Source organism: Mesorhizobium sp. M0601, assembly GCF_040320845.1.
In the GTDB taxonomy this organism is placed as follows: domain Bacteria; phylum Pseudomonadota; class Alphaproteobacteria; order Rhizobiales; family Rhizobiaceae; genus Mesorhizobium.
Genome location: NZ_JAMYQK010000004.1, coordinates 1 through 53,204, shown reverse-complemented (window position 1 = coordinate 53,204; position 53,204 = coordinate 1). Strand labels below are relative to the sequence as shown.

Genomic DNA, 53,204 nt, shown 5'->3' with positions numbered 1-53,204 from the left:
CCGCGTCCGTCGATCGACACAGGCATGGGCCTCGAGCGCATGGCATCCATCCTGCAAGGCGTTGAAAGCGTCTTCGAAACCGACCTGTTCCGCCACCTGATCGACGCTGCGTCGTCGGCGCTTGGCAAAGGTCCGGATGCGGGCACCGTCGCATCGTTCCGCGTCATCGCCGACCATTTGCGTTCGTCCTGCTTCCTGGTCGCCGACGGCGTGCTGCCGTCCAACGAAGGACGCGGCTACGTGCTTCGTCGCATCATGCGCCGCGCCATGCGCCACGCGCAGTTGCTCGGCGCCCGCGATCCGCTGATGTGGCGCCTGGTGCCGGCACTGGTCCGCGAGATGGGCCAAGCCTACCCGGAACTGGTGCGCGGCGAACAGATGATCACCGAAACGCTGAAGCTTGAGGAAACTCGTTTCCGCAAGACGCTGGTGCGCGGCTTGGGCTTGCTTTCCGAGGCGACGGAAAAGCTGGCCTCCGGCGACATGCTGGATGGCGAGACAGCGTTCAAGCTCTACGACACCTATGGCTTTCCGCTCGATCTGACGCAGGACGCGCTGCGCCAGCGCAACATCTCGGTCAACCTTGCCGGCTTCACCGAGGCGATGGAGCGGCAGAAGGCGGAGGCGCGCAAAAGCTGGGCTGGTTCCGGTGAGGCCGCAACCGAGACGATATGGTTCGCGGTGCGTGAGGAGACCGGCGCCACCGAATTCCTGGGGTATGAGACCGAGCAGGCGGAAGGCCTCATCCAAGCGCTGGTCAAGGACGGCAAGACCGTCGACAGCGCCGGCAAGGGCGACGCCGTTGCCGTGGTTGTCAACCAGACGCCGTTCTATGGCGAATCCGGTGGCCAGATGGGCGATACCGGCGTCATTTCGGGCGACGGGTTCTCGATCGAGATATCCGATACCCAGAAGAAGGCCGATGGGCTTTTCGTCCATCTCGGCAGGGTGGCTAACGGCACGGTCAAGACGGGCGCGACCGTCGAGCTGAAGGTGGACCACGCGCGTCGCACCAGGCTGCGCGCGAACCATTCCGCCACGCATCTGATCCATGAGGCGCTGCGCGAGGTGCTGGGTACCCATGTGGCGCAGAAGGGCTCGCTGGTTGCGCCCGAGCGTCTGCGCTTCGACATCTCCCACAACAAGCCGATCTCGCATGACGAGCTCGAAGAGGTAGAGCGCATGGCGAACGAGATCGTCGTTCAGAACGGCCCTGTAACCACGCGGCTGATGTCTGTCGACGACGCCATTGCCGAAGGCGCCATGGCGCTGTTTGGCGAGAAATATGGCGATGAAGTGCGCGTCGTTTCGATGGGCACGGGCTTGCATGGCGCCAAGGCCAACCGGCCTTATTCGGTCGAGCTATGCGGCGGCACGCATGTCAGGGCGACCGGCGATATCGGCCTGGTGCGCATCCTGTCCGACAGCGCGGTCGCTGCCGGCGTGCGCCGCATCGAGGCGTTGACCGGCGAGGCGGCCAGAAAGCATCTCGACGAACAGGACAAGCGGTTGAAGGCGGCCGCCGCCGCGCTGAGGATTTCGCCGGCCGATGTGCCGGCCCGCGTCGAGGCGCTGCTCGACGAACGCAAGAAGCTCGAAAAGGAGCTGACAGAGGCGCGCAAGAAGCTGGCGCTGGGCGATCGCTCGCCAGCCGGTGTGCCGGCGGAAAACGAAACCATTGCCGGTGTCGGTTTTCTCGGCAAGGCGGTATCGGGCGTCTCGCCAAAGGATCTTAAGCCGTTGGCCGATGCCGGCAAGAAGTCGCTCGGCTCCGGCATCGTCGTCTTTGTCGGCGCCGGCGAGGACAACAAGGCGAGCGTCGTCGTCGCCGTCACCGATGATCTGACCGGCCGCTTCAACGCCATCGATCTGGTGCGCGTCGCGTCCGCGGCATTGGGCGGGCAAGGCGGCGGCGGGCGACCCGATATGGCCCAGGCCGGCGGCCCGGACGGCTCGAAGGCCGAAGACGCGATCGCTGCGGTGAAAGCGGCTCTCGAAGCGGCGTGAACCTGCACCGGGGCCGGCACGGCCGAAATGGCGCGCCGCCCAGCGGATATCTCTGAGGGCCGATATGCCGACGCTGACGATGTATCAGGTCGATGCCTTTGCCGAACGGGCCTTCCAGGGTAACCCTGCCGCCGTTCTCCTTTTAGAGGAATGGCTGTCGGAGCAGGTAATGCAGGCCATCGCCAACGAAAACAATCTTGCTGAAACCGCGTTTGTGCGGCCGAATGGCAAAGGTTGGGATTTGCGCTGGTTCACGCCGGTCCACGAAGTCGACTTCTGCGGCCACGCCACTCTTGCGGCCGCCCATGTGCTGGCTACGGAATACAATGGTCAGGGCGAAATGGCCTTCGCCACCCGGGTCGGCGAGCTGCGGGTTTCCCGGTGGGAAGGGGGCTATCAGCTCGATCTGCCTTGTTTTCCGCCGCAGCCCGTCGAGGAAGAGCTGGACTCGGCGCTGCAAGCGATATTGCCTCAGCGGCCGGTTGCGAGCTTCCGCAATTTCGAGAACCTGTTTGTCGAGCTTGCCGACGAGACAACCGTGCGATCTTTCGTTCCCGATCTGCTCAGGATCGGACGTTTTCATCCTCTCGGCCTGGTTATTACCGCGCCTGGGCGAGCCCACGATTTCGTCTCCCGTTACTTCGTGCCTGGGGCGGGCATTCCCGAGGATCCGGTAACCGGCTCCATTCATGCGACGCTGGTGCCTTACTGGTCTGAAAAACTCGGCAAGACGCATCTGTCGGTATTCCAATGCTCGCAGCGCGGCGGGCATTTGCTATGCGAACTGGCCGGAGATCGCGTGCTGATCACAGGCCGTGCGAAGACCTTCATGAAGGCGGAGATCTACCTTCCCGATTGAGCGGCTTGCCAATTCGGTGGCTGCTTCGCCTGAGCCAGGTGTCCAGATCACGGTATGGCGTTTGGGCCGGGCGGCGGCCCGATGGCGCAGGGCAGTGGCCCCAAAGAGGCGGCGCTAGAACGGCATAGCGCTCATCAGAGATGCCTTGATGCCTTCAGGGCACGCGTCATTCGCGTCGAGTCCCCCCAGGTCGACAGCCAAATCAGGCAGTCGGTGGTAACGGAGATCGCTGCGCGCAGGCGGTTCAGCAACGGTCCAGGCGAGGTCAGCTGCTCTTCGGCGTGACGGAGATGGGCAAGCTCTTCTTCGCGGATGGACAGGATGATGCCGTGCAACTCGTGATCGCGTCCGGTGAGAAAGAACAGCTGATCATCGAGATGGCGGTGCACCGCCGCTTCGACAGCTGCGGTGCAGGCCCAGACGCCTTGCGGGCCGAGCAGGGCAGTGAGGAAACCCAGCAGCCAGCCGCCCCAGCTCCAGAATTGCATCACGCGACACGGTCGGGAATTTCGCAGTGGCATGGCTGCATGGAAAGACGCGCAATGGGTGCGCTCGTGCCCAAGCATCTCCGACAAAGACGGCACGCAGTCCGGCCAGAAACGCTTCGCGACAAGAATCTGTGCCGAATAGATTCTGATCGCGCCGTACTCGCCGGCGTGGTTGACTCTGACTATTCTGGCCACCGTCAGTGCGTCCTGGTGAGAGAGCTTGGCCATGAATGCGCTCGAGAGTTAAGTCAGCCTGCCGGCAACGCTCGCACGCGCCGCAATGCGGGTCCACCAATTCTGGATCTCGGCAAACTCGGCCAGCAGGGCTTGTCCCTCGGCGACCTTGACGAAATAGCCGATGATCGGTGCGGCGTGCAGGTCGGCCAGCGTCAGGTCCGTTCCCAACAGCCAAGGCCCTTCAGCTTTCAGCGAGGAGAGCGCCTGCAATGCCGTTCTTGCCTGCCGCAACCCGTTGGCGATCACGGCTTCGTCGGGCGACGTTTTTTCCAGCCGCTCGACAGCGACATCCCAGACCATGGTCCTGTAGGCGTAGGCGTCGAGCAGGCCGGTGATCTGGTTCAGGCGTGCTCGAGGCCGGGCTTCGACCGGCTGCAGCGCCGGGCCGCCAAAGGCTTCGTCGACATAACGGACAATCGCGCCGGTCTCGTAGAGGCGAAAGCCGTCATGCTCGAAGGCCGGGATGCGGCCGAACGGCTGGTGCTCGAAATACCAGCCGGGAATGCCGTCCGCGGCAAAGATGTCGACGGGCACGAGCTCGTAGCCGACGCCCTTTTCCTCCAGCACCAGCCGCACGATGCGTACATAGACGCTGTAGTCCGCGCCGTAGACGACGGGCTTGCCCATGCCGGTTGGGCTCAGGCCATCGCTTTCTGCAAATTCTCGTCGATCTTGTCGAGGAAGCCGGTGGTCGAAAGCCATGGCTGGTCGGGGCCGATCAGCAGCGACAGGTCCTTGGTCATGAAGCCGGACTCGACCGTCTGGATGCAGACCCTTTCCAGCGTCTCGGCAAAGCGCCTCAGTTCGGCATTGTCGTCGAGCTTGGCGCGGTGCGCGAGGCCGCGCGTCCACGCAAAGATCGAGGCGATCGAATTGGTCGAGGTCTCCTCGCCCTTCTGGTGCTGGCGATAGTGGCGGGTGACGGTGCCGTGCGCGGCTTCCGCCTCGACGGTCTTGCCGTCCGGCGTCATCAGCACCGAGGTCATCAGGCCGAGCGAGCCGAAGCCTTGCGCCACCGTGTCGGACTGCACGTCGCCGTCATAATTCTTGCAGGCCCAGACATAGCCACCCGACCATTTCAGGCTCGAGGCCACCATGTCGTCGATCAGCCGGTGCTCGTACCAGAGTTTCTTCGCTTTGAATTCTGCTTCGAACTCCGCTTCGTAGACCTCCTGGAAGATGTCCTTGAAGCGTCCGTCATAGGCTTTGAGGATGGTGTTCTTGGTCGAGAGGTAGACGGGGTAATTACGCAGCAGGCCGTAGTTCAGGGAGGCGCGGGCGAATTCGCGGATCGATTCGTCGAGATTGTACATGGCCATGGCGACGCCGGCGCCGGGTGCGTCGAAGACGTCGTGCTCGATCACCTGGCCGTCCTCGCCGACGAATTTGATCGTCAGCTTGCCCTTGCCGGGGAAGCGGAAGTCGGTGGCGCGGTACTGGTCGCCGAAGGCGTGGCGGCCGACGATGATCGGCTTGGTCCAGCCGGGCACCAGCCGCGGCACGTTCTTCATGATGATCGGCTCGCGAAAGATGGTGCCGCCGAGGATGTTGCGGATGGTGCCGTTCGGCGACTTCCACATCTTCTTCAGCTTGAATTCCTCGACGCGCTGCTCGTCGGGCGTGATCGTCGCGCATTTCACGCCGACGCCGTATTTCTTGATGGCATTGGCCGAATCGATGGTCACCTGGTCGTTGGTGGCGTCGCGGTGCTCGATGCCGAGGTCGTAATATTCGAGCTTGAGGTCGAGATAAGGGTGGATCAGCTTGTCCTTGATGAACTGCCAGATGATGCGGGTCATCTCGTCGCCGTCGAGTTCGACGACCGGGTTCGCCACCTTGATCTTCGCCATGGAAAGAATGCCTCACTTTTGGGGAACGGAACGGCCTTGCCCGCACGGCCGCCGGCCCTGGGATGCGGCCCGTATATCAAAGGCTTTTTGGCCGCGCAAACGGCGAACCGCGCCGTAGTGTCGGCATTCCTTGCGAAAGCTTCATTTTCGCCGCCAAATGTGGCAGGGGACTGCGAAATGCCGCAAACAGCAGTTCACTGACAACCATGGCCGCTACCCAGGATCCCGCCACCCCTCTTGCCTCCGGAACTCCAGCGTCCGGACCGGCGATCATCCTGGTCGAGCCGCAGCTCGGCGAGAATATCGGCATGGTTGCGCGCGCCATGGCCAATTTCGGCCTTACCGAGCTGCGGCTCGTCAATCCGCGCGACGGCTGGCCGAGCGAGAAGGCGCGTGCCGCCGCAAGCCGCGCCGACCACGTCATCGATGCAGTCACGGTGTTCGATGACCTCGCCTCGGCGATTGCCGATTTGAACTTCGTCTTCGCCACCACGGCGCGCGCGCGCGACAATTTCAAGCCGGTGCGCGGTCCGGTCGAGGCGGGCAGGGCGCTGCGCGCGCGGCAGCGGGCCGGCCAGCGCACCGGCATCCTGTTCGGCCGCGAGCGCTTCGGCCTCTATAATGACGAGGTCGGCCTTGCCGACGAGATCGTCACTTTCCCCGTCGATCCAGCCTTCTCCTCGCTCAACATCGCCCAGGCTGCCCTGCTGATGTCCTATGAATGGATGAAGTCCGGCCTGGAAGACGAGACCAGGACCAACTTCTCTGGCCCCGAAATGCCGCCGGCTGCCAAGGAAGAATTGCACGGCCTGTTGGCGTATCTGGAAGGTGCACTGGAGGCGCGCGGCTATTTCCGCCCGGCAGCGAAGAAGCCGAAGATGGTCGACAATTTGCGTGCAGTGCTGACCCGCCCCGGCTTTGCTGAGCCGGAGCTCAAGGTGCTGCGCGGCATACTATCATCGCTGGACAGGTTCTCGCCGGCCATGCCGCGCGGCGACGGATCGCCCGGCGACGATCCAAGGCGGCTCCCGGCGGCGGCCCGGCGCGCTGGCAGGGCGACAGACAAAGACTAGCCTCGGAACGACCCATACCTCACCAGTAACCGAATGTTATTTGGTGTGATCCATTGTCTGGAAAACGATGGATCCTTTCGATGTTCAATTCAAATATCGGGCGTCTTCGCTTTTTCTTCTATTCCGCGGCCTTGCTGGTTGCGGAAATCGTGACATTCGTGCTGTGCGTCGTGGGGACCGTCGGCTTCGAGGGTTTGGCCAATTCGAAACCCGGTCCTTCCAGGGAAGGGCTGGCCGCGGCTGTTCTCGTTACCTCGCTGGTGATCGTTCTGTTCCGCGCGAATTTCGCCTGGCGTCGAAGCCGCGACGCGCAAGGGTCGGGTTGGATCCTTTGGTCGTATATCGTGTTCTCGACGCTGTTCGCGATCCTGCAGGCCGGCACTGTTCTTGTCGTAAAATTCGACGGCGAAGATTCGCATTCCGGCCTTAACCTGCTGGGATTGGCTCTTGTCGGGCTGTGGGTCGTCATCTTGGCGGGCAAGCCGGCGGGCGGTGGCTCTGCGGATATGGCGTCATCCCTGAGTTTCGACGATTTCGACCCGCCCGGGCCGCTGCGCGGCGCCGCCGCGCTCCATTCAGCGTCAGCCGCCGGCGCGACGGCCCTGGCTCCAGCCTACGCCACGCGGGCCGCGCCGGTGCCGTCGAACCCTGCATCTCAACCTGCATCTCCGGCGAACGGCCGGCCGCGGCCCGGCGGCTTCGGCAAGCGCGGCCTTGTGTGACCGGCTCGCCGCATCAAGGCCATGATGCTTCCACATAGAAGCGGCCGGGATAAAGCATCATTGGCCGAAGCAGAAAGCATGGGCCGGGCCTTCCCCCGTGATCTCGTTTGTGATTCCCAGCCCTTAGTGATTCCCAGCCCTTAGTGACTCAATGACAATGACCGATCCATCGAGCGCCCGTCCGATCCTGATGTTCGATTCCGGCATTGGCGGCCTCACCGTGCTGCGTGAGGCGCGCGTGCTGATGCCTGACCGCCGCTTCATCTATGTCGCCGACGACGCGGCGTTCCCCTTCGGCGGCTGGGAGGAACCGGCGCTGAGAACACATATCCTGGAGTTGTTCGCCAGGCTGCTCGACCGGTTTTCGCCGGCCATCTCGGTCATCGCCTGCAACACTGCCTCGACGCTGGTCATCGATGCCTTGCGCGAGAGGTTTCCCGGCCACCCTTTCGTCGGCACCGTGCCGGCCATCAAGCCGGCGGCGGAACGCACGCGCTCAGGCCTGGTTTCGGTGCTGGCTACGCCCGGCACCGTCAAGCGCCAGTACACGCGCGACCTGATCAGCAAATGGGCGCAGAAATGCCATGTCCGCCTGGTCGGCAGCGACAAGCTGGCGGGATTGGCCGAAGCCTATATGCGCGATGGCTTTGTCGACGAGGACGCCGTGCGCGCCGAGATCGCGCCGTGCTTCGTCGAGCATGACGGGCTGCGCACCGACATCGTCGTGCTTGCCTGCACCCATTATCCGTTTTTGGCCAACCGCATGCGCAAGACAGCACCGTGGCCGGTCGACTGGCTCGACCCGGCCGAGGCGATCGCACGCCGGGCGCTGTCGCTGCTTGCCGATACCGAGGCCCGCTATCGCAGAGAGGCACTGCCGGAAGGCGCCGACCTTGCATTCTTCACCTCGAACAGCGCCGATTTTCCGACGCGCCGGCTGATGCAGGGATTTGGCCTGGCGATATCCTGATCGCAGGCAATTTTCGCTTTGGGAACATCACACCGGACAATGCGTTTTCCTCTCATTGGAAACGGGAGAAACCATCATGCCAGCCACCTCAAAAGCCCAGCAGAAAGCGGCCGGCGCGGCATTGTCAGCCAAGCGCGGCGAGACCAAGAAGGGCGCGCTCAAAGGCGCGTCGAAGGGAATGTATAAATCCATGAGCGAAAAACAGCTCGAGGAATTCGCCGAGACCAAGCGCAAGGGCCTGCCGGAAAAGAAGTCGAAACACTGATCGACTGGCCATTCTGACGGCGGATGCCGGTCAATAAAAGGCCCGCGGCTGAGCCGCGGGCCATGAAGTCTCAACGGGCGAGGACGAAAATTACCAGTTCCAGCCCCACCCGCAGCGCCGCACTTTGTAGCGGATCACCTTGCGATGACCGTGGCGCCACACCACCTTCTTCTTGACCACGATGCGGCAGACCTGGTGATGCCTGTGCCCATGCCAATGCCGGGCCTGCGCCGGCTCGGGCGCGACCGCCATCGTGCCGGCCATCACCGCGGCTCCTACCAACGTAAGGAAGAACTTCTTCATACGAATTCCAGCTCCTCTGACTTCAGTCCCTTCCTGATGCCGCTGGCGCAACCTCCCGCCACATCCGGCACGTTCTACAACCGTAACACTATCCGGTTCGGCGATTCGCGCCAGCCGGAAGCTTGACAGCGGTTAAATCTCCGTTTAACCAGCCCACCAACACCGGGCCGCAATGCCCGGTGGTTTTCTTTATGTGTGCGAGACGTTTGGGAAGCCGGTTTTACTTTCCCTATGTCTTGTTTGAAATGACGTGTCCCGTGGGTTTTCCGTCGCGTTGCGTGGAAAACCCTGTCAGGTCTCGAAAACGGAGGCCAGAGGAGGGCGCGTTTCCTTCACCCGGACCATGAGGTTCCGGGTGCATTGTTTTGAAAGGGAATGCGATGAGCAAGCGCGAATCCGCGAAGTACAAGATCGACCGCCGTCTTGGCGAAAACATCTGGGGCCGCCCGAAGTCCCCGGTCAACAAGCGTGAATACGGCCCCGGCCAGCATGGCCAGCGTCGCAAAGGCAAGCTTTCCGATTTCGGCCTGCAGCTGCGCGCCAAGCAGAAGCTGAAGGGCCACTATGGCGACGTGTCGGAAAAGCAGTTCCGCAAGGTCTATGAAGAGGCGGACCGCCGCAAGGGCGACACCTCGGAGAACCTGATCGGCCTGCTCGAATCGCGCCTCGACGCAGTCGTCTACCGCGCCAAGTTCGTGCCGACCATCTTTGCGGCGCGCCAGTTCGTCAATCATGGCCACGTCAACGTCAACGGCAAGCGCGTCAACATCGGCTCGTACCGCTGCAAGCCGGGCGATGTCATCGAAGTGCGCGAGAAGTCGAAGCAGCTGGTCATCGTGCTGGAATCTGTGGGCCTGGCCGAGCGCGACGTGCCCGACTACATCGAGGCCGACCACAACAAGATGACCGCGGCTTTCACGCGCATCCCCGGCCTGGCGGACGTTCCGTTTGCCGTGCAGATGGAACCGAACCTGGTCGTCGAATTCTATTCGCGCTGATCGGCGCGTTCGTCGCGATACAATCGAAGGCCGCCCGTCGAGGCGGCCTTTTCTTTTTTCGTTTCTTTTTCCGCGGCGTGATTCCGAAATCGATTTCGGTTTTCGGTCCGATGCGCTACTGCGGGCGGCAACAGGATCTTGGGGCCGACGCGCCATGAATATGCTGCCAGACGCCGAAACACTCGAACCGGTCGCCGATACCGAAGGCGGCTTTCATCCGCTGTTTGCCGATGTGCCGTCCTCCGTCGAGTTCAACAAGCTGCGCAAGCGGCTGTTGCGGCTTGCCCGCCAGGCGATCGACGATTTCGCCATGGTGAGACCCGGCGACCGTTGGCTGATCGCTCTGTCGGGCGGCAAGGATTCCTACGGCCTGCTTGCCGTGCTGCTCGATCTCAAATGGCGCGGGCTGCTGCCGGTCGAGCTGTTGGCCTGCAATCTCGACCAGGGCCAGCCGAACTTTCCCAAGCACATATTGCCCGATTATCTCGATAGATATGCCATTCCGCATCGCATCGAATATCAGGACACCTATTCGGTGGTCACCGACAAGCTGGCCGAGGGCAGCACCTATTGCTCGCTGTGCTCGCGGCTGCGGCGCGGCCATCTCTATCGCATTGCCCGCGAGGAGGGCTGCTCGGCGCTGGTGCTCGGTCATCACCGCGAGGACATACTGGAAACCTTCTTCATGAACCTGTTCCATGGCGGACGCCTGGCCGCCATGCCGCCGAAGCTGCTCAATGACGAAGGCGATGTCATGGTGCTGCGGCCGCTCGCCTATTGTGCGGAAGCCGATCTCGAGAAATTCGCCGACGCCATGAAATTCCCGATCATTCCGTGCGATCTGTGCGGTAGCCAGGAGGGCCTGCAGCGCAACGCCATGAAGGCGATGCTCGACGACATCGAGAAGCGCATGCCCGGCCGCAAGGACACGATGATCCGCGCCATGACCAATGTGCGGCGTTCACATCTGCTCGACAGGAAACTGTTCGATTTCGCCGCCCTCAACGAAACCCTCACCACCAGGCGTCCCGATGACATTTGACGACAGCGCGATCGACTGGCTTGCCGACCTTCTGTCGGAAGTCGCCGTCGCCGAGATCATGCCGCGCTTTCGCCGGTTGAGCGAGGGCGACGTCCGTCGCAAGACCTCGGCCGCCGATCTCGTCACCGAGGCCGACGTCAATGCCGAACGGCTCATCACCGCCAGGCTGCGCCAGCGTTATCCCCACGCAATGATCGTCGGCGAGGAGGCCTGCTCCGACGACCTGACGCTGCTCGACGGTCTCGGCGATGCCGAACTCGCCTTCGTCATCGACCCGGTCGACGGCACCTTCAACTTCGCCTCCGGCGTGCCGCTTTTCGGCGTCATGCTTGGCGTCGTGGTCAAGGGCGAGACGGTCGTCGGCATCATTCACGATCCCGTCGGCAAGGATTGGCTGATCGGCGTTAGTGGCGCCGGCAGCCATATCCGCCATGCCCATGGCAATCTGGAAAAGGTCCATGTCGCCAAACCCGCGCCGATGTCGGAAATGACCGGTGCGGTCTCATGGCACTATGTGCCCGAGCCGGACCGCTCACGTTTGGCGCGCAACCAGACCAAGTCGCTATCGCAGTTCAATTATCGCTGCGCCGCCCACGAATACCGCCTGCTGGCCAGCGGCCACGGCCATTTCGTCGTCTACAACAAGCTGATGCCCTGGGATCACCTGCCTGGCGTGCTGATCCATGCGGAGGCGGGCGGCCATGCCGCGCGCTTCGACGGCAGCGCCTATCTGCCGTCGCATGTCGGAGGTGGCCTGCTGGTCGCGCCGGACCGGGAGAGCTGGCGGGAGCTGCGCCGCGAGCTCTGGGCGGAATAACTCTTCGCTGCCAAAGTTGTCCAATCCTGTGCGAAACCGGAGACCTCGAATGAAACCTCGGTCCGCAATTGTTGCAACGGCCTTTGCCCTTGCCTTGGTTGCCGGTGTCAATGAAGCAAGCGCTGGGGAACGCGCATGTCGCAGTCCCGACTCCGTCGACACCATAGACGAGATGTTCTCCGCGATCTTCGCCTGTTGGAAGCCGCCGCCCGGAACCGCGGGCATGACCCTGACGCTGCAGTTCTCAATTCGCCGAAACGGCACGCTTATCGGCAAGCCGCGCGCCACTTACTCCCATCTAGGGGACGATGGTCCGCTCAATCGGGCCTTCGTGGCTTCCGTCCTCGAGGCGCTCGACAAGGCTCTTCCACTGCCCGTTTCGGACAGTATGGGTGGAGCAATCGCAGGACGTACGCTGTTCCCCCGCTTCACCGCGGTCAGTGAGGGTGCATCCTAGGCGCGCCCGGCAATGTGCATTAAACCGGCGGGTTATGCGGCTGGAACAGTCTGCCGCGCTCGGCCAGCAGGATCATCAGCAGCGCCGCCACCGACACGCTGCAGAACCCGGCGGCAAGCGGCGTCACCGTGCCGTTGAAGGCTTGGCCGATCAGCGTGCCGAGAATGCCGCCAAGAAATGTCTGCATGAACCCAAGGATCGACGATGCAGTGCCGGCCAGGTGCCCCAGCGGCTCCATGGCAAGCGCGTTGAAGTTCGCGCCAAGCGCGCCGAACGGGACCATGGCGCAGGCAAAGAAGGTAATGAAGAGCCAGAGCGGCATCTTTATTTCGATGGAAACGACCAGCCAGGCAAGGCTGATGGCCAGAAACAGCAGCAGCGCGCTTTGCGACAGACGGCGCATGCCGATGCGGCCGACGAGGCGCGAGTTGAGGTAGTTCGAAAAAGCAAGTACGCCGGCAACCCCCGCGAAGATGACGGGGAACATCTCGCCGACATTGAACACGCTGACATAGATCTGCTGGGCCGAGGCGATGAAGCCGAACATGGCGCCGAAGATGAAGGTGCTGGCAAAGGCGTAGCAGAGCGCGATGCGGTTGGTGAGAACGATGCGGAAGCCGCCGATGATGGAGGACAGCGTCAGCGGCCGGCGATATTCGGGGTGTAGTGTCTCGGGTAGGCGCAGCAGCGACCAGGCGGACACGATCAGCGCGCCGGCTGCCATGGTGACGAAGATCACATGCCAGGTCGCAAACAGCATGATGAACTGGCCGATACCGGGCGCCACCACCGGAATGGCCATGAACACCATGAAGATCAAGGACATGACTTCGGCCATGCGCCTTCCGTCGAACGTATCGCGCACGATCGAGACGGCAATGACGCGCGTCGCCGCCGCGCCGATGCCTTGCACCGCCCGGCATAGCAGAAGCGTGGCGAATGACGGGGCGATTGCCGCAGCGCCGGCCGCCAGGACGTAGATCACCAGCCCTGCGACAAGCGGCGCGCGGCGCCCGAAGCGGTCCGAGATCGGCCCGAAGAACAGCTGTCCGCCGCCAAAGCCAAGGATATAGGCGGTGACAACATATTGCCGGTGGTTTTCATTTTCGATGCCAAGCGAAGCGCCGATCTGCTGCAGCGCCGGCAAAATAATGTCGATTGCCAGCGAATTGAGCGCCATCAGCGCCGCGCACAGCGCAATGAATTCCCAGCGCGGAATGGGCAAGGTGCTTGCCTTTTGCTGCGCTTGTGCTTGCTGATCCAAGGCCAGTCCGATCCTCAAACGAAAATGCGCCGGCTGGCCGACGCATCCATTCGTTGATTGCCCGATAGCGGGCAGAACTTTTTTCCAAGGTGGGGGCTGCCCCGGCGCTTAGCGCATGACCCCCGAAAATCGCAGGCGGAAGGTCATACGCAGAAACAGAAGTCAGGCGGCGCCTTTGACGCTGACGCCCTTTTCGACGAGGAAGGTCTGCAATTCGCCCGCCTGGAACATCTCGCGGATGATGTCGCAGCCGCCGACGAACTCGCCCTTGACGTAGAGCTGCGGGATGGTCGGCCAGTTGGAATAGTCCTTGATGCCTTGCCGCAGTTCGGCCGACGTCAGCACGTCGACGCCCTTATAGTCGGCGCCGATATAGTCGAGGATCTGCACGACCTGGCCGGAAAATCCGCATTGCGGGAAGCCGGGCGTGCCCTTCATGAAGAGAACGACGTCGTTGCCCTTCACTTCATTGTCGATGTAGTCGTTGATGCCGCTCATGGAATACCCTTTCATGCCTGTGGGAGTCAGGCTCGAACATTACCCTTCAAATAAACCCATGGGTTGCGCGAAACAAGATGTTTGCCGCCTTGCCATGCAAATGGCGCAAAGGAACGTCTGATCTTGGGCCAAGAGCGTTGGCCACCATCTTTCCCGAGGCGCGATGAAAAGACGATATCTCGCCGGGTTCCTCCTCGCCGTTCTGTTCGCCGCACTGTCCTTGATCTGGTGGGCCAGGTCGCCGAGACAGCCATCTCTCGTCGTCGGCGGTGAATTACCGGCGCCGTGCCGCGACGCGAGCTTCGAGGCGGTCGCCTATGTCGTCTGCGAAATCGATCTGCGCCACTATGACATCGGTGTGTTCCATGCAGGCCTTGACGGCAAGGCTTTCGGTTCACTGGACAAATTCGACAAGGCGATGGCGGATCATGGCCGGCCGGTGCTGCTCGCCATGAACGCCGGCATGTATCACCAAGACCTGACTCCGGTCGGCCTTCTCGTCGAAGACGGCCGGGAGAAGGCGCCGATCAACGTCGCCGACAGCGAAGGGAATTTCTTCCTGAAACCGAATGGCGTCTTCCTGGTCCGGAAGGACGGCAAGGCGGCGGTCATGGAGACAAGCGCCTATGCTGCGACCAGACTGGACGTGATGTTTGCCACGCAATCCGGCCCGATGCTGGTGATCGACGGCCGGCTTCATCCCCGCTTCGAGCAAAACGGCACATCGCGCTATATCCGCAATGGCATCGGCGTGCGTGACGAAAACACTGTCGTGCTGGCGATCTCGCGCTCTGAGGTCAGCCTCGGCAGCTTCGCGCGACTGTTTCGAGATGCGCTCAATTGTCCCAACGCGCTTTTCTTCGACGGGGTCGTTTCGGCGCTGTCGAACGGCGAGCGGATGATTGTGGGTGGAAGCTATCCGGTCGGGCCGATCATCGCCGTGTCGGCGAAAAGGTGAATTTATTTATGCGCACGTACGCATATGAATGCCGGCGCCAAACTCAGTTCGGCAAAATGCCTGGAGTCGACCATTTCCATCTCGGGCGCGGGAACCGGCTCGACGAAACGATCGAGCGTCCAGCCTGTGTCGGCAAGCCCGTTGAGGATATCGCCGAGCGGCCTGCGATAGGATTAGACATAGGGCTTGGGCTCCCCAAAACCTCCCCAATACATGCCCCAGCGATTCGTTTCAAAATAGGTTTTCGTCCCGCGCGTGCGCGTGTCCTGCCAGTCGCGCATTGGATGGCCCATAGAGAACACCAGCCAGCCGCCCGGGCAGGCCACGCGATGAAACTCAGCGAATACCGGCTCCAGTTTTTCGACATAGTCGAGCGCCAGCGAGCAAAGTATTCGGTCGAAACTGCCATCCGCGAGCCAGTCGAGAGCCCTTTCGAGGTTGCCAAGCCGGATATCGACATCGAGCCCAGCGCATCGCTGACGTGCCAGAGCCAGCATTTCCGGCGTAATGTCGAAGGCACTTACCCGCGCACCTGAGCCAGCCAGCTTTTCCGAGCAGATACCGGAGCCGCAACCGGCGTCCAGTATGTTCAGACCCGTCACGTCGCCCAGCAACTCCAGCGAGGCTGGCCGTTCATAAAGGGCGTTGTGCGGCTTGATCGGCGCCAGCGCGTCATAGCGCTCGGCGAAGGAAGCATAGGCACTGACTGCAACCGGATCGCTGTCGCCTTTGGCCATGACTTCCCGCTTGCGTAGAATTAGTCCGGCACGCTGGTCTGCAGGGCAAGCGCGTGCAACACGCCGCCCATATTGCCCTTCAGCGCGTCATAGACCATCTGGTGCTGCTGGACCCGGCTTTTCCCGCGAAAGCTTTCGGCCACAACCTCAGCCGCATAATGGTCGCCGTCGCCGGCCAGGTCGCGAATCGTCACCTTGGCGTCGGGAATGCCTTCCTTGATCAGCCGTTCGATGTCGTGGGCGTCCATTGCCATATGAGGATTCCTTGTTCAGGTCGTGATCTCATAGATATGGTCGAAATGGCGGATGAACCACAGGGAAAGGGCCCACTCGATCACATCACGGGTCCACGACCTCATTTGCCATGAAGCGAGGGAACCAGGATTCGTGGGCGGCGGTCAATTCGCTGACCGGTATCGCACGCGCCTCGCCCAGCTTCAGGTCGCTGCCGCCGGTCGAGCCGATCCACGGCGCAAAAACGCCGAGCTTGTTTTGTTGTTCGCGAATGGCGTCCCATTGCTCGCTCTGCGGGTCGATCGACAGCGTCAAGAGATAGCGGCCCTGGTCCTCGCCGAACCAGACGGGGATTGGATCTGTGCCGATCAGGCCGGGGATGGTCGCGCCGATGCCGGAGGCCATCGCCATCTCGGCCAGCGCTACCGCGATGCCGCCATCGGAAACGTCATGCGCCGCGGTAACGACACCGGAGGCGATCAGTGCCCGCACATGGTCGCCGACCCGCTTCTCGTGGCCGAGATCGACCGGCGGCGGCGGGCCGTCGGCGCGGCCAAAGATGTCGCGCATATAGACCGACTGGCCAAGATGCGAGCCCCATATCGTCGGCGCGCCGACCAGCACGATCATCTGGCCTTCGGCGGCAAAGCCGATGCGCACCATTTTCGACCAGTCGGCAATCAGACCGACGCCGCCGATGGTTGGTGTCGGCAGGATGCCCTGTCCGTTGGTCTCATTATAGAGGGAGACGTTGCCGGAGACGATCGGAAAGCCAAGCGCCCGGCAGGCATCGCCGATGCCTTTCACAGCACCAACCAGCTGGCCCATGATCTCCGGCCGTTCCGGATTGCCGAAATTGAGGTTGTCGGTGGCCGCGAGCGGCAGAGCGCCGGTGGCGGTAAGATTGCGCCAGCATTCGGCAACCGCCTGCTTGCCGCCCTCGTAAGGGTCGGCCTCGCAATAGCGCGGCGTCACGTCGGAGGAGAAGGCGAGCGCCTTGGTCGGGTGGCCATCGACGCGCACGACACCGGCGTCGCCGCCGGGAAGCTGCAGGGAATTACCCTGGATCAGCGTGTCGTACTGCTCCCAGACCCAGCGGCGCGAGGAAAGGTCCGGTCCGCTCAGCAGCTTGAGCAGTGCGTCAGCCACATCGGCTTGAGGTGCATCGCCGGCCAGCGGCGCCGGCTTCTTCGGATCGACCCAGGGACGGTCATATTCCGGCGCTTGATCGCCGAGATCCTTGATCGGCAGGTTGGCGACCTCGTCGCCCTGGTGCAGCACGCGGAAGCGCAGATCGTCGGTGGTCTTGCCGACGATGGCAAAGTCGAGGCCCCATTTGTGGAAAATCGCCTCGGCCTGTTTTTCCTTTTCGGGGCGCAGCACCATCAGCATGCGCTCCTGGCTCTCCGAAAGCATCATCTCATAGGCGCTCATGCGCTCTTCACGCACCGGCACCTTGTCGAGATCGAGCTCGATGCCGAGGTCGCCCTTGGCGCCCATCTCGACCGCCGAGCAGGTGAGGCCGGCGGCACCCATGTCCTGGATGGCGATAACGGCGCCGGACGCCATCAGTTCGAGGCAGGCTTCGAGCAGGCATTTTTCGGTGAACGGATCGCCAACCTGCACGGTGGGCCGCTTCTCGTCGATCTTGTCGTCGAACTCGGCCGAGGCCATGGTGGCGCCGCCGACACCGTCGCGCCCGGTCTTGGCGCCGAGATAGACCACCGGCAGGCCAACACCCTTGGCTTCCGACAGGAAGATCGCATCAGTCTTGGCAAGCCCCGCCGCAAAGGCATTGACCAGGATGTTGCCATTGTAGCGGGCGTCGAAATTGATCTCGCCGCCGACCGTCGGCACGCCGAAGGAATTGCCATAGCCGCCGACGCCGGAAACGACACCGGCAACGAGGTGCCTGGTTTTGGGATGGTCCGGCGCGCCGAAGCGCAGCGCGTTCATCGCCGCGATCGGCCGCGCGCCCATGGTGAAGACATCGCGCAGGATGCCGCCGACGCCGGTCGCAGCTCCCTGATAGGGCTCGATATAGGAGGGGTGGTTATGGCTCTCCATCTTGAAGACGACGCAGTCGCCGTCGCCGATGTCGACCACGCCGGCATTCTCGCCTGGGCCCTGGATGACTTGCGGCCCGGTGGTCGGCAGCGTGCGCAGCCACTTCTTCGAGGATTTGTAAGAACAATGCTCGTTCCACATCGCCGAAAAAATACCAAGTTCGGTAAAGCTCGGTTCGCGCCCGACCAGGTCGAGGATGCGCTGGTACTCGTCGGGCTTCAGCCCGTGCGCGGCAATGAGTTCAGGAGTGATCGGCACGGAATTGGAAATGGTCATGATCGGCAATTGTGTCCTTGAGATCGAGTCCCGTCTTATCGCAAGCGTCGCAGCCGATACACCCCGTTGGATGACTAAAACGATGGAAAGCAACAGCTGACCGCAAGTAGCGAAAGATCGCCACTCGACCCGCCGGTTTCAAGCCGGTTCAGGAAAAGCTGTCGTAGCCGGCGCGGCCCTCGTCCAGAAGCCGCCGGATTACCGCGACGCCGTGCGCGATATCGTCCCGCTGCCGCGGTTGCGAGATGCCAAACCGTACGCCGTGAAAGGCCTGTTCGGAACGCCCTGCCTTGAACTCGTCCTCGTCGTCGATGAGCACGCCATGTTCGAGGCAGGCCTGCTTGAAAGTGCCGGAAAGCCATGGGTCCGGCAAAGTGAGCCAGACGAACGGCACGTTATCCAGCGCCTTGAAATCGAAGCCGTCGAGTGTCTCGCGCACGATCGCGATGCGCGCACCGATCTCGGCAATGCTGCGCTTGCGCACCTCAGCGGCCTGACCGGACAGCACCAGCCGGCTGCCCACCTCCGCCAGCAGAAAGGGCAGGCCGCCCGTCATCATCTTGTGGGCAACCCGGATGCGGTGACGATAGGCCGGCGGGCAAGCGAGCCAGCCGCCGCGAACACCCGCCGCAACCGATTTCGACAGGCCGCCGGCAACGATGGTCCGTTCGGGAGCATATTCGGCCATTAAAGGCGTTGGGTCATCGGTCAGTCCGCCATAGAGATCGTCCTCGATCAGGACGACGTTATATTGACGGGCGACATGCGCGATTGCCTCGCGGCGCGATGCCGACAGCGTTGTCAGCGTCGGGTTCTTGGCCGTCGGCATCAAAAACATCATCTTCGGGTGCTTTTGTGCGCAGACGCGCTCGAAATCTTGGGGATCGATGCCCTCGTCGTCAGTCGCCACCAGTGCGGTCCGGCGACCGATCAGGCCGGCACTGCGCGAGATCTGCGAATAGGTGAGGTGCTCGAAGACGACATAGTCGCCGGGGGCGGTGAGCCCCGCAATGGTTGCCATCACCGCGGCGTGGGTGCCGAGCGTGGGAACGATGGCATCTACCGCCGGGCGATAGGAATTGCGCGACAGCCAGCGCCTGCCGGCTTCGAACCAGCGGTCCGGGAAATCACGCGTATAGCTTGAAATCTCATGCGGATGGTCTTGCGCCGTGCGTGTCAACACGTCGGCGACGATGGCACCCTGGCCGACGTCCGGTGCGGCCGTGCTATCGAAGCGCAGCTTGTCGCCGGGCGCATCCATATAGCGCGTGCCTTGTTCGACCGGCCCCAGGAAATCCGGCTTTGCGCTCTCCGACTGTTGAGCGAGAACATAGGTTCCGCGGCCGACCTCGCCGCTGACCAATCCCCGCTCGCGCAGCAATTGATAGGCCCTGCCGACCGTGCCGACGGTCGTGCCGATGTCGTATGCCAGATCGCGCTGCGGCGGCAGCTTTGCCCCTGCACCGATCAAGCCGCGGTCGATGTCCGTCTCGATGGAATCGGCAAGCCGCTGATAGAGCGGGCCGGTGCGGGCGGTCAGGTCTGGAAGCCAAGTTGTCATGGTGACAATTTTTTACATTGCACCGAAATGGGAGTCAATACATATGAAGCGGGCCGTACGAAAGGCACAATTGCAATCTTGGCAGAAAGAAAATGGGTACAATCGAGACAATCCGCTACGCGGCAGTTGAATTGACCGGAAGCCGCTCGTCGGGCCGGAGATCCTATGTTCGCCGGCTCGTGCAAGTGGTCACGTCATTCGTCCGATGGATCGACAGTCTGCTGGATCGCCGCCGCAGTCGGCTGGTCCTGCTCGAGATGACCGACACCCAGCTCAAGGACATCGGTATCTCGCGCTGCGATGCCCATCGTGAGGGTCTGAGGCCGTTCTGGGACTGATGCGTTCGAGCGCTTTAGCGGACGGTCGCCGCCCTGATCCGCGCGACGCCGCGGTCCACAAGCACCGCCACAATAGATAGCACGAGAAAAAGCCCTGTGATGGCCACGGCCGAGACGGCGACGCTGACCGCTCCATTTTTGGCAACATCGAGGAACGGGTAAGGCACTTCGCCGGCAATCGGCGCCCGCAGCAGCGCGTAGGCCAGATAGGCGATCGGATAGATCATCCACCAGGAGATGTCGCGCCACCGCGTCGAGCCGTCGGCGCCTGCCACAAGCCACCACAGCACGAACAACACCGGCGTCACATAGTGCAGGAGCACATCGCAGAGCAGGAACAGCCCTTGCGGCTGCCAAAGCTGCGCCAGGACCGTTGCATAAACGATGAGGACCAGCGTTATGGCGACGGCTACGCCCGCCCGCATCCGTGGCGCGGCAAAGGCCGGAAACCAGGCATAACCCGTCGACGACAGCAACGAGGCATGGACGAGCACCGCGCCGATGTTGGTCAGGATGGTGAAGAAGCTGAAATAGAAGACCAGCGAGCCGGCAAAGCCGCGGCCGGCTTCCATTGATGCCGGGACGGTGATGCAGAGTTGCAGGACGAGCCCGGCCAGGCCGACGACCAGACCGGTGATCTGCAGCACGCGACCCATTGGGCTAGGCAGCAGCGCCGCAGCCCGGATTGCCCGCCTGCCAGCGGGCAATGTCCGAGCCGATGCGTGCGCCGAGCGGTTCCGCCATCAATGGGCCGAACACGTCGACGCGGCTCGAATTGCCTTGCGCCTGCACGACCAGCAACGGCTTTCCACCATAATGTTTGGCCGGCACCAGCAGGAAGCGCGGCGTGCCGCTGAACGAATTCAGTTCGTTGGCCATCTGGTAAGATTTGAAGGCAGGGTCCTTGCTGGCGATCCAGCATTTGTGGGCAGCGATTGCCACCTGTTCCATGGCAAGCAGTGACGCGCTCTTGCCCGCCGGCGCCGGCGTGCTCTTCGGGCCTGACTGGCATGAGGCGAGTACAAGCCCGGCGGCAGTAGCGACGGCGAGGCGCGTGGTCGTCGGTCTCATGTTCAAGCGGCGCCCATCTCGAGTTCGGACAGAAACACCTTCAGACCGTCTGTCATCTCACCCCAGACGCGCGACAGCGCCGGATGCTGCAAGGCAATCTGCTCGTAGGCATCGAATTTCGGATAGGCGTCAAGCAAATCGGGGCGGCCGATCGTCGCCCTGAAATTGTTGAAGACGAAGCGGGTCGGCGTCAGCCAGGCATCGGCGAAGGAGATGTCGTCGCCGAGCGCGAACGGGCCATGCGCCATGCGCGCCTCGATTGCCGCGAGCCCGTGATGCAATCGGGCGAACTGTGCCTTGATCTCCGCCTCGTTGCGCTGCGGCACGAAATGGAGCTCGAACAGCTTCATGGTCGGGGCGAGCACGTCGAGGTCGGTGATGCGGGCGAACATGCGCACCAGCGCCCGGTCCTTCGAGTCCCTCGGCAGCAGCGCCGGCTCGGGAAAGCGCTCCTCCAGATATTCGGCGATGACCACCGATTCGACGATCGTTTCGCCGGAGCCGGTGATCAGCACCGGAATCCGGTTCAACGGCGAGATGGCACGAAATGCCTCGGGGATGGGAAACCCCGGCGGCGGTGCAATGAGCTTGAGCGGCACGTTCTTGATGTAGGCCAACGCCCGCACGATCGACGAATAGGGCGACAACGGCCGCGAATAGAGTTTCATGACCGTGGCTCCAGGAGGAAAATTGAAGGTATCAAGCGGCGATGCCCAGTGCGCTTTCGAACAGCGCCCGGCCGTCGCTGCCGCCATGCGCCGCTTCGATCAGGTTCTCGGGATGCGGCATCAGGCCGAGCACATTGCCGCGGCCGTTGACGATGCCGGCAATGTCGTTGATCGAGCCATTGGGATTTGTGCCTTCGGCATAGCGGAATACCACCTGGCCTTCCCCTTCGAGGCGGGCCAGCGTTTCGGCATCGGCGAAATAATTGCCGTCATGATGGGCCACCGGCGCGCGGATGACCTGGCCCGGCTGATAGCGGCGGGTAAACATCGTGTTGGCATTAGCAATCTGCAGCTTGACTTGCCGGCAGACGAATTTCAGCGAGGTGTTTCGCATCAATGCGCCCGGCAGCAGGCCTGCCTCGACCAGGATCTGGAAGCCGTTGCAGACGCCGATGACCATGACGCCCTTGGCCGCCTTTTCGGCGACAGCCCGCATCACCGGCATGCGCGCGGCAATGGCGCCGCAGCGCAGATAATCGCCAAACGAAAAGCCGCCGGGAATGGCAATCAGGTCGACATCGGGAATGTCGGTGTCGGTCTGCCAGACGGTGACCGGCGGCGTGCCGGAAATCTTGGTCAGCGCCGCGATCATGTCGCGGTCGCGATTGAGGCCGGGGAGCAGGACGACGGCTGATTTCACCTCAGGCGATCTCCACCGCGTAATTCTCAATCACCGTATTCGCCAGAAGCTTGTCGCACATGGCTTTCAGATCCGCTTCGGCCTTGGCCTTGTCGCTCTCGGCAAGTTCGATATCAAAAACTTTGCCTTGCCGCACCTGGCCGATGCCGCCGAAACCCATTGCGAACAGCGCATGCTCGATTGCCTTGCCTTGTGGGTCTAGCACGCCGTTCTTGAGGGTTACGGTAATGCGGGCCTTGATCACGCTGGACATGTTCCTGTTCATCTGTTGAGCGGGCAAGCCATCAGTGCGGCTTGCCTTTGACACCGTCGGTCGATGCGACGAGCACCGGCCCGGCTGGGCGCGGCGGCTCGTTCTCGTTCATGATGCCGAGTCGGCGGGCAACTTCCTGATAAGCTTCGACCAGCCCGCCCATGTCGCGGCGGAAGCGGTCCTTGTCGAGCTTGTCCTGCGTCGCCACGTCCCACAGCCGGCAGGAATCCGGCGAAATCTCGTCGGCGACGACGATGCGCATCATGTCGCCTTCGAACAGGCGGCCGCATTCGATCTTGAAATCGACCAACTGGATGCCGACGCCCATGAACAGGCCGGAAAGGAAGTCGTTGACGCGAATGGCCAGCGCCATGACATCGTCGATCTCCTGTGGGCTCGCCCAGCCGAAGGCGGTGATGTGCTCTTCCGATACCATCGGATCGTCGAGTGCATCGGCCTTGTAATAGAATTCGATGATCGAGCGCGGCAGCACGGTGCCTTCCTCGATGCCCAGGCGCTTGGCCAGCGAGCCGGCGGCGACGTTGCGCACCACCACTTCGAGCGGGATGATCTCGACTTCCTTGATCAACTGCTCGCGCATGTTGAGCCGGCGGATGAAGTGGGTCGGAATGCCCATCCGGTTGAGGTGGTTGAAGATGTGCTCGGAAATGCGGTTGTTGAGCACGCCTTTGCCATCGACGATTTCATGCTTCTTCTTGTTGAAAGCGGTAGCGTCGTCCTTGAAGAACTGGATCAGCGTGCCAGGCTCCGGTCCCTCATAAAGGATCTTGGCCTTGCCTTCATAAATGCGGCGGCGATTTTTCATCTGATTTTTCTCTGGATTTGCGGGCAGGCGGCAAGCGACCAGTTCCTGTCCGTCTGCCTAAAATAAGATGGCGACGGTGGGGTTCAATGCCGGTGTCTATCCCAATCGCACTGTTTGCTCAATCGGCAAATCCTTTCAATCAACCGCTTTCGGGCACCGAAATGCCGCAGCGCAGCAAGCAATGTAGCATATTGACCGGCCTGCGCCCTTTTGGTTTGTGCTCCGGCAACACATATTGGCACAACGAATCGGATTTCACGGAGGGATGCCATGAGCAGCATGAAAGACCGCGAAGAGGGCTTTGAGCGCAAATTCGCATTCGACGAGGAACTTCGGTTCAAGGCTGCGGCACGCCGCAACAGAGCGCTCGGCCTGTGGGCTGCCGAAAAGCTCGGCAAATCCGGCACCGATGCCGACGCTTATGCCAGGGAAGTGGTCGTCAGCGACATCGAGGAAGCCGGCGATCACGACGTTTTCCGCAAGATACGCAAGGATTTCGATGCGGCGGGCATCGACCAGTCGGACCATCAGATCCGCCGCACCATGGATGAATTGATGGCGCAGGCGATCGAGCAGATCAAGAACACCTGATTTTTCAGCCGGTACCGATCGAATGCTGGACCAATCGACCGCCCGGCCTAACCGCGCGGTTTTTCTTTGCCTTTGCGGTCATTTCCGGCTGAATTGCTGCAAGCAAAGAGGAAATCGCCAATGTCCCTGAAGTCACGCCTTGCGGTCGACGAGACGCTGTTCACCGCATGGTCCGGCGTGCCGGATGCCTTGACGGTCGAGATACTGGCCAGGCAAGGGTTCGACGCGGTTACGCTCGACATGCAGCATGGGGGCCATCACGAGGACAGCGTGCTGCGCGGGCTTGTGCCGGTGCTGGCCGCCAACAAGCCGGCTTTGGTGCGCATCCCGGTCGGCCGCTTCGACATGGCCAGCCGCGCGCTCGACTTCGGCGCCGAGGCTGTGATTGCGCCGATGGTGAATTCAGTGGCGGACGCAAAGCTGTTTGCCGCCGCCATGAAATACCCGCCGCTCGGCGAGCGCTCCTGGGGTCCCACCTATGCTTTTCCGCGCCATGGCAAGGGCGATTATGCCGACTGGCTGCGCGACAGCAACCAGCGCACCATGGCGTTCGCCATGGTCGAAACGCGCGCCGCGCTTGATGCACTCGACGGCATTCTCGACACGCCGGGTATCGACGGGATCTTCCTCGGCCCGTCGGATTTCTCGATCGCCTGGTCGAAGGGGACCACCGTCAGTTCGACGCTGGAGAGCATGATGGAGACCGTCGCCTCGATCGCCGAGCGCACCCGCAAGGCCGGCAAGCATGCGGCGATCTATGTGATGGAACCGGCCGTTGCCGGTCGCGTGGTGTCGATGGGCTACCGGCTGCTGGCGTTGGGTTCCGAGCATTCGCTGATTTCGCTTGGGGCAAAGACCCTGCTGAGCAGCGTCAGGGATTCGATCGCTTCCTAGAGCAATCCCAGGAAAAGTGTGAAACGGTTTTTCCGTCCGGAATTGCGTCAAAACAAAGAGATAGAGCGGTTCGCCGTTTCCGTGAAACGATGAACCGCTCTAGAGGTCCGTCAGGAATTTCGCGAACGTCATCGAACCTTCGGGCCATGGGCCGAAGCCGGAATCCGCGTTGAGATGACCGGCATCGCCGGCGTCGATGAACAGCGAGCCCCACGCCGCGGCAATGTCCTCGGCGACGCCGAAGGCGCAGAACGGGTCGTTGCGGCTTGCGATCACCACCGACGGAAATGGCAGCGGGTCACGCGGGTAGGGGCCGAAGGTCATCAGGTGCCTCGGCTTTATTTCAGGGTTGGCGACATCGGGCGGCGCCACGAAGAAAGCGCCGGCGACCGGTCGCTCGAACCGAGGCAATGCCTGGATGACCGCGGCGACGCCAAGCGAGTGAGCGACAATGACGACCGGCCGCTCGGCCTCGTTAACCGCCTTGGCGACACCGGCCGTCCAATCCTCGCGCACCGGCTTCGACCATTCCGTCTGTTCGACGCGGCGCGCTGTCGATAGTTTCGACTGCCAGCGGCTCTGCCAATGATCGGGGCCGGAATTGGTGTAGCCCGGCACGATGAGAATATCTGCTTCCCTGACTTTCATGGCGCGCATGTAGCGAGAGGCGCTGTCGGGTGCAACCGGGTATGAACTCGACAGCGACACGCAAACGGCCTCTCATGAGCCCGGTTCTGCTCGCTATTGTGAACACCATGTTCGCTTCTTGCGCTCTTGTGTGAACGATTGCGATCGACGATCTGTCGCTGGGAAAGAATGGCTGTTCCGAGATTTTGGCACGGACACGGCGTAGAATGATTGATGGCGCCGGGTTCCTCCGTTGGAAGCTTGTCGAGCGCCGGCTGAACGGAGCACTTTGATGAGCGAACTGCCTTTTGCCGCGACGACCCCGGTCAGCGTTGCCCGTGTCGGCTTGCGGGCGCGCGATGCAGAAAATCTCGCTGCCTACTATCGCAAAGTCGTCGGTTTGCAGGAACTGAGCCGCTCCGGCGGCACGATTACGCTCGGCGCAGTCAATCGCCCTTTGCTCGACATCGAAGCGGATCCGGCTGCGAAACCCGATGACCCGCGCAGCGCCGGTCTTTTCCACACCGCCTTCCTGCTACCCAGCCGGGCCGATCTCGGCCGCTGGATCAATCACGCCATCGCCGGCAAGATCGGCATCGAGGGCGCATCCGACCATCTGGTCAGCGAGGCTCTTTATCTGACCGACCCGGAAGGCAACGGCATCGAGATCTATGCCGACCGCCGCCCCCAGGACTGGAAATGGAACGGCGACAAGATCGCGATGGCGACGGAGCGGCTGAACATGCCGTCGGTCGTTGCCGCGGTGCCGGCCGGCGACACCGGCTGGCAGGGCGCGCCGGAAAACAGCATTATCGGCCACGTCCATTTGCGGGTCGGCAGGCCGGAAGAAGCCGAAGCATGGTGGCATCAGGAGTTCGGTTTCGACACAGTGGCAAAGTACGGTGGCGCGGCGGTGTTCCTGTCGTCCGGCGGCTATCATCACCACATTGGCGCAAATGCGTGGCAGAGCGCCGGCGCCGGTCGCCGCGATCCCGCCCGCTCCGGCTTGGCCTGGGTCGAGATGCGCTCGGACAATGCCGCAAGCGAGACCACCCGCGAGGATCCGTGGGGCACGGTAATAAGGACGGTTCCCGGTAAGGCGTAGGTTAGAGGTTCGCTTTTTCGAGCAAGCGGCCAAGCATGAGCAGGCCCGCTGGCCATACGCCCAGGCGCGCCTCGTTTCCCATATGGCCGAGATCGCCGGCATCGGCGATATCCGCGCCCCAGGCTGCGGCAAAAGCGGTCGCCTTGTCGAAGGTGACGCGTGGGTCGCTGCGGCTCGCCACCACCAATGTCGGGAAGGGCAGGCGCTTCAGCGGCATCGGCGCGAACGGGCGCACCGCGTCGAATGAGGGATCGGTATCCTCGACATTGGTCGCGGCAACCAGGAATGCCGCCGCGACCTTGTCGAGTTGGCTTTGACTGGCGCCGGCAGCCCACTTCACCGCCGTCGCCACCGCCAGCGAATGCGCAAGCAGCACGACGCGGCGCGGTGCGGCGGCCACCGCGGCATCCACCTGGTCGATCCAGTCTTCAGGCTTTGGCCGGTCCCACTCGGCCTGCAGCACGCGGCTCGAATTGGGGAACACCCGGCACCAATGCGACATCCAATGATCCGGCGCGGAATTGCCGCGCCCGGGCAGGGCGAGGAAATCGAAATCTCCGGCCGACGAAATCATCAGGCTTCTCCAAACACTCGGCTAAAGATCGTATCGACGTGCTTGGTATGATAGCCCAAGTCGAATTTCTCGCGGATCTCGGCCTCGGGCAAGGCTGCGACAACGTCCTTGTCGGCCAAAAGTTCCTCAAGAAAATCAGCGCCTTGCTCCCACACCTTCATGGCGTTGCGCTGCACCAGCCGGTAGGCGTCCTCGCGCGAAACACCGGCTTGCGTCAGCGCCAGCAGCACGCGCTGCGAATGCACAAGGCCACGGAATTTGTTCATGTTCTTCAGCATGTTGTCGGGGTAGACGAGCAGTTTGTCGACAACGCTGGTCAGGCGTGAGAGCGCGAAATCGAGCGTCACCGTCGCGTCGGGCCCGATCATGCGCTCGACCGAGGAATGCGAGATGTCGCGCTCGTGCCAGAGCGCCACATTCTCCATTGCCGGCCATGCGAAGGAGCGCACCATGCGGGCAAGGCCGGTGAGGTTCTCGGTCAGCACCGGGTTGCGCTTGTGCGGCATCGCCGACGAGCCCTTCTGGCCGGGTGAAAAGTACTCTTCTGCTTCGAGTACCTCGGTGCGCTGCAGATGGCGCACCTCGATCGCCAGCCGCTCGATCGACGAGGCGATGACGCCGAGCGTGGCGAAGAACATCGCATGGCGGTCGCGCGGAATCACCTGCGTCGACACCGGCTCGGGCTTCAGTCCGAGTTTCTTGGCCACGTATTCTTCGACGTAGGGGTCGATATTGGCGAAGGTGCCGACCGCACCCGAGATGGCGCAGGTGGCGATGTCCTCGCGTGCGTGCACCAGCCGTTCGCGGCAACGCGAGAATTCGGCATAGGCCTGCGCCAGCTTGACGCCGAAGGTGGTCGGCTCGGCATGGATGCCGTGGCTGCGGCCGATGGTGATGGTGTCCTTGTGCTCGAAGGCGCGGCGCTTGAGCGCCGCAAGCAGCCCGTCAATGTCGGCCAGCAGGATGTCGCTGGCGCGGGTGAGCTGCACGGCAAAACAGGTGTCGAGAACGTCGGAGGATGTCATGCCCTGGTGGATGAAGCGGGCATCCGGCCCGACGAATTCAGCAAGATGGGTGAGAAAGGCGATGACGTCATGCTTGGTGACGCGCTCGATCTCGTCGATGGCGTCGACGTCGAACTTCGCCGCTCCGCCTTTCTCCCAGATGGTCTTGGCGGCCTCCTTCGGGATGACGCCGAGCTCGGCCAATGCGTCGCAGGCGTAGGCCTCGATCTCGAACCAGATACGGAACCGGGTTTCGGGTGACCAGATGGCCACCATTTCCGGCCGGGAGTAGCGAGGGATCATCAGTCGGTCCTGACTTGTGAGAGCATTTGCCCGCGTCCTAACAGAGGCAGGCAAAATGCTCAACGTTGCTGGCGCGCAAACCAGACACTGGCGACAGCGAGTGCAACGAAACCGAGCGGAAAATACAGCCGGATGCCGAGGACGACGAACTGGTAAAGCGCCGTCAACATCGTGAACACGAACTGGAAAACCCAGGTGATGGTGAGCGCGGGTGCATGCCATTGGACATAGTAGGAGCGGTATTGCAGCCCAAAGAGGCCGCCGGTGAAGGTAATTGTCGCGGCGAGAAGGCAGACGAAGGCGGCGGCGAGGGCGATTTCCCAGTGGCGTCCGAGCGAGACGAGCCGCGCCAGAAACAGCCCAACCGGGAAGGCCAGCGCGCCGCCGGCAGCATAAAGCAGCGAGACGAAGCGGACCTTTGCCGGGGTCTCCCAATCGTACTGCAGCAGATTGAGCAGCGCGCTGGCGCCCATCGCTGCCGCCCACAGCAAGGCACCGGCAAATGCGGTGCGCAGCGACGGCAGAGCACGGCGGAGACGGCGCAGAGCGCGATAGCGCATGGCGGGGAACGTCACAGGCGACCGGTTACCGCGATCCAGCGATAGTCCGGCCCTTCGAAGCCGTATTGGCGCACCGCGATCAGCACGGCATAGGCGCTGAGGCTATCCAGCGAAAATGTCTGAACCGCGCCGATCTGGTAGCCATTCGGACAGCCTCTGCTTTGCGGGATCGATTTGTCCTCGTGAATGATCCTCGTCTGGCCGCCATCCTTCGCCTCGATGCGCAGCAGGCGAAAGCCGTTGATCTCGCCCTGGCTCTGGCAGCGTTCGGTGTCATTCATGCCGATCTGGTCGAGCCGGAACTCGAGCGGATCGTCGACCGGCGAGAAGATCGGGCGCGGATTGACCACCATGCGGAAGGGATCGGCAGAAAGCTCGGTCACCGGGTTGAAGCCGGCGGTGATGCCGCGATTTGCCGTGAGTTCCGCCTGACTGATGATCGCTTCGCCCCTTTGCCGGGCCTGCAGCCGCGCTGCGGCCACCGTGGCATTCTCGTCGTCGAGCCGGACACGTATCGGCGAGCCCTTCAGGAAACTGTCGTCGGCCGTGTCGATATAATAGCGTGTCGCATAGGGAAATCCCGATCCATCCTGGACGCCGTATTCCTCGAAGGCAAAGACCCCGCCATCACTGCTGAAGCCGAGGATCTCAAGCTCGGCGACATCGCCTGCGAAGGCGGCGGCCAAAGTTGCAAGCGGGGCAAGCAGGCAGACTGCAAACAGGGCAAGATTTCGCATGGGGCTTTCCATTCCGACGGTCGACGCCCTCAAATTCCTATCACGATGCCGTCAAAAGATCGTGCTGACTGAAACACAAAGTCGATGCATCCAATCCGGCCGTCGTTTGTTTATTGTCGGCAACTTCACCGCATCGTGCCTTCCGAAAATCGGGATCGATTTTCGGAAGGCACAGTGCATTGATTCAAAATGTTTAGAGCCTCCTTTGCGCGTTCAAAGGGACGCGCGGCGCTCTAAGGGAGACCCCCCAATGACTGATGCAGCCAAGATTCGCGAACGTATGGAAGTGATCGGCGCCGACGGCGTCCATGTCGGTACCGTCGACAAGGTTGACGGAGATCGCATAAAGCTGACCAAGCGCGACAGCGGCGAGGGCGCTCACAGGGGCCATCACCACTTCATTCCTCTCAGCCTTGTCGCCGAGGTCGAGGGCCAGAAGGTGCGGCTGTCGGCAAACTCGGATGTTGCGGTCACGTTCGAGGAAGAAAAATCCGAACCCACCTGATCATAATCCAGTCTGATTACGGCTCACCCGAATGAGCGTTGCGCGTTCAGCGCGACGACCAGACCGGGAACAGATCGCCCTCGGCCGGCGTCGCGGCAAAGACGCCGCGGCTGATGGCGCGTGCCATCGTGGCGCCGGCCGCGGCGTAGAGATCGACGGCATCGTTGGGTGCGAGCTCAATGCCGCTCTTGCCCGTTGCCAGCGCGAAGACCAGATCGCCGTCTGCGGGCGTGTGTGTCGGCCAAATGGCACGGACAAAGCCGTCATGCGCCGATATCGCCAGACGTTTGGCGGCGGCCTTCGTGAGTACCGCATCGGTGGCGATTACGGCGATGGTCGTGTTGGCGCCGGTTTCCGCCTGTTCTGCCGCATGCTTGTCACGGAACTTCAGCAGGACCTTTCTGGCATCGTCAGGCATCGGGTGGGGATAGCCTAACCCGCCGAACTCGTCGCCGATCTCGAACGGCGCCGCCCAGAAATGGCGGGTCCCTGCGACCGTCACCGAGCCGGTCGGGTTGACGGCGGCGAGCGCGCCGATGGTGACGCCGCTGTCCAGCACTGTCGAGGCCGAGCCGAGCCCGCCCTTCAGGCCGGAACTCAAAGCCCCGCTACCTGCGCCTGCAGTGCCGAGCGCAAAGTCTATCGCAGCGGCTTGCGCGGCTTCGTAGCCAAGGTCACGGTAAGGCGGATACCGGCCCCAATCCTTGTCGCCGCCATTGCGCAGGTCGAACAGGATCGCCGCCGGCACGATCGGCACGCGAAAGCCGCCGACCTCGACGCCGATGCCCCTTTCACGCAGTGCCGCCTGCACCCCCGACGCGGCGTCGAGGCCAAAAGCAGACCCGCCCGAAAGCACCACGGCATGGATGGCGTGGATCGAATTGTGCGGCTCGAGCAGGTCGGTTTCGCGGGTGCCCGGCGCACCGCCCAGGATTTGCACGCCGGCCACGGCCGGTTCGTCGCAGATGACGGTGGTCACACCGGATTTCAGCTTGGCATTCGCCGCATTGCCGACACGCAGGCCGGCGACGTCGGTGATGAGATTGCGCGGACCCGTATGGAACATCCCTGTGCTGGACATCATTGGCTCTCCGCCGGCACGAAACGGCCGCCGTCGAAACGGAAGGCTCGATAAGGATTTTGCGTCAGGTCACCTTTTTCGTCAAAGCGGATCGGTCCGATCGCCGTGGTGAAATCATGCGCGGTCAGCACGTCGGCCAGCCTCTCGCCGGAGCTTTGCGTCAATGCTGAAGCCGACTTGGCGATCTCGACCGCGGCATAGGCGGGCAGCGTGTAACCTTCCGGCACGATGTTTTGTCCGGCAAAGCTCTGCAGCACCTTGGGGTCGGCGACATCGGCCCATTCGGGCGGCGCGATCATCAGCGTGCCGACGGCATAAGGCATGTCGCCGAGCGGCGCGCGCAAAGCTTCGCCGCCGGCAAACACCATGCCGGTATTTAGCTGGCCAGCATCCCGGCCCATAATGGCGACATCATCGCCGTCGCCGCCGGCAAAGACATGCGTTGCGCCGGCTTTCCTAAGTCGGCCGATCAGGCCGATCTGGTTATCGAGCTGCGGCCGGAACGTGTCGACGAAAACCGGCTTCAGCGCCGCTTGCTCGGCGGCTGCCCGAAATGTCTCGGCCATTTCGCGGCCATAGATCGTACCGTCGTCGACGATGGCGAACAGCTCGGTCTGCCATAGGCGGGTGAGGATGGCAGCGACGGCATTGCGCTCGTCGTCGCCGCGCGGCCCGAGACGATAGATCGGCCATCCGGTCTTGGCGCGCCGGTCGGTCAGGCTTTCCGTGCGAACGCCGACTGTGATCACCGGTATGCCGGCATCCTTGAGGATCGGCAGAGCCGCCTCGATTGCGTCGGTGCACAAAAACCCGATGACGACGTTGACCTTGGCCGCGGTGAATTCCCGCGCGGCGGCGGCGCCACCGTCGGCCGTGCAGGCGTCATCGATCGTCCTGATCTCGGTACCGTCAGCTTCAGCCGCCATTGTCGCGCCGGCCTCGATCTGTTTGCCGAGGATTGCCGACGGCCCCGACAAAGGTGCCGCGACGCCGACCCGCAGCGTCTCGGCGCTCGCACTACCGGCGACCGAGAGCCAGGCCAGCACCGCTATTGTGGTTGTCCAACGTCGCATGCGAGCGAAGAATTCCTCCGCGCCGATCGCGTGTTCTGCCGGCGCCAATGCCGTCAAGACCTAAAGGCTGGCCAGCTTTGGCGCAACACGCGAATTCGGGATATAGGTCAAGCACTTCGCTTGTGGCCTGCAATATCCCCCCATATATAACGGTTGGTTCTGACTAGTGGAAAATCATCGGTGCTGAAGAAGAATGACATCGGGCCGCAGGCCTACCGCGACGCGATGGCCCATTTTGCTGGCCATGTGCATGTGGTCACCACCGATGGCCCTGCCGGCAGGCGCGGCGCGACGGTGATCGCGGCCTGCTCGGTGTCGGACACGCCGCCAACCATCCTGGTTTGCCTCAATCGTGAAAATCCCAAGAACGAGCCGTTCGTGGAAAACGGCAAATTTGCCCTGAACACGCTGGCTTCGGATCAGGAGCCGCTGTCGATCGGCTTTTCCGGCATTACCGGCCTGCCGGTCGAGGAGCGTTTCGCATTGGCCGAATGGGATGTGATCTCGACCGGTGCGCCGACGCTGAAGGGTGCGCTCGCCGTCTTCGACTGCGAACTCATCGACTCCAAGGATCTGGCCACCCACCGTGTGCTTTTTGGCAAGGTTACAGGTTTGCGCATCGGCGATAATTTGCGGCCGCTGATCTATCACAACCGCGGCTACCACGCTTTGTAGAGGCTTTCAGATGGCCGCGTCGGCGAAGACAGGATGACCGAGTTGAAAACCGCGTCCGGCGCCGCGGACGATCGACGAGACGCTCGATCTGTTGACCCGTGCGGATTATGTGGCGGACCGGTCGCTGGCAACCGTGCTGTTTTTTATGCGTTCGGTCGACGCGCGCCCGTGGATCGAGGCTGGCGTGAAGCGCGTCGCATAACCACATGTCTGCCAGGGAGAAAATCATGGAACGCAGTATCTATCTCGATGAGGCCCGCGACCCGCTGATCATCGCGGAGGGCTGGATGAAGGACGGCAAGGATGTCGCCATTGCCACCGTGGTCGAGACCTGGGGCTCGGCGCCGCGCCCGGTCGGCAGCCACCTGGTCATCGACGCCGAAGGCAATTTCCACGGCTCCGTCTCGGGCGGCTGCGTCGAAGGCGCCGTGGTCGCCGAGGCGGTCGATGTTATCGATAGCGGCAAGGCCAAAATGCTCGAATTCGGCGTCGCAGACGAGACCGCCTGGCAAGTCGGCCTGTCATGCGGCGGCCGCATCAAGGTCTATGTAGAAAGATTGGGTTGATCTCGAATGGATCCCTATGCGCTGAAGACACTCAACGCCGAACGCCGCGCCCGCCGCGCGGCAATCCTGGTCACCGATCTCGGCGACGGCCGCGACCGTGTCGTGCGCGAGGGCGACCGGGTAGCCGGCGAACTCGGGGCGGCCGTCGCCAAGGCATTTCGCACGGGCAATTCCGGTTCGGTCGAAGCTGAGGGACGGACCTTCTTCCTCAACGCACATCTGCCGCAGCCTCGCCTGGTGGTCATCGGCGCCGTCCACATCAGCCAGGCGCTGGCACCGATGGCCAGGATCGCCGGCTATCCTGTCGAGATCATCGATCCGCGAACGGCCTTTGCCACGCCCGATCGTTTTCCCGATATCGCGCTGCATGCCGAATGGCCAGAGGATGTGCTGACGCGTCAGCCGCTCGATAGCTATACGGCGCTGGCTGCTCTCACCCACGATCCGAAGATCGACGATTTCGCGCTGAAGGCGGCGCTCGACGCCGGCTGCTTTTATGTCGGCGCGCTCGGCAGCCGCAAGACCCACGCCAAACGTGTGGAACGCCTGCTGGCTTCGGGAGCGACCGCCGACCAGATCGCCCGCATTCATGCCCCGATCGGCCTCGACATTGGGGCTGCCAGCCCGGCCGAGATCGCCGTCGCGGTGTTGGCGCAAGCGATCCACGCCTTTCGCTCCCGCGGCCTCGAATCCAAAGGCGCGGTCGCGTGAAATTTGGTCCCGTTGCGATCGATACGGCCGAAGGGGCAGTGCTTGCGCACGCCACCACGGTCGGAGAGCGCCGCTTCCGCAAGGCGCACAGGCTAAGCGCCGGGGATGTGTCCCTGTTGAAGGCCGCTGGCATTTCCGAAGTCGTAGCGGCGGTGTTGGCGCCCGACGATCTCAGCGAGGACCTCGCTGCCGAAAAGATCGGCGCATCCATGATCCATCGCAACATCGAGGCGAAGCCCGCCGCGACCGGCAGGGTCAACCTCCACGCGCAGGCTGCCGGCATGTTCACCGTCGACGCGGCGATGATCAACGCCATCAACGCCGTCGATCCGACGATCACCATCGCCACGCTCGCGCAGCATGCGCCGGTCGAAAAAAGTCAGATGGTAGCAACGGTGAAGATCATTCCGTTTGCGGTCGCCTCCGCTTTGGTCGATGCCGTGGCAAGGATCTGCGCCGGCGGCGAGATATTTGCGGTCAACGCCTATCAGCCGGTGCGCGTCGGCGTCATCCAGACGGTGCTGCCCGGCATCAAACCCAGCGTGCTCGACAAGACGCTGCGCGTCACCGAAGCACGCCTGGCGCGTTCGGGCGGCCGGCTGACGGCGGAGCGTCGAACGCCGCATGAAATTATCCCCGTCGCCGAGGCTACGGCCTCGCTGATCCGCGACAACGATATGGTGGTGATCTTCGGCGCTTCGGCGATGGCCGATTTCGGCGACGTCGTTCCTGCTGCGATCGAAAGGGCGGGCGGCACTGTCATCCGCGCCGGTATGCCGGTCGATCCCGGCAATCTACTGGTGCTCGGCACACTCGGCGGCAAGCGCATCATCGGTGCGCCGGGCTGCGCCCGCAGTCCCAAGGAGAACGGCTTCGACTGGGTGCTCGACCGGCTGATCGCCGGTCTCGACGTGACCGCCAGGGATATTGCCGGCATGGGTGTCGGCGGGCTGTTGATGGAAATTCCGACGCGGCCGCAACCGCGCGAGCCGTTGCCGGCCAAAGCCGAACCAAAGATCGAGATCGTGCTTCTGGCCGCCGGCCGCTCCAGCCGCATGGGCGGGCCGAACAAGCTCTTGGCACTGTTCGATGGCGAGCCCCTGGTCCGCCGCACCGCCGAACGCGCGGTCGGTTCGAAAGCCGCGGCCACCATCGTCGTCACCGGCCACCAGAGCGAGCGCGTGCGCAGTGCACTGTCTGGCCTCGATGTGACCCTCGCCGACAATCCGGATTTCGCCGAGGGTCTGTCTTCGTCGCTGAAGGCCGGCATCGCCAAGATTTCCGGCGACGCCGCCGGCGCCATGATTGTCCTCGGCGATATGCCCGGCGTCGCCTCGGCCGACCTCGACAGGCTGATCGAGGCGTTCCGCAGGTCCGAAGGCCGATCAGTGGTGCGGGCCTCGCACGATGGGCGGCGCGGCAATCCGGTGCTGCTGCCGCGTTCGCTGTTTGCCGCGATCGCTCACCTCGAAGGCGATACCGGCGCCCGCCATCTGGTCGAGGCCGAAGGGCTCGACGTCATCGATGTCGAGATCGGCGAAGGGGCAGCCGTCGACGTCGACACGCGCGAGGCGCTGGAAGGCGCCGGCGGCGTGCTGCAGGATTGACAAACCGAAGCCGAAAAACGCATGGCTGAGGGATGGCCTTTCGTTCCTGCTTCCGGTTCCGCTTGCCTCCCTTCGGCCTCCCGGCCCTGCTGATGGCGATTCTTTTGTCGCTCTCTTGTGCCGGCTACGCCAACGCTCTCGAACTCAAACCCTTCAAGGACGATCTGTTCGCCTATCCGGCCACACTTTCGTCCGAGAGCAACGGCGCCTATACGGTCATCGATTATCGTGAGCTGCGCGACATCAACGCCCGCGACGAAGTGCCTGAGCGTCGTGTGCACGCGCAATACACCGAACCCGGCGTGCGCAAGGTGCAGCAGGATCTGTTGCTGAAGACCGACGCAGGCGATGTCCGCCACATTGCCGTCGGCAAGACCGGGCGCGCCAGCATCATCGTGCTTTATCTGCACGGGCAGGGCGGCAGCCGTAAGCAGGGCACCGACGACTTCACCTTCGGCGGCAATTTCAACCGTATCAAGAACCTGATGGCCGGCAATGGCGGCCTCTACCTGTCGCCGGATTTTTCCGATTTCGGCGACACCGGTGCCACCCAGATCGCCGCGCTGATCAACCACTATGCCGAACAATCGCCGCGCGCAAAAATCTTCGTCGCCTGCGGCTCGATGGGCGGCGCGTTGTGCTGGAAGCTGGCCGCCCGCAAGGACACCGGCGGGCGCATCGACGGGCTGCTGCTGCTCGGCTCGCTATGGGACGAGAGTTTCTTCTCAAGCCCCGCCTTCAAGCGCCGTGTGCCGGTCTTCTTCGGCCAGGGCAGCAAGGACCCGGTGTTTCCAATCGAGAAACAGGAAGCCTTCTTCCGCTCCATCCTGGCCAAATCGAAAACTTATCCGACCCGCTTCGTCCGCTTCGAGACTGGCACGCACGGCACGCCGATCCGCATGACCGACTGGCGCGGCACGCTCAACTGGATGTTATCGAAGGCTCCCTAAGGCGCGGTATTGTAGTCGACGACCGTCTGCGGATTTTCCTCGCCGTCATAAGACGCGTCGACATCGTACTGGACCAGGGAAAAATCGCCGTTGCGAAACAGATAGGTCCCTGATGAAGAGGCATCGCCGATGCCACGCCATTTGTTGAAGCTGGTGATCGTCTTGGTCTCTTCGTCGTAATCGGAATTAGTTGCCCAGCCGGAGGTCTGGAAGCCAACTATGGTCATGCCCAGCAATTTGCCGTCGCTGTCATTGTTCTCGTAGCGGATGTCCATCTCAGGTTCGGCGAACTGCAATTGTCTCACGCCAAGCACGTCGTCGCTCATGTAATAGATCGAGTTTTCGTTGTAGGCCGCGGCCGAGCAGGCGAAATGGAAAAGCCGGGTTTCGCTTTCGGGATCACTGGCAGACGCATCCTTGCCCTTATAGTGGATCGAGAAAATGTCCGGCTCCTGCGCCAAAAGATCCTTGTCACACTGGTCGCCATAAGTCGCGGCAAACGCCTTTTTGGCTTGCTCAAGCGCTGCGTCCTTCTTCGTCGGCGGCCGTCCTTCGCCGCAGCTTGCCGGCACGGCATCCTCGAAATCGGCCTTTGAGGGTTTCAGCGCACCCTTATCGATGAAGATCGAGCGAAATGGCGGTTCCTGGATCGAGGCGTTGATCTGGCGCAGCGTATAGCAGCCGGCAAAGACATTTTCGCTGCCGTCCTTGGCCGTCGCCCGGATGGCGACCGGAACGCTATAGTAGATGCTGCCGGCAGCCCCGTCTTCGGATACGCCACCGGTTTTGACTTCGACCGTGTCCGTGCTGTCATAGCCTTTGACGAAGGAATTGAAATCCTTGGCCGGCTTGGTGTCGCCGAAATAATCCCAGGCGCGCGCGAATTCGTGCCGGCTGATGGCATTATAAAGTGACCGGATGACCGCTTCGGCATTCGACCTGTCGTCGATATAAGGCGCGTCTGCGGCGAGCGCCGATTGGCCGGCAATGGCAAGAGACACAAAAGCGGTCGCTGCAAAAAGGGCGCGTCTCATCGGGAACCTCCACTCGATGAAAAATCCTATCATATCGATTGCGGCGACGTGGTGACGCTTGAACAATCGCCTGCGAAGGCGCTACCTCTCGCCCTCGGCAGTCGGGCCGCGTGGAGATTTCTTGTGACCATATCAATGTATGAAGCATCCGTGCCGGTATTTTCGGCGAGGCTGAAGGCACTAGCCAATGTGCTGAACATTGCCGAGCAAAATGCGGCTGATCGCAAGATCGATCCGCAGGTGTATCTGACGGCGAGGTTGGCGCCGGACATGTTTGCCCTGACCAGGCAGGTACAGATTGCCACCGATCACGCCAAAGGCGCCCCGTCACGGCTTGCGGGACGCGAGGTGCCAAAATACGAGGACAATGAGGCGAACTTCGCTGATCTGCAGGCCCGCCTTACCAAGACGCTCGACTATCTCGCGACATTTTCGGCGGCCGAATTCGATGGTTCAGATGACAGGATAGTCGAACTGCGGCTTGCGGGACGCGAGGTTTCGATGCCGGGGATGCAGTATCTGCTGCATGCCGCCATGCCCAATTTCTATTTCCACCTGACCACCGCCTACAACATCCTGCGCCACAACGGCGTGCCATTGGGCAAGTCGATCTTCCTCGGATCGCGTTGAGATCCGCTCGGGAGATATCCGCCACGGCGGATATCTCACGGTTGTTTAGCGCAGGGACATTTCCCGGGCGATGCGCGGGAAATCGGCCGGCTTGACGCCGATATCGGCGCGATCGGCATTGCTCATCGAATGGAGCAGCGCCAGCGCCGCTCGATAGCGCAGCTGTTCCCGCGGACGCGGACGAGCGAACATTTCAGTGAAGAATCCCATGATTCAAGCCCCTTATTGAACCTCCAAGGCGGTCAATATAAGCAGATCATGACGATTGTGCAGTGCAGCATTCGCATGGCAGCCATGCTGCCCTGATCTTTTTTGACATAATTCGGCTGGTCCGGCGAAACTTCTGCGGCGCTTTGACCGTAGGCGTCTATGCCGGCACTTGGCCGGTTTTTTCCTCGCCATTCCTGGCGAACTTCCGGACTGCATGAAAATGCAGTCCGGCTTTTTATTAGCCGCAGGGATAAACCCTGTCCGCCGGCGTCCCGGGAAAGTCGTCTGACCTTCCATCCGTGGGCTTGGAAGCGGGCGACGCTTTCCTGTATGCTATTGCTTCCTCCTCGCGCAGCCGCGCAAAATTCCCGCCGGAGAAACTCCATGCACAAACGCCGTCTCGGCCAGACCGATCTTTTCGTGTCGCAAATCTGCCTCGGATCGATGACCTGGGGCCAGCAGAACACCGAGGCGGACGGTCACGCCCAGATGGATCTGGCGTTTGCTCGCGGCGTCAATTTCATCGACACCGCCGAACTCTATCCGATCCCGCCCAAGGCGGAGACACAAGGCCGTACCGAGACATTCATCGGCAATTGGATGAAGGAGAAGCGCAATCGCGACCAGGTGATCATCGCCTCGAAGGTAGTTGGTCGCACCGCCAACACTTGGTTTCGGGGCGACCGCCCGTCTAAGCTGGTGCGCGCCGATATCTTCGACGCTATCGATAAGTCACTCGCCAGGCTCAACACCGATTACATAGACCTCTATCAGATCCATTGGCCGGAACGCGACGTGCCGTGGGGCGCCAATCCGAACCGCATCGGCACCGTACCGCGACGCTCCGATGCCGCCGGCGTGCCGGAAGGCGAGACGCCGATCGCCGAGACGCTTGCCGTATTTGATGAACTGGTGAAGGCCGGCAAGATCCGCCATTTCGGCCTGTCGAACGAGAATTCCTGGGGCGTCATGCGTTTCATCGCCGAAGCCGACAAGGGCCTCGGCCCGCGCGTCGCCTCGCTGCAGAACGCCTATAATTTCGTCAATCGCACCTTCGAGGTGAACCTTGCCGAAGTCTGCGAGCGCGAGCAGGTGTCGCTGCTTGCCTATTCGCCGCTGGCGCAAGGCTATTTGACCGGCAAATACGATCATGGCGCGCGGCCGCAGGGCTCGCGCTCGCAGTTGTTCAACCGCGGCCAGCGCTACGAGACTCCGAATGCTGCCGACGTGCAGCTCGAATACAACCGGTTGGCGCGCACCTTCGGCATGGAGCCGGCGCTGTTTGCCAATGCCTATGTCTCGAACCGGCCCTTGGTCACCTCGAACATCATCGGCGCCACCACCATTTCGCAACTCGAAATGGCGCTCTCTTCCGCCGACGTGGTCTGGACCGAGGACATGCAGAAAGCCGTTGATGCGATCCACCAGCGCGTCGGCAATCCGTGCCCTTGATGCGTCGGGACGCGGTTGTCCGATCGTCATAAGGAGAGGGGAACAGCCATGGACTTCCGGATCGACGCGGTGCGCGCGAAATTTCCGGCCTTGTCGCTGACCGACAAGGGCCGCCGGCGCATCTATCTCGACAATCCTGCCGGCACGCAGGTGCCGCAGTCGGTGGCGGACGCAGTATCGCGTTGCTTGCTGACCACGAATGCCAACCTCGGCGGCTTCTTCGACACCACCGTTGCAGCACAAGGCATCGGGGACGAGGCCCATCTGGCGATGGCGGATTTTCTCGGCGCTGCGAGCCCGCAGGAAATTATCATCGGTGCCAACATGACGACATTGACCTACCACATGTCGCGAACGCTCGGCCGCACGATGAAGCCCGGGGACGAGATCATCCTCACCCGCATGGACCATGAGGGCAACGTCTCGCCTTGGCTGCAACTGGCAGAAGACCTTGGCCTTGTCGTGCGCTGGCTGCCCTTCGACCAGCAGAGCTGGCAGATCGAAGAGGCGGCGCTCGCCGCGCTGCTTTCCGAGAGGACGCGGCTCGTCGCGCTCAACTACGCCAGCAATCTCACCGGGTCGATCAACCGGGTGAAGGCGTTGACCGGCATCGCCAGGCGGGCTGGTGCGTTGGTCTACGTCGATGCCGTCCAGTTCGCGCCGCATGGCCTGATCGACGTCCAAAACCTCGGCTGCGATTTCCTGATCTGCTCGGCTTACAAGTTCTTCGGCCCGCATATGGGGATTTTGTGGGGCAGGCTGGACGTTATCGATGCGCTTAAGCCGTATAAATGCCGTTGCTCGTCCAATGCCTTGCCGGAGCGCTTCGAGCTCGGCACGCCGCAGATTGAATTGATGGCCGGCCTGTCGGCAGCTGTCGATTATTTTGCCGAGTTGGGCGCGGCAGCCGGCGCGCAAGGATCGCGTCGGCTGAAAATCGCCAAGGCCTTCGAAGTTTCAATCGCTTACGAGAACCCGCTGACGCGACAACTGATCGATGGCTTGTCGGATATTGCCGGCCTGACCATCCACGGCATCACCGATCCGAAGCGGATCAATGAGCGCGTGCCGACGGTGTCGTTCACCGTCGAGGGCATCGTGCCGGAGACGATCGTGCGGCAGATGAATGCGGAAAACATCTTCCTGTGGTCCGGCCACAACTACGCCTGGGAGATCGTCCACCAGCTCGGCATTCCGGCCGAGCAGGGCGTGGTGCGCATCGGCATCGCTCATTACAACACTGCAGCCGAGATCGACGAGACGCTGGAGAGCGTGCACCGCGTTGTCGCCATGCTGCGGCAGGAACGATCCTGAGCGGCCCTCGCGGGCGGATCATCGCTTGTGGGTGCCGCCAAAACCGGTGAGGAAGGCGGTGAGATTGTCGCCGAGCTCGTCGCAGAGATAGCCGCCTTCCTGGACGATGACCGTTGGCAGGCCGAGCCCGGCGATCACCTCGCCAATGCGCGAAAAACCAGGCGTGCTCACCGACAGCCCGCCGAACGGATCACCTTCGAAGGCGTCTAGCCCCAGCGCCACCACAAGCGCATCGGGCGAGAAGGCCTTGATGCGCTGGAACGATGCCTCCAGCGCTTCGAGGAACGTTGTATCGCCGGATTTGCGCGGCAGCGGCAGGTTGAGATTGTAGCCGAGGCCGCGCCCTTCGCCGCGCTCGTCGCCATGGCCCCAGAAAAACGGGTAGAAGCGCACCGGGTCGGCATGCAGCGACACGGTGAGCACGTCCGGCCGGGCATAGAAGATGCCTTGCGTGCCGTTGCCGTGGTGGAGGTCGACATCGAGGATCGCCACCCGCGCCGCCTGTTTGCGCAGAACCTGTGCAGCGACGGCCGAATTGTTGACGAAGCAGAAGCCGCCGGCGACATCGGCAAAGGCGTGATGGCCGGGCGGCCGGCACAGCGCATAGGCGGCCGGCGCTCCAGACATCACCGCCTCGGCGGTTTCAACCGCGCTCCAGGCGCTCCAAAGCGCGCTCTGCCACGTCTCGCCGGAGATCGGGCAGGCGGTGTCGGCCATGTGATAGCCGGCTTGGCCGACCGCCGAGGCCGGATAGGAGCCGTTCCGCGCGATCGGATGGATATTGGGGATGACCTCGGCCGAGGCGCCCTCGATGCGCTGCCAGCGCGCGAAGATGTGCTGGAGAAAATCGAGATATTCCGGCGTATGCACCGCCGCAATCGGGCTGAGTCCGTGATCCCGCGGCCGTTCGATCGTGCAGCCGGCAGCCTTTGCGCCGGCCAACAATCGCTCGACCCGTTCCGGCCTTTCCGGATTGGGCTGCGGCGCGCCGCTCGAGAGGAACGCCTTCGGGTCATGGCGCTTCTGTTCTTCGGCATAGAAGGCTTTCATGTTGGCTCCTCCGGTGCATCGGCAAAGGCGAAAAAGGCGTCGCCGACGATCTTCTGCACCTGCTCGTAGCTGGACCAGGCAATGCCCAATCGTTCGTAAAAAGCCTTGGCGGTCTCGTTGTCGGTATCGACGGACAGCCTGAGATAGGCGCCGCCGCTCTTCCGGCATTGCGCCGCGACTCGGCGCAGCAGGCGTTCACCGATCCTGCGGCCACGAAAACGGTCCTCGACATAGAGGTCCTGCACATAGACGCCGGGCCGTCCCATCCATGTCGAGAAGATCGGGAAATTCAGGCAAAGCCCGGCAAATTCGCCACCGATTTCGGCAATCAGGGTCGAGAAGGCAGGCTTTTCGCCAAAGCCATAGGTGCGGAGATCCTGAGCTGTCGAGGTGATCTCCTGATGTGCGCCGACATGCGCGCCGAGCCGCAGGAGCGCGGCGTGGATGGTTTCGACGTCCTCGACGGTCCCGGGCCGGATGACAATGTCTCTTGACGGTGGGTTGGTCACGGTCGCATCTCAGAACGCCACGCGGTCGCCGCCCTTGAGCGCCAGCATCTGCCGCGCCTCGGCCGGCGTCGCGACGTCCAGCGACAATCCGTCGAGCACGCCGCGGATGCGGCGCACCTGGTCGGCATTGGACTTGGCGAGCTGGCGCCCGTCGTAGAGGCTGTCCTCCAGCCCGACGCGGACATTGCCGCCCATCGCCGCCGCAATCGAGATCATCGGCATCTGGTGGCGTCCGGCGGCCAGCACCGAAAACCGGTAGCTGTCGCCGAACAGTTTGTCGGCGATGCGCTTCATATGGATCAGGTTTTCTGGATCGGCGCCGATGCCGCCAAGAATGCCCAAAACAAACTGGATGAATAAAGGTCCAGACACCAGTCCACGATCGCGAAAATGCGCCAGCGAATAGAGATGGCCGACATCGTAGCACTCGAATTCGAAGCGCGTGCCGCAACCACGCCCGAGCTTCTCGAGCACCGTCTCCATGTCGGCAAAGGTGTTCTTGAAGATCGTGTCACGGGTAGCCTCGAGCAGCTTCGGCTCCCATTCGTGCTGCCATTCTCGCGGCCGCTCGAGCATCGGGAATAGCGCAAAATTCATCGAACCCATATTGAGCGAACACATTTCCGGCTCGGCCCTGAGCGGCGCGGCCAGCCGCTGGTCGAGCGTCATCAGCGACGATCCGCCGGTGGTGATGTTGATCACCGCGTCGGTCGCCTGCTTGATGCGCGGCAGGAACTGCATGAACACCTCGGGGTCGGCGGTCGGCCGCCCATCCCTAGGGTCGCGGGCATGAAGATGCAGGATCGAAGCGCCGGCCTCGGCGGCGGCGATCGCGTCTGCGGCGATCTGGTCCGGCGTCACGGGCAGATGCGGCGACATCGACGGGGTGTGTACCGACCCGGTGACGGCGCAGGTGATGATGACTTTTCGCGACGCCATGGTTCGCCTCTCAGCCTTCGACCGGCAGGTCGAGCTCGCCGGCCAGCACCTCGAGCGAGTCGCCGATGATGGATATGATCTCGCCGATCTGCGCGGCGGTGACGATCATCGGCGGCGCGACCATGAAATTGTCGCCGTCGACGCCGCCCTTGACCTTGCGTCCGTAGATGATCAGGCCGCGCTCATAGGCGAGGTCGAGCAGCCGCTGGGTGGCCTTCTTTGCAGGCTCGATCGGCCTCAGAGTGTCGGGATCCGCAAGCATCTCGGCACCGGTGAGCAGGCCCTTGCCACGGACGTCGGCGATGAATGGAAACCGCTTCGCCAATCGCTTCAACTCGTCCATCAAAAGCTCGCCCATGTCAGCCGCATTGGCGATCAGGCCGAGACGGTCCATTTCGCCGAGTACGGCGAGCCCGGCGGCGCAGGCGAGCGGGTTGCCGGCGTAGGTGTGGCCGTGCTGAAAGCCGCCCGACGCGAGCAATGGCTGCACCAGCCGCATCGGTGCCGCCAGCGCGCCGAGCGGCGCGTAGCCAGAGCCCAGCCCCTTCGACAGCGCGACGATGTCGGGCTTGCAGTTCCAGTGGTCGCCGCCGAGGAATTTTCCGGTGCGGCCGGCACCGCTCATCACTTCGTCATGGATGAGCAGGATGCCGTAGCGATCGCAGGTCTCGCGGATGCGCGGATAGTAGCTGTCCGGCGCCACCAGTGCTGCCGTGGCAGCGCCGCCGACTGGCTCCATGATGAAGGCGAGCACGCTCTGCGGTCCCTCGGCGAGGATCTTTTCCTCCAGCATGTCGGCGTAGCGGATGCCGCGCTGTTCCATCGAAAGATTGTCGCGGTCGCGCCAGGCGATGGGCGCCGGCACGGTCGGCATCATCTGCATCATCGGCACAAATGTTTCGGACAGCGCATCGTCGCCGGTAACGGCGAGCGCGCCGAGCGTGCCGCCATGGTAGGAGGGAAAGCGCGAGATCACCTTCCAACGGCTGGGCTGGCCGGTGGCGACCGCCCATTGCCGCGCCAGCTTGATGCAGGATTCGGTCGCTTCCGAGCCGCCGGAGACAAAGAAGATGCGGTCCATGCCTTCAGGGAGTTTGGCGGCCAGCTGCCGCGCGAGCTCCTCGGCCGGTTCGTTCTCGAAATGCAGGCGGTAGGCGAAGGTGGCGCGGTCCATCTGCCTTTTCATCGCGTCGAGCACGTTGCGATTGGAGTGGCCGATATTGGCAACCATCGGACCGCTCGATCCGTCGATGAAGCGGCGGCCATCCTGCGTCCACATGTAGATGCCTTCGGCGCGGTCGATCATCGGCCGGCGCAGGCTGGATAGATAAAACAGATGCGAGGCTTCGCGAGTTTCCGGGGCAGGAGACTTCAACATGTCATGGCTTTCCAAGATAGCGGTCAAGGACATTTCTGGTGACGCGCTCGACAATCGCATCCTGCCTTAGCAGGCCGGCAACCCATTCGCAGCTTCCGGCGTGAAACACCTCGCCTTTGCCGCGCGGGAAATTGACGATCATGCCGTTGCCGCGTTTGACCTTGTCGAGGTTGGCATCGCTTGCCTCGCCGAACAGCGTCTCGGCGGTGAAGCGTCCGTCCTCGTCGCCGAGAAACTGGTCCTCGAACGCAATGTCGGCGCTTTCCTCGACCTGGCTCGCCATGCCGACCGCGAGCACCTGCAGGCCGTCCGGCGCACCGCTAGTGGTCGTGGGGTAGGGCAGGCCGCCGCGGATCTCGAAATCGAGCCCGTCGACCTCGTAGCCATAGACATGGCTGTCGGCGCCGAGCAGATCGCCATAGTAGATGCCGGTGCCGGCAAACGCCCAATGCTCCGGCCGGTAGACCGGAAAGCCGCGTACGCCGCGCGGCGCGCAGCCGCCCCAGCCGGCATAGACGCCTCTTGTCGCGTTGAGACCGAAGGTCGCGGCACCCGGCCGGCCGATTTCCGGCGCTTCCCAGGAATTGGTGGCGCGCCTTATATCGCCGCCGCGATAGGCCGGGTCTTCGGCGCGAGCGCGGTATTTGTAGCAGACCTGCCGGCGGCCTTCGTCCTCCAGCCTGGTCTGCCACATGAAATTGCCGGCAAAGCGCGCCGCATGACCGCCGCGCTCGACATAGGTGTCGACCGCATCGCGCATTTCCCAGGTCCAATATTCGTCGTGGCCGACCAGGACGACGCAGTCATAGCCGTCGAGAATGTCGGGCGAAAAATGCAGATCGTGCTGGCTGGCGAGATCGACGGCGTAGCCGGCACGCTCGGCGAAGCGGAAGAAATGGCTGTCGTAGCTTGCCCAGCCGGACGAGGCGTATTTCTTCGAATGGCCGGTAGCAAAGGCCCATTCCATGTGCGGATAGCGCGGCATGGTTTTTGGCGGCACGGCGACTTCGAGCGGCACGCGCGGCGCTTCCCTGGGCAGCACGACGAAGCCGCGGCACCACGGCCGTTGGGTCGACACCATTCGTGCATATTGGTCCCGGCCTGGCCCGGTGATGCCTTCGTAATGGTTGGAACCGCCCCACGTATTGTAGGCGAGCCAGGTGCCGGTGGCCGCCACCTGCAGCACACGGCCAGGCTTCTTGCCGGGCTGTGGCGCGACGATAAAAAGATGGTGGCAGCGGATCGGCTTGCCGTCCCGGCCATCTGCTGTCAGCGTCACGCGATAGGCGCCGGACGGCCAGTCGTCGCCGATGCGAAACTCGAACGACGCTTGCCAGCCGCAGCCTTCGACCGAACATTGGTCCGGCGTATCTTGCCAGCGCGCCGCGATTCCGGTCCCTTCGAACATTGTCGTTTCCGCGCCGCCGTCGCGGATGATCGCGATGCCGAAACTGACGGCCGTCGAACTGACATGCAGTGCCACCATCTCGCCAGGACGGTAGGAAAAACGGTCGCTGTAGCACCAGATTTCGCCGCGCCCGCCATCCATCCCCGGCCATTCCCAGTAATGGCTGCGCACCGCCTGGCCTCGCTGCTCCGGCGTCAGTCCAAAATCGGGAAACTCGGTCGGCAGGTGGTTCATGGAAACCGCTAAGGTCGAAGGCCGCCATTTCGGCCATCCGCCGGCCAAGCGTCAATTGGAAACGATCGGGCCAGCCATTGCCGGGCGCTCCCTTGGCGTTGCCGGACAAACAGACTATCTCACAAAACGCGGCCTTGTCCGCCACGGGAGCCGACATGCTGAGAGTGCAAAAGGTCAGGGTCAACGATATCTACGTGCCGACGGCGCGCAAAAAGACGCTGCATCCCGAGACCGTCCGCCATCTGGCCGAGGACATTCTGGAAAACGGCATGAAGATGCCGATCCAAGTGCGCCATGACGGCAAGCGCCATATCCTGGTCGAAGGGTTGCATCGGCTGGAAGCGGCCAAGTGGCTCGGCGAGACCGAGATCGACGCCTATCTGGTGCAAGCCAAGCGCCACTGAAGCCACTTATTTCCGTCGTTCGAATCTCCTGTCCCGCGGATTTTTTCGCGGGCCGTGTCGGCTTGCGTCGTGTCGGTTCGTCCTAGACACGGAAGCCAAAACCGACGTGTGAGGAAACACCATGACCACCAAGCTCGACATCGCCCCCAACTCCGACCGCGAGCTGGTTCTCGCGCGCATCATCGATGCGCCGCACGAGAACGTCTATCGCTGCTGGACCGAGCCAAAGCTGTTGACGCAATGGTTCTCGCCGAAGCCGTGGATGACGCCGCGCGCCGAATTGGATGTGCGGACCGGTGGCTCCACCCTTGTCGTCATGGCCGATCCCGACGGCAAGGAGTTCCCGAATCCAGGCATCTTCCTCGAAGTCGTACCGGGCAAAAAGCTCGTCTTCACCGATGCCTATACGAAGGCGTGGGAGCCGTCCGAAAAGCCGTTCATGACGGTCGTGCTGACCTTTGAGGACGAGGGCGAGGGTAAGACCCGCTACATTGCCCGCGTCGCGCATTGGTCGGTCGCCGACCGTGAACAGCACGAGAAAATGGGTTTTCACGAGGGCTGGGGCCAGTGCGCCGAACAGCTTGAGGAGGTCGCCAAGCGACTTTGATGCAAACGGGAGAGGGAGACTGACGTGTCCAGATCGGTATTTTTCGCCATATTCGCCTCGGCCGCCGCGCTATTTGCCGCGCCGGGCACCATCAACGCAGAGGAGGCCAAGCCCGCCATGACGACCGCAACCGCAACACTGCCGACGCCGGAAAAATCCGGCCTGCTGCCGATCAACGGCCTGAACTATTATTACGCCGTCTATGGCAAGGGCGAGCCGCTGCTTCTGCTGCATGGCGGTCTCGGCACGACCGACATGTTCGCGCCGATCCTGCCGAAGCTTACCGGGAACCGCACCGTGATCGGGGTCGACCTGCAGGGCCATGGCCGCACCGCGCTCGGCGACCGGCCGCTCAGCCTGGAGGCGATGGGCGACGACATGGCGGCGATCGTCAAGGCACTCGGCTACGCCAAGATCGACGTCATGGGTTATTCGCTGGGTGGCGGCGTCGCCTTCCGCATGGCCGTGCAGCATCCCGAAACGGTGCGCCGCCTGGTGCTGGTCTCGACCGGCTACGCCGCGGACGGCTTCTACGCCGAAATGCGTGGCCAGCAGGCACAAGTCGGCGCGGCGATGGCCGACATGATGACGGACACGCCGATGTACAAATCCTATGTCGCGGTCGCGCCGCATCCGGAGGATTTTCCGAAACTGCTCGACCAGCTCGGCGCCTATATGCGCAAGGACTACGACTATTCCGCCGACGTGCCGAAGCTGAAAATGCCGGTCATGCTGGTGTTCGGCGACAGCGACATGTACCGGCCCGAGCACGAGATCAAGTTCTACCAGATGCTTGGCGGCGGGTTGAAGGACGCCGGCTGGATGCGCGAGAACCTGTCGCAAAACCGCCTGGCGATCCTGCCGAACCGCACCCACTACGACGTGTTCTTCGCGCCGGAACTGACAGCTGCCACGCTGCCGTTCCTCAATGGCGAGACCAAGGTCAAGACCTGGGATGAGGTCGTCAACGAAACGAACTGACGCCCAGTCAATTGTCTGCCGGCCGTCTCCTGCGCGATGGCCGGTTTTCATCTATGAGGCCTCGGCCGACGCATCGGGCCAATCGTGGATCGGCCGGGTCACAGCTTTAGATGGCGCCATCAAAGCTTTTCAATTGACGCTGCCACGCCTATCGATAGGTATCGCCTATCCTCGCAGGGAAGGGACACGGGCGATGGCAAGATATCAGGGCGGGTGTTTGTGCTGTGCGGTGCGCTACCGTGCCGAGGCGGCACCGATCAATGAGCGCGTCTGCCATTGCCGGCTCTGCCAGAAGGCACTGGGTGCCGCCTTCAATGCGCGCGTGCTGTTCCGCATCGATGATGTGACGGTCGACGGACCGCTGGCGACGGTGAATTCCTCGCCCGATCTCAAGCGCGGCTTTTGCCCGCGCTGCGGCACGACGATGTTTTCCCGGCGCGATTCCGCCGGCATTATCGGCATCACCACCGGCTCGCTCGATGATCCCTCGTTGTTCAGGCCTGAGATGCATATCTGGACCGCCTCGAAGCAGCCCTGGGTGCAGATCGACGACGGCCTGCCGCAGTTTGAAGGCGCGCCACCTCCGGCTTGAGGTGGAATCTGGACAAAATTTAATCCGAAGCGACACGAGATAGCCGGCAAAGCGTCATTGGCGGGCCATCATTGCTGCCTATCTATTGCGTGCGGGCGGCAGTCGAGGAGGCGACGGAATGAACGACAGCATCAACACCCTGGACGAGCTCTTGAGTGATCCGATGATCAAGCTGGTGATGGAGCGCGACCGCGTGCAGCCGGCAGAACTTCGTACGCTGCTCGAGGAAAAAGTCCGCCGGGCGGACGATGATGTGGCGGTCAACGATCGTTTTGTACCGCCGGCCCACCTGATGGCCACGACCTCCCACAAGCTGTGGCTGTGCGGCTAGGGTCTTGAAACGGTCAGCCGGAATTTGCCGGCAAATAGCTGTAATGGCTGCGGAAATAAGCGAGCCTGAAGCCGAGGCGCGCATAGTTGCGATACGCCGGCCCGTCGCGTTCGGCGCGCGGCGCCTCGATGTCGGCCACGAACAGTTTTGCACCGGCCGCAAGTCCGTCGCGCACCATCGCTTCGCCGAGCATTGCATCGAGGTCGAAGCTCGGCGCCATGATGCCGGGCACCGGCGCGTCGATGCCGCTCCAGGCCATGCCGTCGGCACCGATGAACATCGAGCGCACCGCCGCCACCGCGCCGTCCCGCCGCAGCATGTAATGATGCCAGCCGCGTCGGCCGGCCAGCGCCAGCAACCACGGTGAGGTCGGCAACCGATATTGGCTGTCGATGAACCCAGCCCATTCCCTTCCCGTTGCCGGCGTCACCCGCTCGACCGAGACATTCTTCTTCGGGAAAAGCGGCTCCGTTGGCAATGGCGCGGCGTCGCGAAAGATGCGTTCCCACCCGCCCTGACGCTGCAAGCCGCGCGCCTCGAGCCAGCAGCTGAGCGTCGCCGGCTCGGTATGTGGATTGGTGTAGAACCAGGGCCTCAGAATACCGGCCTCGCGATAATGCGCCAGAAGCGCGTCAAGCCGGCTCTCGGTGGCTGCGCTATCGACACCGAAATTCTTGACGCAGTTGAAATGGATGAACGGGATCGTCGTGCAGGTGGTCCAGACGAGATCGCCATCTTCGGCGATGGCAAGGCCTTGCCTTGCGGCAAAGTCTGCCGGGGCGGCGCGATAGAGGTCGAGCCAGGCATCGACCTCGGCGCGTTCGATGGTGCGGCTGAGATCGCCAGATATCTCGTCGATCCCGATGGCGGGCGAGTGTGGCTCGGGCGGGGCTACGGGCTGCAATTCTGACAAGGCGGCGGGCTGCATGACTTCCTCCCAAGTATGGCCTTACACCGTAAGATTAGTGGAGACTAATCTCATGCCGTGAGTTGTCAAGCGGGATTGCGAGGCAGCCACGTGGCCGAACGCTGGGGGATAGCGCACCTCCGTCCGGGCCAACGTCCCGATGCAAAGCCCTAACAATTCGATTCAAACTTTGTTGGTAGTTTCTTGTTAGGAATCCAGCTTGGTTTGTCCGGCGGCGTTGTCCTGCCTTCGGTCTGTTGTGTTTTGCGTACAGGTCCAGATGCGGTTATCAGGCGTCGTCATCTTTTCGATCGCAGCGCTGTGCCTTGCCGGCTGCACATCGACATCCGGCGTCGATGCGCTGCAAGTGCCGTCCAGCGAGACGACCAGCTCGGTTGTGCGGCCGCCCGCGCCGGTGGCATCTGCTGCGAAAACTGATGCTGCGCCCGCCTTCGCGGAACAGGAGCAGGACGAACAGCCGGTCGTCATGGCGGAGCCCGACCAAAGCGTCGAACCGCCGGCCGAGGTCATCGCGCTGATGTCGCCGCCGAAGCGGCTGACCCGCGCAGCACCGGCGATGCTTGCCGAGCCGGTCACGCGCTATGGTTTTCGCGACGCCAAGCCGATCAATTTCGGTAAGTCCTCCTCGCCGAGGCGCCTCGCCGTCCACGGCGTCGACGTTTCGCGCTGGCAGGGCAATGTGAACTGGCAAAAGCTGCGCGCCCAGGGCGCCAACTTCGCCTATATCAAGGCGACCGACGGCGGCGATCATCTCGACCCGATGTTTACCAGGAACTGGCGTAGTGCCGAAGCCGCCGGCCTCAAGCGCGGCGCGTACCACTTCTTCTATTGGTGCCGCACCGCCGGCGAGCAGGCCGACTGGTTCATCCGCAATGTGCCGAGGGTCGAGGGCGCGCTGCCGCCGGTGATCGACGTCGAGTGGAACGGCGAATCCAGCTGCAAGCGCCGCCCGTCGCGGCAAAAGGTGCTGGAGAAGATGCAGGTGTTCATGGACAAGCTCGAGCGCTACTACGGCCAGCGCCCGATCATCTACACCGCGCCCGACTTCTACCGTGACAATCTCAGGGGCGCCTTCCCCGATTATCCATTCTGGCTGCGCGCCGTGGCGGCGCACCCATCAAAGGTCTATCCCGACCGCAAATGGCTGTTCTGGCAATATTCCGGCTCCGGCCTGTCGCACGGGGTAAGGGGTCGCATAGACCTCAACGTCTTCCACGGCGATGAGAAGGCGTGGCGCGACTGGGTTGGTGGAAGGCAGATGGTGGCCGAGGCGGAGTAGCGCGGCAGCTTCTTCCTTCTCCCCATGTGGGAGAAGGTGGATTGGCGCGCAGCGCCAAGACGGTTGAGGGGTGTTGGACGGAGTGCGTCGGTGCCAAGCTGGAGCACCCCTCATCCGACCTCGCTTCGCGAGGCCACCTTCTCCCACAAGGGGAGAAGGGATAGCGCTCGGTTTTCCACACTTGGTCTCAAATTCCTTGGACGTCATGCCCAGATTGGATAACCCTCGTCCCATGCCGCACCAGCCCGTCGCGCCGACCAAGCGTCGTTTCGCCCGCTCTATGCGACGCGAGCCGACCGAGGCGGAAGACCGCCTGTGGCATGAGCTGCGCGGACGCAAGCTCGACAGCATCAAATTCCGGCGTCAGGTCCCGGTCGGCCGGTTCATCGCCGATTTCGTTTGCGCCGAGGGCAGGCTGATTGTCGAGATCGACGGCAGCCAGCACGCGGATTCGGGCTATGATCGGGAGCGGGATGCCGAATTGAAGGCGAGGGGCTTTCGCGTGCTGCGCTTCTGGAACGATGACGTGCTGCGGGATCTGAACGCCGTCTGCGATACCATCATCGCCTACGTACGGGACGAGAGTTTGCAGCCTTGGCGGTAGCGCGCTCGTCCCTTCTCCCCCTGTGGGAGAAGGTGGCTCGGCGCGGAGCGCCGAGACGGTTGAGGGGTGTTGGACGGAGCGCCGCCGGTGCCAAGCTGGAGCACCCCTCATCCGACCTCGCTTCGCGAGGCCACCTTCTCCCACAAGGAGGGCTTTGCATGAAGGGTGTGCTTAACCTGATTGGCCTACTGGGCGTCTTTTGAAGGCGTCTAAGGCCT

General features: G+C 62.7%; 62 protein-coding genes and 1 pseudogene (1 of these 63 running past the window's edge). 32 read left to right on the top strand and 31 right to left on the bottom strand.

Going from position 1 to position 53,204, the window contains the following annotated elements:
- Nucleotides 1-2,007, top strand: partial view of an alanine--tRNA ligase gene (gene alaS, locus NKI41_RS05990; RefSeq protein ID WP_352681949.1) — the 3' portion only. Its footprint begins 660 nt before the window's first position; only the last 2,007 of its 2,667 coding nucleotides appear in the window; its start codon lies beyond the left edge, outside the window; the stop codon is at nucleotides 2,005-2,007.
- Nucleotides 2,008-2,071: 64 nt separating this feature from the next.
- The gene (locus NKI41_RS05985) at nucleotides 2,072-2,866 is read left to right on the top strand and encodes a PhzF family phenazine biosynthesis protein (RefSeq protein WP_352681947.1); all 795 of its coding nucleotides are present in this window, start codon (nucleotides 2,072-2,074) and stop codon (nucleotides 2,864-2,866) included.
- A gap of 134 nt (nucleotides 2,867-3,000) precedes the next feature.
- Here the strand turns inward: NKI41_RS05985 and NKI41_RS05980 are convergent, their stop codons facing one another.
- From NKI41_RS05980 to NKI41_RS05970, 3 genes are read right to left on the bottom strand one after another with little or no spacing between them, the layout of a single operon-like run.
- Nucleotides 3,001-3,582 (bottom strand): demethoxyubiquinone hydroxylase family protein, encoded by a 582-nt coding sequence (locus NKI41_RS05980; protein ID WP_352681945.1) that lies wholly within the window; start codon nucleotides 3,580-3,582, stop codon nucleotides 3,001-3,003.
- 15 nt (nucleotides 3,583-3,597) lie between these two features.
- Nucleotides 3,598-4,218 carry a glutathione S-transferase family protein gene (locus tag NKI41_RS05975; RefSeq protein ID WP_352681943.1) on the bottom strand — a complete coding sequence of 207 codons (621 nt, stop codon included), beginning with the start codon at nucleotides 4,216-4,218 and terminating at the stop codon, nucleotides 3,598-3,600.
- Between the two features lie 11 nt (nucleotides 4,219-4,229).
- Nucleotides 4,230-5,441, bottom strand: coding sequence for an NADP-dependent isocitrate dehydrogenase (locus NKI41_RS05970; RefSeq protein ID WP_292659842.1), 1,212 nt, complete (start codon nucleotides 5,439-5,441; stop codon nucleotides 4,230-4,232).
- Between the two features lie 206 nt (nucleotides 5,442-5,647).
- On the opposite strand from NKI41_RS05970, the gene NKI41_RS05965 reads away from it, so the two are divergent.
- The 4 genes from NKI41_RS05965 to NKI41_RS05950 all read left to right on the top strand — a co-directional run bounded on the left by NKI41_RS05965 (nucleotide 5,648) and on the right by NKI41_RS05950 (nucleotide 8,471).
- Nucleotides 5,648-6,514, top strand: a complete 867-nt coding sequence (locus tag NKI41_RS05965) for an RNA methyltransferase (protein WP_352681941.1) — start codon at nucleotides 5,648-5,650, stop codon at nucleotides 6,512-6,514.
- An 80-nt stretch (nucleotides 6,515-6,594) separates the two neighbouring features.
- Nucleotides 6,595-7,236, top strand: a complete 642-nt coding sequence (locus tag NKI41_RS05960; protein WP_352681938.1) for a DUF805 domain-containing protein — start codon at nucleotides 6,595-6,597, stop codon at nucleotides 7,234-7,236.
- Nucleotides 7,237-7,393: 157 nt separating this feature from the next.
- Nucleotides 7,394-8,206, top strand: coding sequence for a glutamate racemase (gene murI, locus NKI41_RS05955; protein WP_352681936.1), 813 nt, complete (start codon nucleotides 7,394-7,396; stop codon nucleotides 8,204-8,206).
- Between the two features lie 76 nt (nucleotides 8,207-8,282).
- Entirely contained in the window at nucleotides 8,283-8,471 is a 189-nt protein-coding gene (locus NKI41_RS05950; RefSeq protein ID WP_023674705.1) for a DUF3008 family protein, read from the top strand.
- 90 nt (nucleotides 8,472-8,561) lie between these two features.
- Here NKI41_RS05950 and NKI41_RS05945 read toward each other — a convergent pair whose 3' ends face one another.
- Nucleotides 8,562-8,774: a hypothetical protein gene (locus tag NKI41_RS05945; RefSeq protein ID WP_023674706.1), complete on the bottom strand. Its 213-nt coding sequence runs from the start codon at nucleotides 8,772-8,774 to the stop codon at nucleotides 8,562-8,564.
- A 380-nt stretch (nucleotides 8,775-9,154) separates the two neighbouring features.
- Here NKI41_RS05945 and rpsD point away from each other — a divergent pair, with 380 nt between their 5' ends.
- The 4 genes from rpsD to NKI41_RS05925 all read left to right on the top strand — a co-directional run bounded on the left by rpsD (nucleotide 9,155) and on the right by NKI41_RS05925 (nucleotide 12,088).
- Nucleotides 9,155-9,772, top strand: coding sequence for a 30S ribosomal protein S4 (rpsD, locus tag NKI41_RS05940; RefSeq protein ID WP_023717376.1), 618 nt, complete (start codon nucleotides 9,155-9,157; stop codon nucleotides 9,770-9,772).
- 154 nt (nucleotides 9,773-9,926) lie between these two features.
- A complete protein-coding gene (gene ttcA / locus NKI41_RS05935) occupies nucleotides 9,927-10,814 on the top strand; it encodes a tRNA 2-thiocytidine(32) synthetase TtcA (RefSeq protein WP_352681934.1) in 888 nt (295 codons plus the stop codon).
- Nucleotides 10,804-11,631: an inositol monophosphatase family protein gene (locus NKI41_RS05930; protein WP_352681933.1), complete on the top strand. Its 828-nt coding sequence runs from the start codon at nucleotides 10,804-10,806 to the stop codon at nucleotides 11,629-11,631. The genes ttcA and NKI41_RS05930 overlap by 11 nt, the downstream gene beginning before the upstream one ends.
- 49 nt (nucleotides 11,632-11,680) lie before the next feature.
- Complete coding sequence (locus NKI41_RS05925; RefSeq protein WP_352501584.1) at nucleotides 11,681-12,088, top strand: UCP034077 family protein; 408 nt, start codon at nucleotides 11,681-11,683, stop codon at nucleotides 12,086-12,088.
- Between the two features lie 19 nt (nucleotides 12,089-12,107).
- Here NKI41_RS05925 and NKI41_RS05920 read toward each other — a convergent pair whose 3' ends face one another.
- Together NKI41_RS05920 and grxD are read right to left on the bottom strand one after the other, a co-directional pair.
- On the bottom strand, nucleotides 12,108-13,307 hold the full coding sequence (locus tag NKI41_RS05920) for a multidrug effflux MFS transporter (protein WP_502893744.1): 1,200 nt from the start codon (nucleotides 13,305-13,307) through the stop codon (nucleotides 12,108-12,110).
- Between the two features lie 207 nt (nucleotides 13,308-13,514).
- Entirely contained in the window at nucleotides 13,515-13,850 is a 336-nt protein-coding gene (gene grxD / locus NKI41_RS05915; RefSeq protein ID WP_023674712.1) for a Grx4 family monothiol glutaredoxin, read from the bottom strand.
- A gap of 163 nt (nucleotides 13,851-14,013) precedes the next feature.
- Between grxD and NKI41_RS05910 the strand changes: the two genes are divergently transcribed.
- Entirely contained in the window at nucleotides 14,014-14,808 is a 795-nt protein-coding gene (locus NKI41_RS05910) for a phosphodiester glycosidase family protein (RefSeq protein ID WP_352474643.1), read from the top strand.
- 173 nt (nucleotides 14,809-14,981) lie between these two features.
- Here NKI41_RS05910 and NKI41_RS05905 read toward each other — a convergent pair whose 3' ends face one another.
- The 4 genes from NKI41_RS05905 to NKI41_RS05890 all read right to left on the bottom strand — a co-directional run bounded on the left by NKI41_RS05905 (nucleotide 14,982) and on the right by NKI41_RS05890 (nucleotide 19,683).
- Nucleotides 14,982-15,545: a class I SAM-dependent methyltransferase gene (locus NKI41_RS05905; RefSeq protein ID WP_352681930.1), complete on the bottom strand. Its 564-nt coding sequence runs from the start codon at nucleotides 15,543-15,545 to the stop codon at nucleotides 14,982-14,984.
- Nucleotides 15,546-15,565: 20 nt separating this feature from the next.
- Nucleotides 15,566-15,799, bottom strand: a complete 234-nt coding sequence (locus tag NKI41_RS05900; RefSeq protein ID WP_023674714.1) for a BolA/IbaG family iron-sulfur metabolism protein — start codon at nucleotides 15,797-15,799, stop codon at nucleotides 15,566-15,568.
- Between the two features lie 85 nt (nucleotides 15,800-15,884).
- Nucleotides 15,885-18,122: a phosphoribosylformylglycinamidine synthase subunit PurL gene (gene purL, locus NKI41_RS05895; RefSeq protein ID WP_352681928.1), complete on the bottom strand. Its 2,238-nt coding sequence runs from the start codon at nucleotides 18,120-18,122 to the stop codon at nucleotides 15,885-15,887.
- Nucleotides 18,123-18,270: 148 nt separating this feature from the next.
- Nucleotides 18,271-19,683, bottom strand: coding sequence for an aminotransferase-like domain-containing protein (locus NKI41_RS05890; RefSeq protein ID WP_352681926.1), 1,413 nt, complete (start codon nucleotides 19,681-19,683; stop codon nucleotides 18,271-18,273).
- A 92-nt stretch (nucleotides 19,684-19,775) separates the two neighbouring features.
- Between NKI41_RS05890 and NKI41_RS05885 the strand changes: the two genes are divergently transcribed.
- Nucleotides 19,776-20,021, top strand: a complete 246-nt coding sequence (locus tag NKI41_RS05885) for a DUF1127 domain-containing protein (protein WP_352681924.1) — start codon at nucleotides 19,776-19,778, stop codon at nucleotides 20,019-20,021.
- A 14-nt stretch (nucleotides 20,022-20,035) separates the two neighbouring features.
- Here the strand turns inward: NKI41_RS05885 and NKI41_RS05880 are convergent, their stop codons facing one another.
- From NKI41_RS05880 to purC, 6 genes are read right to left on the bottom strand one after another with little or no spacing between them, the layout of a single operon-like run.
- A complete protein-coding gene (locus NKI41_RS05880; protein WP_352681922.1) occupies nucleotides 20,036-20,677 on the bottom strand; it encodes a Pr6Pr family membrane protein in 642 nt (213 codons plus the stop codon).
- 4 nt (nucleotides 20,678-20,681) lie between these two features.
- Nucleotides 20,682-21,092 carry a hypothetical protein gene (locus NKI41_RS05875; RefSeq protein WP_352681920.1) on the bottom strand — a complete coding sequence of 137 codons (411 nt, stop codon included), beginning with the start codon at nucleotides 21,090-21,092 and terminating at the stop codon, nucleotides 20,682-20,684.
- Between the two features lie 2 nt (nucleotides 21,093-21,094).
- Nucleotides 21,095-21,760: a glutathione S-transferase family protein gene (locus NKI41_RS05870; protein ID WP_352681918.1), complete on the bottom strand. Its 666-nt coding sequence runs from the start codon at nucleotides 21,758-21,760 to the stop codon at nucleotides 21,095-21,097.
- A gap of 31 nt (nucleotides 21,761-21,791) precedes the next feature.
- Nucleotides 21,792-22,460 (bottom strand): phosphoribosylformylglycinamidine synthase subunit PurQ, encoded by a 669-nt coding sequence (gene purQ / locus NKI41_RS05865; RefSeq protein WP_352614096.1) that lies wholly within the window; start codon nucleotides 22,458-22,460, stop codon nucleotides 21,792-21,794.
- Between the two features lies 1 nt (nucleotide 22,461).
- A complete protein-coding gene (gene purS, locus NKI41_RS05860; RefSeq protein ID WP_352681916.1) occupies nucleotides 22,462-22,704 on the bottom strand; it encodes a phosphoribosylformylglycinamidine synthase subunit PurS in 243 nt (80 codons plus the stop codon).
- 40 nt (nucleotides 22,705-22,744) lie between these two features.
- Complete coding sequence (gene purC / locus NKI41_RS05855) at nucleotides 22,745-23,539, bottom strand: phosphoribosylaminoimidazolesuccinocarboxamide synthase (protein WP_023674725.1); 795 nt, start codon at nucleotides 23,537-23,539, stop codon at nucleotides 22,745-22,747.
- A gap of 270 nt (nucleotides 23,540-23,809) precedes the next feature.
- On the opposite strand from purC, the gene NKI41_RS05850 reads away from it, so the two are divergent.
- On the top strand, nucleotides 23,810-24,130 hold the full coding sequence (locus NKI41_RS05850; RefSeq protein ID WP_254817651.1) for a DUF1476 domain-containing protein: 321 nt from the start codon (nucleotides 23,810-23,812) through the stop codon (nucleotides 24,128-24,130).
- Between the two features lie 120 nt (nucleotides 24,131-24,250).
- A complete protein-coding gene (locus NKI41_RS05845; RefSeq protein ID WP_352681914.1) occupies nucleotides 24,251-25,024 on the top strand; it encodes an HpcH/HpaI aldolase family protein in 774 nt (257 codons plus the stop codon).
- A gap of 99 nt (nucleotides 25,025-25,123) precedes the next feature.
- Here NKI41_RS05845 and NKI41_RS05840 read toward each other — a convergent pair whose 3' ends face one another.
- Nucleotides 25,124-25,672 carry an RBBP9/YdeN family alpha/beta hydrolase gene (locus tag NKI41_RS05840; protein ID WP_352474656.1) on the bottom strand — a complete coding sequence of 183 codons (549 nt, stop codon included), beginning with the start codon at nucleotides 25,670-25,672 and terminating at the stop codon, nucleotides 25,124-25,126.
- Between the two features lie 271 nt (nucleotides 25,673-25,943).
- On the opposite strand from NKI41_RS05840, the gene NKI41_RS05835 reads away from it, so the two are divergent.
- On the top strand, nucleotides 25,944-26,756 hold the full coding sequence (locus NKI41_RS05835) for a VOC family protein (RefSeq protein ID WP_352681913.1): 813 nt from the start codon (nucleotides 25,944-25,946) through the stop codon (nucleotides 26,754-26,756).
- Between the two features lies 1 nt (nucleotide 26,757).
- Here NKI41_RS05835 and NKI41_RS05830 read toward each other — a convergent pair whose 3' ends face one another.
- Genes NKI41_RS05830 through NKI41_RS05815 form a run of 4 tightly spaced genes read right to left on the bottom strand, consistent with a single transcriptional unit; the run spans nucleotide 26,758 to nucleotide 29,934 of the window.
- Nucleotides 26,758-27,330 (bottom strand): alpha/beta hydrolase, encoded by a 573-nt coding sequence (locus NKI41_RS05830; protein WP_352681911.1) that lies wholly within the window; start codon nucleotides 27,328-27,330, stop codon nucleotides 26,758-26,760.
- Entirely contained in the window at nucleotides 27,330-28,637 is a 1,308-nt protein-coding gene (purB, locus tag NKI41_RS05825; RefSeq protein WP_352681909.1) for an adenylosuccinate lyase, read from the bottom strand. Before purB ends, NKI41_RS05830 begins: the two co-directional genes overlap by 1 nt.
- Before the next feature lie 59 nt (nucleotides 28,638-28,696).
- On the bottom strand, nucleotides 28,697-29,197 hold the full coding sequence (locus NKI41_RS05820) for a hypothetical protein (protein WP_352614092.1): 501 nt from the start codon (nucleotides 29,195-29,197) through the stop codon (nucleotides 28,697-28,699).
- Nucleotides 29,198-29,208: 11 nt separating this feature from the next.
- Nucleotides 29,209-29,934 (bottom strand): DUF2259 domain-containing protein, encoded by a 726-nt coding sequence (locus NKI41_RS05815; protein ID WP_352681907.1) that lies wholly within the window; start codon nucleotides 29,932-29,934, stop codon nucleotides 29,209-29,211.
- A gap of 250 nt (nucleotides 29,935-30,184) precedes the next feature.
- On the opposite strand from NKI41_RS05815, the gene NKI41_RS05810 reads away from it, so the two are divergent.
- Nucleotides 30,185-30,439, top strand: coding sequence for a DUF2171 domain-containing protein (locus NKI41_RS05810; RefSeq protein WP_023674734.1), 255 nt, complete (start codon nucleotides 30,185-30,187; stop codon nucleotides 30,437-30,439).
- Nucleotides 30,440-30,485: 46 nt separating this feature from the next.
- Here the strand turns inward: NKI41_RS05810 and NKI41_RS05805 are convergent, their stop codons facing one another.
- Together NKI41_RS05805 and NKI41_RS05800 are read right to left on the bottom strand one after the other, a co-directional pair.
- Nucleotides 30,486-31,505: a P1 family peptidase gene (locus NKI41_RS05805; RefSeq protein WP_352474065.1), complete on the bottom strand. Its 1,020-nt coding sequence runs from the start codon at nucleotides 31,503-31,505 to the stop codon at nucleotides 30,486-30,488.
- A gap of 14 nt (nucleotides 31,506-31,519) precedes the next feature.
- Complete coding sequence (locus NKI41_RS05800; RefSeq protein ID WP_352681905.1) at nucleotides 31,520-32,593, bottom strand: branched-chain amino acid ABC transporter substrate-binding protein; 1,074 nt, start codon at nucleotides 32,591-32,593, stop codon at nucleotides 31,520-31,522.
- A gap of 180 nt (nucleotides 32,594-32,773) precedes the next feature.
- Here NKI41_RS05800 and NKI41_RS05795 point away from each other — a divergent pair, with 180 nt between their 5' ends.
- From NKI41_RS05795 to NKI41_RS05775, 6 genes and pseudogenes are all read left to right on the top strand, one after another.
- Nucleotides 32,774-33,268 (top strand): flavin reductase, encoded by a 495-nt coding sequence (locus NKI41_RS05795; protein ID WP_352457772.1) that lies wholly within the window; start codon nucleotides 32,774-32,776, stop codon nucleotides 33,266-33,268.
- A gap of 33 nt (nucleotides 33,269-33,301) precedes the next feature.
- Nucleotides 33,302-33,410 (top strand): annotated as a pseudogene (locus NKI41_RS33270) (AAA family ATPase); the annotation flags it as partial.
- 85 nt (nucleotides 33,411-33,495) lie between these two features.
- Nucleotides 33,496-33,834, top strand: a complete 339-nt coding sequence (locus NKI41_RS05790) for an XdhC family protein (protein WP_352474017.1) — start codon at nucleotides 33,496-33,498, stop codon at nucleotides 33,832-33,834.
- Between the two features lie 6 nt (nucleotides 33,835-33,840).
- Entirely contained in the window at nucleotides 33,841-34,545 is a 705-nt protein-coding gene (locus tag NKI41_RS05785) for an XdhC family protein (RefSeq protein ID WP_352474019.1), read from the top strand.
- On the top strand, nucleotides 34,542-36,152 hold the full coding sequence (locus tag NKI41_RS05780) for an NTP transferase domain-containing protein (RefSeq protein WP_352681902.1): 1,611 nt from the start codon (nucleotides 34,542-34,544) through the stop codon (nucleotides 36,150-36,152). Before NKI41_RS05785 ends, NKI41_RS05780 begins: the two co-directional genes overlap by 4 nt.
- Nucleotides 36,153-36,244: 92 nt before the next feature.
- Nucleotides 36,245-37,102 (top strand): alpha/beta hydrolase, encoded by an 858-nt coding sequence (locus NKI41_RS05775; RefSeq protein ID WP_352681901.1) that lies wholly within the window; start codon nucleotides 36,245-36,247, stop codon nucleotides 37,100-37,102.
- Here the strand turns inward: NKI41_RS05775 and NKI41_RS05770 are convergent.
- Nucleotides 37,099-38,136 carry a DUF1176 domain-containing protein gene (locus tag NKI41_RS05770; RefSeq protein ID WP_352681899.1) on the bottom strand — a complete coding sequence of 346 codons (1,038 nt, stop codon included), beginning with the start codon at nucleotides 38,134-38,136 and terminating at the stop codon, nucleotides 37,099-37,101. The two genes, NKI41_RS05775 and NKI41_RS05770, sit on opposite strands and share 4 nt — an antisense overlap.
- Nucleotides 38,137-38,259: 123 nt before the next feature.
- Here NKI41_RS05770 and NKI41_RS05765 point away from each other — a divergent pair, with 123 nt between their 5' ends.
- Nucleotides 38,260-38,766, top strand: a complete 507-nt coding sequence (locus tag NKI41_RS05765; RefSeq protein WP_352681897.1) for a DUF1993 domain-containing protein — start codon at nucleotides 38,260-38,262, stop codon at nucleotides 38,764-38,766.
- Between the two features lie 45 nt (nucleotides 38,767-38,811).
- On the opposite strand, the gene NKI41_RS05760 is transcribed toward NKI41_RS05765, so the two are convergent.
- The gene (locus NKI41_RS05760) at nucleotides 38,812-38,976 is read right to left on the bottom strand and encodes a hypothetical protein (protein WP_023674744.1); all 165 of its coding nucleotides are present in this window, start codon (nucleotides 38,974-38,976) and stop codon (nucleotides 38,812-38,814) included.
- Nucleotides 38,977-39,360: 384 nt separating this feature from the next.
- Between NKI41_RS05760 and NKI41_RS05755 the strand changes: the two genes are divergently transcribed.
- The gene (locus tag NKI41_RS05755; RefSeq protein ID WP_352681895.1) at nucleotides 39,361-40,428 is read left to right on the top strand and encodes an aldo/keto reductase; all 1,068 of its coding nucleotides are present in this window, start codon (nucleotides 39,361-39,363) and stop codon (nucleotides 40,426-40,428) included.
- A 48-nt stretch (nucleotides 40,429-40,476) separates the two neighbouring features.
- Nucleotides 40,477-41,742 carry a cysteine desulfurase-like protein gene (locus NKI41_RS05750; protein WP_352681893.1) on the top strand — a complete coding sequence of 422 codons (1,266 nt, stop codon included), beginning with the start codon at nucleotides 40,477-40,479 and terminating at the stop codon, nucleotides 41,740-41,742.
- An 18-nt stretch (nucleotides 41,743-41,760) separates the two neighbouring features.
- On the opposite strand, the gene NKI41_RS05745 is transcribed toward NKI41_RS05750, so the two are convergent.
- Genes NKI41_RS05745 through NKI41_RS05725 form a run of 5 tightly spaced genes read right to left on the bottom strand, consistent with a single transcriptional unit; the run spans nucleotide 41,761 to nucleotide 47,260 of the window.
- A complete protein-coding gene (locus NKI41_RS05745; protein WP_352474026.1) occupies nucleotides 41,761-42,792 on the bottom strand; it encodes a histone deacetylase family protein in 1,032 nt (343 codons plus the stop codon).
- On the bottom strand, nucleotides 42,789-43,301 hold the full coding sequence (locus NKI41_RS05740) for a GNAT family N-acetyltransferase (RefSeq protein ID WP_352681891.1): 513 nt from the start codon (nucleotides 43,299-43,301) through the stop codon (nucleotides 42,789-42,791). Before NKI41_RS05740 ends, NKI41_RS05745 begins: the two co-directional genes overlap by 4 nt.
- 9 nt (nucleotides 43,302-43,310) lie before the next feature.
- The gene (gene kce, locus NKI41_RS05735; RefSeq protein ID WP_352681890.1) at nucleotides 43,311-44,240 is read right to left on the bottom strand and encodes a 3,5-dioxohexanoate:acetyl-CoA acetone transferase; all 930 of its coding nucleotides are present in this window, start codon (nucleotides 44,238-44,240) and stop codon (nucleotides 43,311-43,313) included.
- 10 nt (nucleotides 44,241-44,250) lie between these two features.
- Nucleotides 44,251-45,618 (bottom strand): aminotransferase family protein, encoded by a 1,368-nt coding sequence (locus NKI41_RS05730; RefSeq protein ID WP_352681888.1) that lies wholly within the window; start codon nucleotides 45,616-45,618, stop codon nucleotides 44,251-44,253.
- A 1-nt stretch (nucleotide 45,619) separates the two neighbouring features.
- A complete protein-coding gene (locus NKI41_RS05725; RefSeq protein WP_352681886.1) occupies nucleotides 45,620-47,260 on the bottom strand; it encodes a N,N-dimethylformamidase beta subunit family domain-containing protein in 1,641 nt (546 codons plus the stop codon).
- Nucleotides 47,261-47,415: 155 nt separating this feature from the next.
- Between NKI41_RS05725 and NKI41_RS05720 the strand changes: the two genes are divergently transcribed.
- From NKI41_RS05720 to NKI41_RS05700, 5 genes are all read left to right on the top strand, one after another.
- Nucleotides 47,416-47,664, top strand: a complete 249-nt coding sequence (locus tag NKI41_RS05720) for a ParB N-terminal domain-containing protein (RefSeq protein WP_023674751.1) — start codon at nucleotides 47,416-47,418, stop codon at nucleotides 47,662-47,664.
- A 121-nt stretch (nucleotides 47,665-47,785) separates the two neighbouring features.
- The gene (locus NKI41_RS05715) at nucleotides 47,786-48,271 is read left to right on the top strand and encodes an SRPBCC family protein (protein ID WP_352541415.1); all 486 of its coding nucleotides are present in this window, start codon (nucleotides 47,786-47,788) and stop codon (nucleotides 48,269-48,271) included.
- 24 nt (nucleotides 48,272-48,295) lie between these two features.
- On the top strand, nucleotides 48,296-49,252 hold the full coding sequence (locus NKI41_RS05710; RefSeq protein ID WP_352681885.1) for an alpha/beta fold hydrolase: 957 nt from the start codon (nucleotides 48,296-48,298) through the stop codon (nucleotides 49,250-49,252).
- A 193-nt stretch (nucleotides 49,253-49,445) separates the two neighbouring features.
- Nucleotides 49,446-49,844, top strand: a complete 399-nt coding sequence (locus tag NKI41_RS05705; RefSeq protein ID WP_352681884.1) for a GFA family protein — start codon at nucleotides 49,446-49,448, stop codon at nucleotides 49,842-49,844.
- Nucleotides 49,845-49,962: 118 nt separating this feature from the next.
- Nucleotides 49,963-50,175 (top strand): hypothetical protein, encoded by a 213-nt coding sequence (locus NKI41_RS05700; protein ID WP_352474035.1) that lies wholly within the window; start codon nucleotides 49,963-49,965, stop codon nucleotides 50,173-50,175.
- 13 nt (nucleotides 50,176-50,188) lie between these two features.
- Here the strand turns inward: NKI41_RS05700 and NKI41_RS05695 are convergent, their stop codons facing one another.
- Nucleotides 50,189-51,103, bottom strand: a complete 915-nt coding sequence (locus tag NKI41_RS05695) for a hypothetical protein (RefSeq protein ID WP_352681882.1) — start codon at nucleotides 51,101-51,103, stop codon at nucleotides 50,189-50,191.
- A gap of 259 nt (nucleotides 51,104-51,362) precedes the next feature.
- On the opposite strand from NKI41_RS05695, the gene NKI41_RS05690 reads away from it, so the two are divergent.
- On the top strand, nucleotides 51,363-52,382 hold the full coding sequence (locus tag NKI41_RS05690) for a GH25 family lysozyme (protein ID WP_352681880.1): 1,020 nt from the start codon (nucleotides 51,363-51,365) through the stop codon (nucleotides 52,380-52,382).
- Between the two features lie 232 nt (nucleotides 52,383-52,614).
- Entirely contained in the window at nucleotides 52,615-52,986 is a 372-nt protein-coding gene (locus NKI41_RS05685) for an endonuclease domain-containing protein (RefSeq protein WP_352467292.1), read from the top strand.
- Nucleotides 52,987-53,204: the final 218 nt, after the last annotated feature.

Excerpts from the sequence above, each read along its gene's own strand:
- NKI41_RS05985 (WP_352681947.1), top strand. The coding sequence starts at position 2,072 with ATGCCGACGCTGACGATGTATCAGGTCGATGCCTTTGCCGAACGGGCC.
- NKI41_RS05980 (WP_352681945.1), bottom strand. The coding sequence starts at position 3,582 with ATGGCCAAGCTCTCTCACCAGGACGCACTGACGGTGGCCAGAATAGTC.
- NKI41_RS05975 (WP_352681943.1), bottom strand. The coding sequence starts at position 4,218 with ATGGGCAAGCCCGTCGTCTACGGCGCGGACTACAGCGTCTATGTACGC.
- NKI41_RS05970 (WP_292659842.1), bottom strand. The coding sequence starts at position 5,441 with ATGGCGAAGATCAAGGTGGCGAACCCGGTCGTCGAACTCGACGGCGAC.
- NKI41_RS05965 (WP_352681941.1), top strand. The coding sequence starts at position 5,648 with ATGGCCGCTACCCAGGATCCCGCCACCCCTCTTGCCTCCGGAACTCCA.
- NKI41_RS05960 (WP_352681938.1), top strand. The coding sequence starts at position 6,595 with ATGTTCAATTCAAATATCGGGCGTCTTCGCTTTTTCTTCTATTCCGCG.
- murI (WP_352681936.1), top strand. The coding sequence starts at position 7,394 with ATGACCGATCCATCGAGCGCCCGTCCGATCCTGATGTTCGATTCCGGC.
- NKI41_RS05950 (WP_023674705.1), top strand. The coding sequence starts at position 8,283 with ATGCCAGCCACCTCAAAAGCCCAGCAGAAAGCGGCCGGCGCGGCATTG.
- NKI41_RS05945 (WP_023674706.1), bottom strand. The coding sequence starts at position 8,774 with ATGAAGAAGTTCTTCCTTACGTTGGTAGGAGCCGCGGTGATGGCCGGC.
- rpsD (WP_023717376.1), top strand. The coding sequence starts at position 9,155 with ATGAGCAAGCGCGAATCCGCGAAGTACAAGATCGACCGCCGTCTTGGC.
- ttcA (WP_352681934.1), top strand. The coding sequence starts at position 9,927 with ATGAATATGCTGCCAGACGCCGAAACACTCGAACCGGTCGCCGATACC.
- NKI41_RS05930 (WP_352681933.1), top strand. The coding sequence starts at position 10,804 with ATGACATTTGACGACAGCGCGATCGACTGGCTTGCCGACCTTCTGTCG.
- NKI41_RS05925 (WP_352501584.1), top strand. The coding sequence starts at position 11,681 with ATGAAACCTCGGTCCGCAATTGTTGCAACGGCCTTTGCCCTTGCCTTG.
- grxD (WP_023674712.1), bottom strand. The coding sequence starts at position 13,850 with ATGAGCGGCATCAACGACTACATCGACAATGAAGTGAAGGGCAACGAC.
- NKI41_RS05910 (WP_352474643.1), top strand. The coding sequence starts at position 14,014 with ATGAAAAGACGATATCTCGCCGGGTTCCTCCTCGCCGTTCTGTTCGCC.
- NKI41_RS05905 (WP_352681930.1), bottom strand. The coding sequence starts at position 15,545 with ATGGCCAAAGGCGACAGCGATCCGGTTGCAGTCAGTGCCTATGCTTCC.
- NKI41_RS05900 (WP_023674714.1), bottom strand. The coding sequence starts at position 15,799 with ATGGCAATGGACGCCCACGACATCGAACGGCTGATCAAGGAAGGCATT.
- purL (WP_352681928.1), bottom strand. The coding sequence starts at position 18,122 with ATGACCATTTCCAATTCCGTGCCGATCACTCCTGAACTCATTGCCGCG.
- NKI41_RS05890 (WP_352681926.1), bottom strand. The coding sequence starts at position 19,683 with ATGACAACTTGGCTTCCAGACCTGACCGCCCGCACCGGCCCGCTCTAT.
- NKI41_RS05885 (WP_352681924.1), top strand. The coding sequence starts at position 19,776 with ATGGGTACAATCGAGACAATCCGCTACGCGGCAGTTGAATTGACCGGA.
- NKI41_RS05880 (WP_352681922.1), bottom strand. The coding sequence starts at position 20,677 with ATGGGTCGCGTGCTGCAGATCACCGGTCTGGTCGTCGGCCTGGCCGGG.
- NKI41_RS05875 (WP_352681920.1), bottom strand. The coding sequence starts at position 21,092 with ATGAGACCGACGACCACGCGCCTCGCCGTCGCTACTGCCGCCGGGCTT.
- NKI41_RS05870 (WP_352681918.1), bottom strand. The coding sequence starts at position 21,760 with ATGAAACTCTATTCGCGGCCGTTGTCGCCCTATTCGTCGATCGTGCGG.
- purC (WP_023674725.1), bottom strand. The coding sequence starts at position 23,539 with ATGAAAAATCGCCGCCGCATTTATGAAGGCAAGGCCAAGATCCTTTAT.
- NKI41_RS05850 (WP_254817651.1), top strand. The coding sequence starts at position 23,810 with ATGAGCAGCATGAAAGACCGCGAAGAGGGCTTTGAGCGCAAATTCGCA.
- NKI41_RS05845 (WP_352681914.1), top strand. The coding sequence starts at position 24,251 with ATGTCCCTGAAGTCACGCCTTGCGGTCGACGAGACGCTGTTCACCGCA.
- NKI41_RS05840 (WP_352474656.1), bottom strand. The coding sequence starts at position 25,672 with ATGAAAGTCAGGGAAGCAGATATTCTCATCGTGCCGGGCTACACCAAT.
- NKI41_RS05835 (WP_352681913.1), top strand. The coding sequence starts at position 25,944 with ATGAGCGAACTGCCTTTTGCCGCGACGACCCCGGTCAGCGTTGCCCGT.
- NKI41_RS05830 (WP_352681911.1), bottom strand. The coding sequence starts at position 27,330 with ATGATTTCGTCGGCCGGAGATTTCGATTTCCTCGCCCTGCCCGGGCGC.
- purB (WP_352681909.1), bottom strand. The coding sequence starts at position 28,637 with ATGATCCCTCGCTACTCCCGGCCGGAAATGGTGGCCATCTGGTCACCC.
- NKI41_RS05820 (WP_352614092.1), bottom strand. The coding sequence starts at position 29,197 with ATGCGCTATCGCGCTCTGCGCCGTCTCCGCCGTGCTCTGCCGTCGCTG.
- NKI41_RS05815 (WP_352681907.1), bottom strand. The coding sequence starts at position 29,934 with ATGCGAAATCTTGCCCTGTTTGCAGTCTGCCTGCTTGCCCCGCTTGCA.
- NKI41_RS05810 (WP_023674734.1), top strand. The coding sequence starts at position 30,185 with ATGACTGATGCAGCCAAGATTCGCGAACGTATGGAAGTGATCGGCGCC.
- NKI41_RS05805 (WP_352474065.1), bottom strand. The coding sequence starts at position 31,505 with ATGTTCCATACGGGTCCGCGCAATCTCATCACCGACGTCGCCGGCCTG.
- NKI41_RS05800 (WP_352681905.1), bottom strand. The coding sequence starts at position 32,593 with ATGCGACGTTGGACAACCACAATAGCGGTGCTGGCCTGGCTCTCGGTC.
- NKI41_RS05790 (WP_352474017.1), top strand. The coding sequence starts at position 33,496 with ATGGAACGCAGTATCTATCTCGATGAGGCCCGCGACCCGCTGATCATC.
- NKI41_RS05785 (WP_352474019.1), top strand. The coding sequence starts at position 33,841 with ATGGATCCCTATGCGCTGAAGACACTCAACGCCGAACGCCGCGCCCGC.
- NKI41_RS05775 (WP_352681901.1), top strand. The coding sequence starts at position 36,245 with ATGGCGATTCTTTTGTCGCTCTCTTGTGCCGGCTACGCCAACGCTCTC.
- NKI41_RS05770 (WP_352681899.1), bottom strand. The coding sequence starts at position 38,136 with ATGAGACGCGCCCTTTTTGCAGCGACCGCTTTTGTGTCTCTTGCCATT.
- NKI41_RS05760 (WP_023674744.1), bottom strand. The coding sequence starts at position 38,976 with ATGGGATTCTTCACTGAAATGTTCGCTCGTCCGCGTCCGCGGGAACAG.
- NKI41_RS05755 (WP_352681895.1), top strand. The coding sequence starts at position 39,361 with ATGCACAAACGCCGTCTCGGCCAGACCGATCTTTTCGTGTCGCAAATC.
- NKI41_RS05750 (WP_352681893.1), top strand. The coding sequence starts at position 40,477 with ATGGACTTCCGGATCGACGCGGTGCGCGCGAAATTTCCGGCCTTGTCG.
- NKI41_RS05745 (WP_352474026.1), bottom strand. The coding sequence starts at position 42,792 with ATGAAAGCCTTCTATGCCGAAGAACAGAAGCGCCATGACCCGAAGGCG.
- kce (WP_352681890.1), bottom strand. The coding sequence starts at position 44,240 with ATGGCGTCGCGAAAAGTCATCATCACCTGCGCCGTCACCGGGTCGGTA.
- NKI41_RS05730 (WP_352681888.1), bottom strand. The coding sequence starts at position 45,618 with ATGTTGAAGTCTCCTGCCCCGGAAACTCGCGAAGCCTCGCATCTGTTT.
- NKI41_RS05725 (WP_352681886.1), bottom strand. The coding sequence starts at position 47,260 with ATGAACCACCTGCCGACCGAGTTTCCCGATTTTGGACTGACGCCGGAG.
- NKI41_RS05720 (WP_023674751.1), top strand. The coding sequence starts at position 47,416 with ATGCTGAGAGTGCAAAAGGTCAGGGTCAACGATATCTACGTGCCGACG.
- NKI41_RS05715 (WP_352541415.1), top strand. The coding sequence starts at position 47,786 with ATGACCACCAAGCTCGACATCGCCCCCAACTCCGACCGCGAGCTGGTT.
- NKI41_RS05705 (WP_352681884.1), top strand. The coding sequence starts at position 49,446 with ATGGCAAGATATCAGGGCGGGTGTTTGTGCTGTGCGGTGCGCTACCGT.
- NKI41_RS05700 (WP_352474035.1), top strand. The coding sequence starts at position 49,963 with ATGAACGACAGCATCAACACCCTGGACGAGCTCTTGAGTGATCCGATG.
- NKI41_RS05695 (WP_352681882.1), bottom strand. The coding sequence starts at position 51,103 with ATGCAGCCCGCCGCCTTGTCAGAATTGCAGCCCGTAGCCCCGCCCGAG.
- NKI41_RS05690 (WP_352681880.1), top strand. The coding sequence starts at position 51,363 with ATGCGGTTATCAGGCGTCGTCATCTTTTCGATCGCAGCGCTGTGCCTT.
- NKI41_RS05685 (WP_352467292.1), top strand. The coding sequence starts at position 52,615 with ATGCCGCACCAGCCCGTCGCGCCGACCAAGCGTCGTTTCGCCCGCTCT.